This window comes from Pelotomaculum sp. FP (assembly GCF_004369245.1).
GTDB lineage: Bacteria > Bacillota > Desulfotomaculia > Desulfotomaculales > Pelotomaculaceae > Pelotomaculum_C > Pelotomaculum_C schinkii.
Map to the genome: position 1 here is coordinate 1 of NZ_QFGB01000001.1, position 57,671 is coordinate 57,671.

Here is a 57,671-nt window from a genome sequence, read left to right on the forward strand (position 1 = left end):
ACATTTTTTGACCTCCAAAGTGCAAGCTTTTTGCATATTTTAGCTTGTTTTCCTTGGATAATAATTCGACAAAAGTACCCTCAATCCCTTGGTATTACTGGAATTTTTGGCTATTCAGCAAGCCCTAATTAATGGATAGCACAGTTTTGCGTGATAACAGCAATAAACAGCCTATTTGATCTTCCCCGTAAGTTTATCGTAAGCTTTATGACAGCCCACAAATAGGTGTCACTCTTTTGAGCAGTGTCACTTTATCTAACACCTGTTTTTAATCAATAAATCCCCCGGAAGCTATAAAAACAAAGAAAGACCCTTACCCCAAAGGATAAAGGTCTATTAAACACAACTTATATAATATGCATTAGTTTAATTACAATTTACGCAATTTATTGTATAACGTATTGCGAGCTATTCCCAAAGCTTTAGCTGTTTTAGTGACATTCCCCTCGCACTTTTCCAAAGTCTCCAAAATAAGTGCCTTTTCATAAATTTTCAAGTTGTTTTCTTTTAACGGATTAATAGGTTTATAATCAACGACATACGACGGCAAAACCTCCGGCGCCATAATTTTTCCTTCTGTAAAAATGACACCGTTTTCTATGATATTACTTAACTCCCGGACATTTCCCGGCCAATCATACCTGCATAAGGCATTTATGGTAGTACTGTCAATATCTAAGGGGGGTTTTTTAAATTCCTGGCAAAATTTGTTCATAAAATAATGGACCAGCATGGGAATGTCTTCTTTTCTTCTCCTGAGCGGCGGCAGCTGAATGTTTATAACATTCAGCCTGAAGTACAAATCCTCCCTGAACCTGCCCTCTTTTACTTCTTGTCTTAAATCCCGGTTGGTTGCAGCAATGACACGGATGTCAACCGTTTTAGGCTTTGTCCCGCCCATACGGGTCACGGTTTTATCCTGAAGAAACCTGAGCAGGTGGACCTGCATTGCCAGGGGCATCTCACCTATTTCATCAAGAAACAGCGTACCCTTGTCAGCCATTTCTAATTTACCTTTCATACCGCCTTTTCTGGCTCCGGTAAATGCTCCTTCCTCGTAACCAAACAGTTCGCTTTCAATTAATTCTTTCGGAATCGCTCCACAGTTTATAGGAACAAACAGGCCACTGCGCCCGCTATCGGTATGGATTGACTGTGCAATCAGTTCCTTACCTGTACCGCTTTCCCCTTCAATTAACACATTTGAACTAACCTCTGCCGCTTTTTTAGCCCGGTGCACGATGTTGGACCAACTTTGGGCTTTACCAATTATATTATTAAATGTAAAGTAGAGCTTATTCGGTCCTTTATTAACAGAATTAACAGTTTCAAAAAGCAAAAGTGTTTTATCTGAATCATTGAAACCTCTGATAATACTATTCTTAACTGCTTTGCATGGTACGCTGCACAGATCGTTTACCAGTTCAAACTTGGTTCCAGGATGGGGTATAATTGTGCCGGCAGCGTTGTTTTCCTTTAAAATGTCACGGAAGTGAACTCCTAGAATTTCTTCCTCACGAGAGAACCTTAAAAGGTTGATGCAATTTTTATTCACATCAATGATTTTGCCATGCTGATCAAAAACCAAGAGGCATTGTCCGATCTCATCCTTCAGCACGCCAAAAGTACTCAATGCTTCTTTCTGCATGGAGTATTTCCACCTAAGTTGGCGTTCGATCACTTGCGTGCCAAGTTGTAGAAGACCTGAACTGCCAGGTTCGAGGTCACCGAAAGGGTTAGTTATATTGATTGTTCCAATGATTTGCCCATCAGGATTATGCAAAGTAATGGCAGCACATCCGTGTTCGTGTAAAAAGGTTAAATAATGCTCGTATCTTCTAATCTCGACAAGTTTATCTTCAACCAAAGCAATTCCAATTCCATTTGCTCCAATAACTTCCTCACGGCATGTAGCACCTAAAGGGATAGGACAGTCCACGTTGCTTACCGCGTCAAAAACATATCCATCGGCATCAGATAAAGAAACAAAGTTTTCCCCACCCATATAGCAGATGTCCCGCATGATTGGAGCGGCTATTGAAATCAAATCCTGATTATCGGCGCGCTTTTCTTCAAGCAACCCCTTTGACAACACCAAGTCATTGTGAATTGGATCAATACCAGTGTCAATATTGCGGGAGCGCTGCCATGACCTTGCTATAATAGGTTGCACACCCTGCTCGGCAATAACTCCCGTTTTCACAAAATTGCGCCATGCCCAGTGTGACATATCCTTACTGTCTTCGGCATAGTCGGCCATAATTGTTTCACCCACCCTTGCAAATAGAATAATCTAGTTGCATATTCGTAATTATTATCAAACCACATTATCCGGAGTTGTCGTCCTGTTGTTATGTTTGTTAATAAACTACGTAGGGGCAAAATTGCTGCACCTGTCAGTTGAGCAATCATTATTTCACTATGATCTTTATATCACAAATTGAGATGTTTTTCTAGATTGTTTTACATAAGCAGATTTGCGCATAGGCGTCAAATACAACATTTTAAGATTTTTCTTAATTCTCTGATGAAAAATAAGCGTTGTTCTAAAGCGGGCTTCATGGTCAAAGCTCTCCGAGGCAAAAGACAGCATTACCGGAGGCCTGAGCGAAAAATCTCACTTGTCCTCAAGAGACATTTCTACTTCAGTTACTTTTCCCTTGACCAGTTCCTCCGACAGGTACATCTGCCCGCAGACCGGGCACCTTGGCAGCTCGGTATTGAAGTTAAAGCCAAGATAGGTAAAGAAGGCTTTGCGCAGCTTGAGCTGGACATTGCATTTCAGGCAGATCAGCGCCGGCTTCTCTAACGGTGAGCTCATGTGACATGCTCCTCTATGTTCAACCTGTGACTGTAGATGCTTTCCAGCCTGAACCCATCTCCTTCCGGCCTGTAAACAACCCAATAGGTGATCACTTCGTTCTGCAGGTGCCCTATCAGATTTCCAGTAGAGGTATCCTGTATTTTGTTTCCGGTGGACTCGCAATAATGGATTGTCCTCTGGGCATCTTCGGCAACGATCAGGTTTCTGTCCATCTTCTTAAAAACCTCGGGAGATATGAAAACTTTTATCCTGGAATAATCGCTGACTGACGGCTGCATCTCCCTTCCCCCGATCTGCTTAAGAAGCTGTTTTTTGAGCTGAATCCGGTTTTCCCTGCGCTGCGTAAGGGTAGGGGGCTTTCTGGCTGCACGGGCTTTGATATTGTCGTAGAACATCAGATCAAGCATATGAACCGCCGGTTTTTGGGTGTTGGCAAAGGTGTCGCGGCAGTTCGTGCAGTAGGTGATGTAATCATAGGGCGTCCCCTTCACCCTGTTGCTGACGATCTCATCAAGGAGCGGCAGGTTTACCGCATGAATCTGGCCTCCATATCCGCAACACTGAGCGCGCTCTCCGCTGTATGCCAGTTCCTCCAGTTGATAACCGGAATTTTTTAGAATGGCTCTTACGCTGCGGCGCACATCAGGCTCGTGGCGGCTGGCGCAGGAATCAAAAACAGTCACCGTTTGGCCCTCACCGCTCTTTTTGTTCTCCGGCATACCCTTCTCCGCCACAATAGTCCACAGCGATGCAACGGTAATGTCGGGAAGATATTGCGCAAACATCTTCTTACAGGTCGGACAGGCGAGTATCACCCCCGGACTCCCCAGATCCTCCCAGTTTTTCTTTATTTGGACAATAACAGCGGAATGTTCCTCTTCCCTTCCGGCCCACTCGGCAGGGGCGCCGCAACACCCGACCATGATGGATACGCCGCCTTCAAGTCGTTTCAGCAAATAATCATAGGTATCGGTGACATACCTAGGGTCGGAGCCGCCCAACTGACAGCCGGGAAAAAATAAATATCTGCTTTTATCCTTAATCGAAGGATTTAGGGCAAGAAAAGCATCCTCCGAGTTGGAAAAGTCCATATCTCTCATCCAGAAATCGTGAAAAGCCAGAGGAAGGCTTCCTCCCCTGTGCAGTTCTCTTCGACTGGCCAGAAATATCTCTTCAAAATCAAGACTGGTTGGGCATACCTCTTTGCATAGTCCGCAGAGATTGCAGGAGTTGATCTGGCGTGAGGCTACTCTTTTTGTAATTGCTTCAACCTTATTCAAAGTGGCGTTAACATCTTCAATAATTTTTTTGGGCTTCTTTTTATAATAAGCTATCAGTTCACAAGCTTCCGCACAAGCTTTGCACTCGCAGCGCAGGCATCTTTTTGCCTCTTCGACAGCCTCCTCGGGGGTATATCCGGCCGGTCCGGCAGGCTTTACGCCGGCTTTATTTTTCACCCCGGCTATATCCGCACTGAGCCGCGATGGAACCACCTCGTGATTGCCCGCCTCACCGCCCATCCTCCCTGTCTTTAGAAAGGACTCGATTGACTGGGATACCCTAATCCCCTCTCGAATAGGAATGAGGACCGAACTTTCCTCTCTTCCTGCCGTCTTTCCGCTCATAAACACGCCGTTTTGAGCGGTAGCAAGAGATATTGGGTCAAATCCCCCCACAAGCCCGAATGTTTCGCCTCTTCTTCCTGTAGCAATATACAAAGCATCAAACGCAAGAGCATCAAGAGAGCCTACTTTTGTATTTAAATGCATTTTGATATCATCGTTACGGGTAATGCGGCCAAACTCTTCTTCAAGGACCTCCGGGGATATATGGCTGCCCGGTTCCCAAAGGCTTCCCCCCAGCCTGTCCTTTTCTTCGTACAGGTGAACATCATAGCCTTTGCGGACAAGTTTTACGGCGCAGCTTAGGCCGCCCAAACCTCCGCCGACTACGGCAATGCGTTTGTTTTTGAGCGGCATATAAAAAGAGGGAATGTCTTTGGTGGCGGTAAAATCACAGCACGCTTTTTCTAGCATTCTCACCGGGATGGATTCATCAATATTTTTTCTCAGGCAGGCGCTTTTACATGGCTCGTCGCATATTTTGCTGACAATACCCGGAAAAAGCACCTGACTGCTATAGTTTTTATAGGCCCCTGTAAAATCTCCGGCATTGAGCTTTGCCGCCATCCCTTTAACGTCGACTCCAAGCGGGCACTGATTTGTGCAAAATACAGGCTCATCCCGGGTGCAGAGGCTCCCCCAATTTTTAAAATCCTTTAATTCCATCGCTTTATCCTCACACGCTTTACCTGAAATGAACTATTTGCATAACCGTCATCCGGACTGCGGCCTTTTTTTGGCAGCAGTCCGGATGCGACATGACTCATCTATTAGGCGCCACTAGTTTCAGGGTAATAATGTCTTGAAATTAATTTTTGGGTGTAAAAGGATTGGCTTTGATATAGTCAATCTTTTCATGCAGGTCGCCACCCATATAGTACTTCCTGGGCTTGATTTCTTCACCTCTGGCTTTAGCCTCAAGCGCCGCTTTCACTTTTTCGGGCCTGGCAGGCAATTCGTAAATTCTAACACCGCAAGCGTTATTGATTGCATTGATTACCGCAACATGAGGCGACGATTGGAATAGTTCCGCACAACCGGATGAGCCGTGAGGTCCGCTGGGTCTTGGGGTTTCGATATATTCAGTCGTCAGATCGTCCGGCGTCGCATCGATAAACGTAAAGCCGCTGCCGGCAAGGTTGGTATGCTTTTTAAAATCGTCATAGTCTTCGGACAGCGCCATTCCGATACCCTGCATCATTCCGCCAAGCGCTTGACCGTCAACATTTACTACGTTTCCGATGACGCCGACGTCGGCAATGCACTTCATGCCCAGAACCCTGGTTTTACCCGTGGTGATCTCTACCTCCACCTCCGCCAGGAATGCTCCGAAAGTATATTCCGCAGTCGGGCTCCCCTGTCCGGTGTTCGGATCGAGGTCGGATGTCATACCGGTGGTGTCAAATATGCCTGTGTATTTTGTGGAAATCCCTTCGGCAACCATTTCATCGTAGGTACGATAAGTGCCGTCGGGTTTACGCATAGCGTTCATCAGCTGCTCAGCGGCATGGATGGTAGCATTTCCGATCATATAATGGGAACGGCTTCCCGCAGAGGGGCCGTGCATGGGAGCCAAAGCCGTATCATTCATGACGAGCTTAATCTGATCCGGACGCAATCCTAGCGGTCTCAGGGCTTCATAGGTATGAACAACTGCGCCGGCATCCGCGCCTTGTCCCTGATCCTGCCAGCAGCTATAATGCGTCACGGTGCCATCCGGATTTAGCCCAAGAACAATTTCCGTATGGTCGTTTGGCGCGCTGGTTACATTGTATTCGCCGCAGGCGATACCGACGCCGCGTTTCTTTTCAGGCGTAGATTCTCTCTTTGCTCTTTCCAGCGCTTCTCTATAATATGGACGCATCTTATCAAGTATTTTGGTCATCGGGTAGACGGAGAACTTGTTGCCGTTTATGCTCTCGTCGCCTTCACGGTAGACATTGATATAGCGGAACTCCAACGGATCCATTCCGATTTTCTCCGCCATCATATCTACGATCTGTTCCCCGCAGGTGTAGCACTGTGGCGAACCAAAACCTTTATAAGCTGTAGAAACCGCATTGTTGGATATAACAGTTTTGCAAAGGCCAATCGCATTGGGAATTTTATACGGAGCGCCCACGAAACGAAGCCCTTTCTGGGCGATCACGTCTGCAGATTCGGTATAGGCCCCTTCATCATAAGCAATTTCATATTCCAAGGCCGTAATCTTCCCTTTCTCGTCGCATGCCAGCCTCGCGTTTGAGAAAGAAGGAGCGCGTTTTCCTGTAATATGCTGATGTTCTTCATAACTCAAGGTAATCGTAACCGGCTTTCCGGTTGCCAGGGTAGCAACCGATACGATGCCCGGCATATAAGGGGATAGCGAATATCCGAAACTTGCGCCGGTCGGGTTTTCAATAATCCTGATTTTTTCGCCGGGATGACCAATACCGGGAGCCAATGTAAATATATTAATGTGCAGGAAAAGACTCTTGCAATGGATGGTAAGAACCCCGTCAGCATCAACATAAGCCTGGTCGGTATCCGGTTCGAGAACCAGATGCGGCTGGCGTTGGGAGTAGAAGCTGCCTTCAACGACATAAGGGGATTTTTCAATGATCTTCCTGGTATCCTGTCCCTTAATTAAAGGAGCTTCAATATAAATATTGGGGTACTCTTTGTTTACCTGCGGAGCGTCAGCAGCCATTGTTTCCAGAATATTTAAGTATCCAGGCAGCTGCTCCAGTTCAAACTTAACCTTTTTTGCTGCTGCGCGCGCTTCGGCTCTGGTCCTGGCGGCTACTACAGCAATAACATCACCACGGTGATAGATCATATCCTCAGCCAGGATCGGGCGATCAAAACCGTCCGCTTTGGCGAGTATATGGCCACAGGGCCACATAATACGATTATTCCCTTTCACATCTTTATGGGTAATAACCTTCTCAACGCCCGGCATCTTTTCCGCTTCCGAAGTATCTATAGAAAGCAGCCTGGCATGAGAAACCCCCGGAAGGACTACAGCCAGGTGCAGGGCGTCGGGCATTTTCATGCCGATGTCGTCGCCGTAATCGCAGGTTCCGGTTACTTTAGCCAGGGCAGCCGGCCTGGGATATCCCGTACCGTATATTCTCCCGTCTGCCGGCATTTTGTAATTAAGGTCCTCCATGGTCATTTCACCGCGCATCACCTTGGCGGCCGCCATGACCGCATCGACCAGCGGCTTATAGCCGGTGCAACGGCAAGCGTTGTGGTTCTTCCGGAACCATTCGCGAACTTCCTGCCTTGTGGGATTGAGATTGGTATCAAGCAACGCTTTTGCAGAAACAATAAATCCGGGCGAGCAGAACCCGCACTGCACTCCACCATGTATGATCCATGCCAGCTGCAGAGGATGCAGATTTGCCGGGGCGCCTATCCCTTCAATGGTTGTAATCTTGCTGCCGTCTTTAATGTTTTTCATTTTTTTAACGCAGGAGCGAACAACTGCGCCATCCAGTATGACGGAACAGATGCCGCACTGTCCAACGCGGCAGCCCACCTTCGTACCGGTAAGGCCAAGACGTCTTATAACGTCGGCAAGAGTATCTGTCTCGGGATCGCAAACCAACATACGTTCGGAGCCGTTAATATACAGCATCATCTTTTTTGTTGCCATTGTTTTCCACCCTTCATGCTTATCACCATAGATAATTCTGTACTCCTTTCCACACTGGGGGGCATGCCGGTTTCCCCGCACACCTGACGTCCTGGCAGTCTTAGCATAGCATTAGCCCGCCAAGATCGGAGCTATAAAATTAGAATCAGACCCATTGCATCGCCAATGTCAAACGCCAAAATTGTAACCCGCGGCCTGTAAGAAATAGATGGGGAATGTTCCACTATCACCTCCTCGCCCGGCTCTATAAAGAGCAAGTTGCATGCCAGTAAAAGCTTTTTATTAAAAATAAATATCTTCAATCCAGGATAGAGCCTATTTTTTTGCCTAAATTAATTTTTCGAAAATTACATCCTGTTTTTTTACTTATAAAAAGGCTACTTTTTATTTTTGAGTTATCTAACCGAGGTATAAATCTTTTTTACACTGTAAGAAAAATTTATACATCTTCGAATTCGGGAAACTCTTTGTATTAATACTTTTTGCAATTATTACACAATAGAGTATACTTATATAAGGTAGAAGGAGAAACAGAAAATAAATAATAGAATTTCTTACAAGAATAGGTATAAATATAGACGTTGCCAAGGTATAATCTTTTAATTATTACAATATAAGGATGACGCAGAAACTCCTTACATGTATTTTGGGACTAATCCGTGAACTAACCTTCCAGTATATTGACATATTTTACAAGGATGTGAAAGTATGGAAGCTGAAAGTTCTATAAGTCTGCATAATTGTTTTAATGAATTAATGAAAAAGACAGATATGGTTATTGATGATCTAACATTGCCCAAGCTCTACAAAATAGAATATGAATGGGAAAAGTTTATTCATGGCAAACCAATAAATAAAGATATAGTTCCCAAGCTAATTTATAAATCCTGGCAGAGAAGTATGGAATATGGGGTTAATCCTAACCTAAACAACAGAAAAATTTTATCTCCAGAAGAGATAAAAAAACAAATATCAGATAGTAAGGGCATGATCGATAGATTTGGCAATATTGTTTTGGCCTTACAAAGAATGGCCAGAAAAAAAGGTTTGAATATACAACTTTTCGATAACCAAGCCAGGAATGTCCAAGTGCTTGCTTCAAGTTATTTGCATCAAGGGTTAGAACTTCGGGATATGTTTCCCGTTCCAGCCAGCTCATCTGAAATGGATATTGGAACTACTGCAATTAGTATAGCTTTACGCGAAAATAAATCTGTGCAGGTGCTAGGACCTGAACATTTCAATAAATATCTTCATGATACTTATTGTTCGGCAGCTCCCGTCCATAACAGCAGTGGAAAGGTAATCGGCGCTTTAAATATTGCCAGTTACAGTTATAAACAAAACAAAATAGATACTTTAGTCTTGGTAACATTTTTAGCAAGAATACTTGACAATGTATCTTTTACCATGGATACCCTGGATAAATTGGGTATCTATGACTTAGCTATAAGTAAAACCTTTGAGTATTTACCTCAAGGTGCTGTTTATATTAATGATAAAAACTCAATTAACCGTTATAATGATAAAATAATTGATATGTTGAACATTAATGAACAAGATATCGTACCGGAACTTTTAAAATATGTTTCCACGCTGCTACAATATGACAATAATGATTGTGTAGAAAAAAAAGAAATTATTTTAGATATTAAAGGCAAAAGAAAATCATTTTTGATGTCTACTAGAAAAATATTTAATAAAAAGTATGAAGATAAAGTAATATTACTGGAAAATATAGATCAAAATTTACCAGGCAATAGGGCTAGTTATACATTTGATGATATTGTTGGCAGCAATGAAAAATTCAACGAAATGAAAATGATAGCGCAAAAAGTTGCTAAATCCCATGGTTCAGTTTTAATATTTGGGGAGAGTGGAACGGGTAAAGAATTATTTGCTCAGGCTATTCATAATGCTAGTCCAAGAAAGGGTAAACCCTTTGTTGCAATAAATTGTGGAGCTATACCTCACGATTTAGCCGAGAGTGAATTGTTTGGTTATGAACCGGGCGCATTCACAGGAGCTTCAGCAAATGGGAAACCGGGTAAAATAGAAATAGCTTTCGGAGGCACCCTGTTTCTGGATGAAATTGAAAGTATGCCTTTAAATACCCAAATAAAATTATTACGGGCTCTTTCAACAAGTAAAATCTGTAGGGTTGGTGGAATAAAAGATATACCCATCGATATTAGGGTTATCTCAGCAACAAAAAATGATTTGCTAACAGAGGCTGATAAAGGAAATTTTCGTGAGGATTTGTATTATAGAATTGGTACAATCACACTAAATCTACCAGCTTTGCGCGAAAGAAAAGATGATATACCTGAATTAGCAAAATACTTTATTGATCTCTATTCTAAAGAATATGGCTTAAAAAACCTTCAAGTGGATGATGACTTCTTTACAGCATTATCATGCTATTACTGGCGAGGTAATATACGTGAACTAAGAAATGTAATTGAAAGATCAATTATTTTGTTGGATGATGGAAAGAAATTGTCTCTAAACCAGTTGCCGGAAAAAATAGTTAAAGCTTATAGCTATAAAGATTTACAGGACAAATTAAGATCGATTCAAGATAAGAAAAGCAACAACTTAATGAAGCTAGGTGAGGAAATAATCATTGAAATAGTATTAAACGAGGAAAATGGTAATCTCAGCAGAGCTGCCAATCGCTTAGGTATTAGTAGACCAACTTTGTGTAATAAAATTAATAGCAATGAAAAACTCAAAAACACGGTTTTAAAATTTAGATTAGAATAAGAATAGAAAAATATCTAAAGGCATTCTCTCTGGTTAATCATCCAGGTCTCTGTTGCACTATGCAAGGGGGACATACAAATTAACGGATGTTTTCTGCATTAGGTACTTGTTACCAATTTTAAATCTTTTTTCTTTTATAAGTATTATTTGTAACAGTTATGCACTTACTATTCTGACGGAAGAAGGTAAGTGTTTTTTCTTTTAACAAATTGAATAAAAAAAAGCTTATAAATATCACACATAATTTTATAGGAAGATATCAAATTAATTTTATACCCTCGAAATTGCAAAGATTTTTTATACTTGCAATTGTCGATATGAGCTAAAAATCATAATCTTGTATGGTAATAATAGTAAAATCTGATTGTATCATCCTTTATTCATTGACCATATCATCCTTTTTATGGTAATAAACTGACTTTTATTTTATTTTTCCGATAAATTTAATTTCATCTATCATCAATTCTTTCATCAGCTGATTTCAGAAAATCATATTTTTCCTCGGGAGATGTCAGCCAAGGTAGTAAAAATTAATGATGCATTAAAATTAGTAAAGAAGTTTACACATAAGATTGGCAAGACAAAAAGAAACCGTTCATTTTTAAAAAGTCGAGCTTCCCTTTGTTAAAATTTTGAAAACTTGTTATTATATTAGGCTATTGAATATGGAATTACTGTTGGCATGTATCTTGCTTTTATATGCTGGTGGAGGTGACAAGGAAAGGTTATCCAGTAAAAAAATATTGCCAAAAAATAATGAATGGGGGCTATGTTTATGTTAATGCAACAACGTATGTTTAATCTTCCACCGGTTATCCATTTTGGTCCGGGAGTCTCAAAAAACGTTGGGAAAATCGCACTCGAATACGGAGCAAAGAAAGTTTTCTTTATTTACGACAAGGCGCTCGGGGAAATGCCCAAGGGTATCGCTAAAATTCTAAAAGATGATGGCCTTGAGGTTTTAGAATTTAACGAAATTGTCCCGAATCCTCCGGAAGAAATGATGGAAGCGGCAGCTAAAATTGGCCGGGACGCTAATGTTGATCTAGTTCTTGCTGTTGGCGGGGGCAGTACAATTGACACGGCAAAAGGGGTCAAGGTTTTATTGACAAACCCGGCGCCACTCTATCAGTACTTCGGCATGGGTACCGTCAAGAACCCCACGCCGCCATTAATTGCTATTCCGACTACATCGGGGACCGGCAGCGAAGTAACAAGCATGACCATTATCACTTCACCAAAGAATTCAAGAAAATATGCAGTTGGCGGGCGACATGTTCCTTGCGAAGCTGCTATTGCTGATCCGGAGCTGCTCATACCTTTGCCCGCTCCCGTGACTGCTTCAACTGGTATGGATGCCTTAACACATGCTATTGAGGCCTATACCTGTAAATTAGCCACTCCTATTTCAGATATTTTTGCTATAAAGGCAATCGAGCTGATTTCTAACAGCCTTGTGAAAGCAACTTATGACGGTGAAAACCTCGAAGCAAGATCCGATATGTTAATGGGAAGTCTAATGGCTGGTGTAGCGTTTGATAACGCAATGGTGGCATTAACACACTCAATTGCCCATCCTTTAAGCGCCCGTTGCGGGTTGGGTCATGGTGCGGCCAACGCTGCTGTTCTGCCTTATGTCATGGAGTACAATGCCCCGGTGTGTCCTGAAAGAACTATTGATGTCGGTGTTGCTATGGGACTTAATTTACAAAGTTTGTCCAGAGAGGAAGCCTGTAAAAAGGTTGTAGATGCAATTTTCGATCTAAATAAGACACTCAAGATCCCCACTTTGAAGGAAGCAGGGGTGCAGAAATCAGTATTCAAGGATATTGTTAACGATGCTATGACCTATGAACCCCCAACACAATTTAATCCAAGAAAAGTAACTGCAGCAGATGTTCTCGCAATACTTGAAAAAGCTTATTAAGCCTGGGACTCCCAGGACGGTATTTTAGCGGTAATCCGGGTGGACTGCACAAGAATTTTCTTATTCAAGTTAATAGCAGCAATGAGTACCGTGTGGTGCAGGTTGTGGACATTCTGATAGCTAGATTGGTATGCTCTCATCCTGCACCTCTACTCGGTTGTACCCTTTTATACTGCGATAGGCAAACTGGATAGCGTTGTTCTTTTTTAGTGGAGCACCAAAGTTCAATGTTTTAAGAAGGAAGTGCGGTTGTGAAGGTGTTGATAGTACAATTGTTTGAATATTCAAATTCTTTATCCTTGCAACCAATGCCTCGATCAACAAAATTTACCTTTTAATTATTTCGATTAGGAGTGTAATGCTATGTCAAAATTTTTACGGGTAAAGACAGATACAAAATCAATTTTAACCGAAGATGTTAATGAAGAATATGCAATGTATGGCGGTCGTGGCTTAATCGCTAAAATATTAAATGATGAGGTCAATCCAAAATGCAATGCATTAGGGCCCGAAAATGAATTTATTGTATGTGGCGGCCTGTTAAATGGAACAACGTTTCCCTGCAGCGGCAGGTTGTCGGTGGGCGGGAAAAGCCCGTTAACCGGCGGAATCAAAGAAGCTAACTCCGGGGGTACAGCCGGCCTGATGCTGGCTAGATTGGGCATTAAGGCGATTATTATAGAGAATCAACCTCTAAACAATGAGTGGTTCATTTTGAAGATCGATAAAGATAAGGCAGAGCTTTTACCGGCGGATCAATATGTCGGGATGAACACCTACGCTTTGAGCGCACAATTGCGCAATGATTTCGGTGAGAAAATTGGGATGATTTTGATCGGTACGGCGGGCGAAAGAGGGTACCGGATGGCTTCTGTACAGGTTACCGATATGGAAGGCCGTCCCTGCCGGTCAGCAGCACGTGGGGGCCTTGGAGCAGTTATGGGCTCAAAGGGAATCAAAGCTATAGTGCTCGATGCAGGGGGCCCTGCTCAGGTAGAATACGCCGATAAGAAAAAATTTGCAGCCGCTACCCGGACTTATGCTAAAGCCGTTAAAGCGGATCCTGTAGGAGGACAACTGTTTCCTGCAATAGGCACGGCAGGGCTGGTGAATATGCTTAACGGCCTGGGTGCGATGCCGACGCTTAATTTCAGCGACGGAAGGTGGGATAAGGCGGAAAATATCTGCGGGGAAAAACTGGCAGAGATCCAAAAAAGCCGAGGGGGAAAAAATGGCCACAAATGCATGCCCGGCTGCATAATCTCATGCTCAAACTTGATTAACGATGAAAACGGCGACTACGTGACAGGCAGCCTTGAATACGAAACAATCGCCCTGAACGGCCCCAATTTAGGAATTGATTCCCTGGATGCAATTGCTGTGATTGACAGGCTTTGTGACGACTTGGGCGTAGATACCATAGAAACAGGTGGTATGCTTGGTGTTTGTATGGAGGCTGGGAAAATACAGTTTGGTGACAGTAAGGGAGCCATTAAATTAATGCAAGAAATGATGGATGATACGGAATTTGGAAAAATCCTCGGCAATGGTGCGGAATACGCCGGCAATTACCTTGGGGTTAAACGGATTCCGGTAGCCAAAAGTCAAACAATGGCGGGTTATGATCCAAGAGGGCTAAAGGGAATAGGCGTTACCTATGCCACCTCGCCCATGGGCGCTGATCACACAGCAGGCAACCCGATCGGAAATCCCACGGTTGATCCATACAAAAAAGAGGGGCAGGTTGAAGTATCTGCCTTTTTGCAACCGTTTATGGCTACCTGTGACAGCCTGGGTCTGTGTATGCATATATATATGGCTTCACAAGATCCTGCGAATTTAGCCTTACTTCTTGAATTAATGGGCGGAAGATTTGGTGGCGAATGGGATGCCGATAAGCTATATAAGATTGGTGAACAAACGTTGGCGCTGGAGAAAGCATTTAATAAAGGCGCCGGCTTCACGGCTAAGGATGACAAATTACCGGATTTCATGTATAAAGAAGTTTTACCGTCAACTGGTTGTAAATTTGATATTACCCAGGAAGAGATGGCAAAGGCTGTATGATTTTATCATCGACTCATTTGCCCGGTATGCTACGGCTTACCTTCAGTAGCTGAAAAACTTCGCTCGGGATTCGCCATTTACATTGCATCGTATTACTCCCAATGCAATGTAAATGGCTGGCAACCCATAATAGCTTCGACTAGAACAACAGGCAGGCGTTTGCTCCGGACACTCATGGCTTCACAAATGCTGGACTGGTATTTATGGCTGGTACTCCAAGTAAGGTTGCAAAATAGAAAGGAGCAGGATCATGGAAAACGAAAAAGGTAAAATCAAATTAGCCATATTAAGTTTTTCCATTTTGTTGATGGGCATCATCGGGATTGCCGGCGGACTTAGTGTTATTGGTAAGCATTTTAGCAATTTGCCTCAGACATCTATCCAGTTGCTCATATCACTCCCCTGTATTCTAATTATTGTTTTTAGCTTTTTAGTTGGCAAGGTTCAAGAATATGTGTCGAAAAAGAAACTTGTTGTTTTTGGTATCCTTTGCTTCATCATAGGCGGTACTGTTCCAGCATTCATATCATCATTTTCAGTAATACTGGTACTTAGAGCAATCCTCGGAGTCGGCATCGGAATTATGCAGCCATTATCCTCTGCTCTTGTAGTTGAATACTTCGAGGGCGATGAATGTTCAAAGGTTATGGGGCAGCAAGTTGCGGCCCAAATGCTGGGATGCGCTGTAATGGTCCTTTTGGGTGGCTATCTTGCTGTAGTAGGTTGGCAAGCTATCTTTTATTTGCACCTTCTCGCTGTAATCTCATTCATTATCGTGCTGGTATGTTTACCGGATACTAAGCCAATCCGAAATACAGCAGCGGAGGGTGCGCCAGCCGGGAAGGTTAAGCTTACCGGCGCCGCATACGGCTGGGTAATCACTATGTTCTTATTTTTTATATCCGGTCAAATATTTTCCGTGTTTATTTCCTTCTTTGTAGCAAGTCAAGGGCTGGGAACTCCCGCACAGGCCGGCCAGACGCTCATGTTTTTTGCTTTAGGCGGATTTTTAATGGGTCTGGTTTTCGGAAAGTTAACGACATCAGCGAAGAATCTCACACTTTCAATTGGTCTTATCCTGCTCGGCATATCTTACCTGATGATGGCTTATGCGCCAAACATTGCTGTGGTATATGCCGGAAGCCTGGTGTGTGGCCTTGCCTTCTCCATCGTTATGCCCTGCATTATAGTTGGGGCATCGCAATCTGTTGATGCATTTTCCGCGCCAATGGCTATTTCAGTTGTTCTATGCAGCCAGAACCTTGCACAGTTCGTGAGTCCTTATATCGCAACTCCTATTGCAATAGCGATGGGTGGGGACGTCAACAGATCAGCTTATATATTTGCTGCGGCATTGGGCCTTGCCATGGGCGTTGCGGCAGTATTCTGGGGTATCGCCAAAGATAGAAAGCAGCAGCATTTAGCTGCTTAGCCTGCATTTAAAACTACTGTAGGGATTATTGCAGCGTTGACGCATTGAGCATACCAACCCATAAAAGCCTTCGAAGGAAGCACAACAAGTGCTTCCTTCGAACAATGTACTACCTCTGAACAATCCATGACAGTTTGAAATTGATATTAAGGCCATAATTTATGGTTCCCGGGAGGTAAGTCATATGTCCCAGAATAATTTCATTACTGTAACCCTTAGATCACACGTGGCTCCATCAGCTAATATTAAGGATTTCGAACTTGGAAAACCATTTCAAATCAGGGTGGAATATAATACAACTTTAGAAGATTTTTTACAACAATTATTTTTTGAAAATAGAAATGCTATTGGGTTTATTGCAATTAATGGGAAACTTGCTAAAGAAAACAGTACTTTATCAGATGGAGATATTGTATATGCATATAGTTTAATTGGGGGAGGTTAAGTAACATCAAACAAGAACAATCCTAAATTTAATATGGTTATGGCATTTCCATTTTCAATGAGCATTGTTGGGTTACATTCTATTGTCCTTTTTTTGGTTTAGTCATGAAATGCGGGGGGCCGCCTATTATACAGGCCCCGGCTTTTTCCGGGGCCTTCGGCATTTCATCTTTGAATGATTAAATCATTATCTGTTCTCCTATTTGTCAAGAAAAAGCTTTTTAAGACTTTCAGCCGGCGATATTGCGCAATAAATTAGCCATCTCTATCGCGGTTACCGCAGCGTCCCAGCCCTTGTTGCCGGCCTTGGTGCCGGCGCGCTCGATGGCCTGTTCAATGGTGTCTGCTGTAATCACCCCGAAAATGGTAGGGATCCCGCTGTCCAGACCGACCTTGGCCACTCCCTTGGTCACCTCGCTGGAGACGTAGTCAAAATGTGGGGTTGCCCCGCGAATTACCGCGCCCAGGCAGATCACCGCGTCATATCTCTTGCTTGAAGCCATTTTACTTGCTACTAATGGTATTTCAAAAGCTCCGGGCACCCAGGCCACCTCTGTATCCTCGTCAGCCACGCCGTGCCGTTTGAGAGCGTCAAGCGCACCGCTCAAAAGCTTGTTGGTGATAAATTCGTTAAAGCGGCCGGCAATCAGCCCAAACTTCAAACCCTGGCCTAAAAGGTGTCCCTCGTATACTTTTGGCATCAATAATCCCCCTCGTATCATATCATATAATTAGCGGCAGGTTTTAACGTATTTCGCTGATGTGTAAAAGGTGCCCCATTTTCTTTTGCTTGGTGCTGAGGTAAAAACTGTTGGACCTGCCCGGTTTAATTTCAATCGGTACCCGCTCTACAACTTCCAGGCCATGACCTTCCAGCCCGGCGATCTTGCGCGGGTTGTTGGTTATCAGCCTGATTTTTTTCAGTCCCAGATCGGCCAGGATTTGGGCGCCCAAACCGTAGTCCCTGAGGTCTGCCGGGAAGCCCAGGGCCAGGTTCGCTTCTACCGTATCCTTGCCTTTGTCCTGCAGGTTGTAGGCCCTGATTTTGTTAAGCAGTCCAATGCCCCGGCCTTCCTGCCTCATGTAAAGAAGTACGCCTGTGCCCTCCCCGGCGATCATCTCCATAGCGTGCCTCAGCTGGTCACCACAGTCACAACGGAGCGAGCCGAAAACGTCACCGGTCAAACATTCAGAGTGAACCCGTACTAACGGCGCTTCAACATTTTGAAGATTGCCAATGACCAGGGCAAGATGCCCCTTTTCGTCCAAAAGGCTCTCGTAGGCGACTGCTGTAAATTCCCCGTATTTGGTCGGCAGCTTGGCCGTATCTACCTTGCGGATGAGTCGCTCGTTACGGCGCCTGTATTCAATTAAGTCAGCGACGGTGATGATTTTCAAGTCGTGCATGAGAGCGAACTCTACCAGTTCCGGTGTCCTGGCCATGGTACCGTCTTCATTCATGATCTCGCAGATTACCCCGGCAGGATAAAGGCCGGCCATTTTGGCCAGGTCCACGATTGTCTCGGTATGTCCGGCCCGCCTTAGAACCCCTCCGTCTTTGGCGCGTAAAGGAAAAATATGGCCGGGCCGTCGCAGGTCGGTGGGCTTGGTGTCGGGGTCAAGCACGGCCCTGACCGTCATGGCCCTTTCATGGGCCGAAATACCGGTGGTAGTGTCCTTGGCGTCAATGGAGACGGTAAAAGCTGTTTCGTGGTTGTCGGTGTTGCGGGTGACCATGGCCGGCACTTCCAGTTCATCCAGGCGCTTGCCGTCAATGGGCAGGCAGACCAGGCCGCGGGCATTTGTCACCATGAAATTTATTGCCTCCGGTGTCACCTTTTCGGCGGCCATCATCAGGTCGCCTTCGTTCTCCCTGTCCTCATCGTCAACGGCGATAATCATTTTGCCCTGTCTGATATCTTCGATTGCCTCTGGTATGCTGCTGAATTTCATAACGTGCGCCTCCTTCGTTTATAAAAAGCCATGTTCGGTAAGAAAACCCATAGTAAGCCTGGACTCCCTCCCGGCTTCCTCTTTGGGGGAGACCAGTTTTTCAACGTATTTTCCAATGATATCGGCTTCCAGATTGACCGTGTCACCCACCCGTTTAAGGCCCAGTACGGTAGCATGAGCGGTGTGAGGGATCAGGGACACCCGAAAATGTTCAGTTTCCAAATCAACCACGGTAAGGCTGGTCCCGTCAATGGCCACCGAGCCCTTTTTGATCATGTAGGGCATAATCTCTTTGGGCGCCCTGACCGTTACCAGAGTGGCGATGTCGTGTCTTTCCTGCCTGGTTATGGTCCCCACCCCGTCGATATGGCCGCTGACCAGGTGGCCGCCAAGCCTGTCCCCCAGGCGCAAAGCCCGTTCCAGGTTGACCTTGTATCCGCTGTGCAAGAGGCCGAGGTTGGTTTTGTCCAGGGTCTCCGCCATGACGTCGGCGGTAAACCGGCCGGTTTCAAAACGAACAGCCGTCAGGCATACTCCGTTAACAGCGATGCTGTCGCCGACCTGACTGCCCTGCAAAACTTTTTCTGCCTCTATGACCAGCTGGGCAGAATCAGAACCGCGTCTGATGCTGCGCAGGACCCCGATTTCCTCAATGATCCCGGTAAACAAATCTATCCACCTCGATATTTAAAATACCCCTCCAGGCAAAAATCCTTACCCAGCCGCCTCATCTTAACCCGTTCCAATTCCGGAGCCTCTGCCGGGTCGTCAACGCCCAACCCGCCAACCGGGCCGGGCGCCTCGCTCCCGCCGATAATTTTCGGGGCGATGAACCAGGCCGCTTTGTCGAGAATCCCGGCCTCGAGGGCGGAGCCGTGCACACCGGCTCCTCCTTCGATCAGGACCGAGGTAATCTCCCTTGCGCCCAAGAGCTTCATTAACGCAGGCAGATCAACACGGGGTCCCTCACTAACCACCAGCACTTCCGCCCCTGCTCCCCGTAATGCCGCAATACGCTCAAAAGGAGCTTCTTTGGTCACGGCAATAATTGTGGGGGCCTCTGAACTCTGGTTTAAAACCTTCGCCCCCGGAGGAGTACGGCCCCTGCTGTCAAGCACAACCCGCACTGGGTCACGGCCTCTACCACCCGGCAAGCGGGTCGTCAGAGCAGGGTCGTCGGCCAAAATCGTGCCGATGCCGACCAGGATAGCGTCGTACCTGTCTCTCAGCAGATGGCCGTAAGCCCTCGCTTCGGGGCCGGTAATCCACCTGGACTTGCCTGAACGGGTGGCAATCTTGCCGTCAAGGCTGACAGCAGCCTTGGCCACTACAAAAGGCAGCCGTGTGGCTATGTATTTGAGAAAGACCTCATTTAACCGGCGGGCCTCTTCTTCCATTACTCCAAGTGTCACGCTGATCCCGGCTTCTTCAAGCCTTTTCAAACCTTTCCCGGCTACAAGAGGGTTGGGATCGGCCATGGCGACAACCGCCCTGGCAATACCGGCCTGGATTACCGCCTCGGAACAGGGACCGGTGCGTCCGTAATGACAGCAGGGTTCCAGGGTCACATAGATGGTAGCTCCCCTGGCCTCTGACCCGGCCTCTCTTAGAGCATGGATTTCCGCGTGAGGCGTACCGGCCTTCTGGTGGAAACCGCGTCCCACAATATTGCCGTCTTTAACGACCACAGCTCCCACCATGGGATTGGGACTGGTCCGGCCCCGCGCCCTGGCCGCTAACTTGAGGGCTAATTTCATATAGCTTTTGTCCATATTAATATAGAGCCTCACTGTTATGATAAAGGGTCATAAAAAAGCCCTGAGCTCGTCGCCTCAGGGCTTTTTGGACAATAAAGGAAAACAGACCCGGAAAAAGTCTTTTCTCGCGGCCGGCTTCCACCTTCTCCCATCCAGACTTTACTGTCGGCCCCGGCATCTCACCGGATCAGCCCCATGCAAGGGCTCGCGGGCTCGGCTTGGCAGCCATACCGCCGGTAGGGAATTACACCCGTCCCTGAAGGTCCACCGTATTTACTTATAGTGTTATTATATGAGACATTCTGTCGAATGTCAACAGTAAGCAATTCGATCAGGCCTATAGTCTGATTGTATCATATTTTGTGTTTTGCCGAAAGGATGCTGGAGATATATTCCAAAAGCTCTGTGGTAAGATGCTCAATTTTAGCGTTTAATTGGTTGCGCTCCAAGACCATCCTGGCGAGACGCTCCTGCATTTCCTTGACCACCTTATATTGGCCGGATTCAGCCAGGTAATCCCGCGCCGCTTCTACAGAATTGACATGCACACCTGCCCCCGGCAGTACCCTCACTACGTCCGCCTCCTGCAGCAGGGTCAGAGCCCGGCGCACGGTTTCCGGTGAGACATTATAAAGGCCGGACAGAGTGGATCGTCCTGAGATTTTCTGACCCTCTTTGTAGTCACCCTTAAGCACTCTCTCCGCAATATCCATGGCTATGGTGATATAGCGGGCGGTATGCAGGGGTGATGTTGTGTTCCCGTTTTCCATTACTCACCTTTCCTTTTACTTTAAAAATCCGTATTAAATTATACAGCCAATTCAGGCAAAAAAATAGCTATATTTTTACTTTGGTGTTAAAAAGCTGCCAGCCGGATAAAGAATAAATTCCAGCAGCTTGAACCAAACCATTGCGCCCGTTGTCTAACAGATAAAACCATTTAAAGTGAGGTTCTTTTCATGAAAAAACTGTTACCTGTCGGAGTCCTGGTCCTGGCCCTCACTGCGGCAATCATATTAAACCAGCAGCGGGGCGCAAGCGCGGCGCCGGACCATAACGCCAGCTTTGTGGTTAATCAGGCGACATTCATAGCAGACGGGCAGGCCAGAGCAATGGACGTAGTTCCCTTTGTTGAGGGCAACCACACTTACGTCCCGGCGCGCTACCTGGCCTACGCCCTGGGTATCCCGGAGAACGGTGTCATTTGGGACGCTCTTAACCAATCGGCAACCCTCACTTCCACAGATGGGAAAACAATCATCATTACCGTTGGACGGGCGGCCCTGACCGTGGACGGCAGTGAACAGGCTATAGATGCGCCTCCCCTCCTCAAGGAAGGGCGGATGTTTCTGCCAGTCAGATGGTTGGCGCAAGCCCTGGGGTATGAGGTGGGTTGGGATGAGGCCACCTCGACCGTTCTGGTGGGTCCGCCCGGCAGTATAGCGCATAAACCGGCTAATGAAGCCGCGCCTCTACCCTCCGTAGGCTCCTACGAAAACTTAAAAGACCTGCTGGCAAATGCACAGTCACGCAGCGGAGGCTTTTACAACGAAGTTCTTATTGATCAGGCCCTCACGTTAAGGGCGCCGCAGTCTGCCAACCAAAAAGCTGAATCTTCGGCAACCGGGGCCGCCGCCCCGCAGTCTGACGCCGGTTATTCTAAAACCAATATTCAGGTTGAGGGTGTGGACGAAGCGGATATCGTCAAAACCGACGGAGTCTACATCTACCAGGTTAACCGGGAGCGGGTAGTGGTCACCAGGGCGCAGCCCGCCGCAGATATGGCAGTGGTCAGTACCCTCGATTTTACCGGCAAGGACTTTTCACCTCTGGAGATGTATGTGGATGAAAAATACCTGGTGGTGATCGGGACCACCCACAGCCAGGTGTACGAGCCCATGTATAAGGATGAAAGCCAGAAAAAAATCGGGATTATGCCCCCTTACTACCGGAATACGGTCAAGGCTATCATTTACAACATCGAGGATAAGTCCGGTATTAAACAACTGCGCGAACTGGAGCTGAACGGCAGCTACATATCCTCGCGCAAGATCGGGTCATCCTTTTACCTGGTCGCCAACCAGCACCTCTATTATTCCCCGGGGAGTGAAATTGAAAACCCCGGGCCTTTATACCGCGACACAGCGGTAAAGGACAGCTTCATCGAAATCGACTATCCCAACATAAAATGCTTTCCTGATTTCATCCAGCCAGGTTACCTGCTCGTGGCCGGGATCAATTTGGACCAACCGGATCAGGAAGCCAGTGTCTCCAGTTACCTGGGTTCCGGCGATAATATCTACGCCTCCACCGCAAACCTCTACGTCGCGGTGACCGGATACCGGCAATTTAAAGAAGCAGACCAGGAACTGCTGCCGGCGCCCTATAGCAGCAATGTCACCAGAATTTACAGGTTTACTCTCAGTGAAGGCCGGGTGAGCTACGCGGCTAAAGGAGAGGCGCCGGGCCATATCCTGAACCAGTTTTCCATGGACGAGCACCTCGGCAATTTCAGGATCGCCACTACCCAGGGTGATATTTGGCGGACCGACCAATATACCTCCCGTAACAATGTCTTCATCATGGATGAAAACCTTAACATTACCGGCAGGCTGGAAAACATCGCGCCCGGTGAAAAGATTTATTCCGCAAGGTTTATCGGTGATCGCGGGTACCTGGTAACTTTCAAAACCGTAGACCCGTTCTTTGTGCTGGATTTAAAAGATCCGGGCAACCCCGCCATCCTCGGCGCCCTGAAGATACCGGGCTATAGTGACTACCTCCACCCGTACGACGAAAACCACGTCATCGGATTCGGCAAGGATACGGTCGAGCTAAGCGGCGGCAACGCTTTCAGCGCAGACGAGAGCATGGCGTTCTACACAGGCATGAAAATGGCGCTTTTTGATGTGACCGATGTCAATAACCCGGTTGAGATGTTCAGGGAAACAATCGGAGACAGGGGCACGGACTCCGAGCTCCTGCACAACCATAAAGCGCTGTTGTTTGACAAAGGCAAAAACCTGCTGGCTTTCCCGGTCAGGGTGATGGTTGTGGACGATAGCCAGGCGGCGCCTGACGGCGCAATACCCCAGTACGGGACCTTCGCCTTCCAGGGGGCGTATGTTTACAACCTGGATTTGACCCACGGCTTTTCCATGAAAGGGAAGATTACCCACCTTTCTGCGGAAGACTACCTTAAATCAGGCAATTACTGGTATGACAGCGACAAGAACGTTGCACGCATCCTCTATATCAATGACGACCTTTACACGTTATCCAACAGTTATATCGCGGCGAACCGGCTGGATGACCTTCAGGAGATAAAACGGCTTGAGATTAAATAACAGCATAGCTTTCGTTTATAGAGAACAAGCGCCGGGGTTAATCACCCCCGGCGCTTGCAACTTAAAATTTGCCGCCTGACAAATAACTCTGGGCGCCCATGCGTATCATTTTTGACAGCCTCTTGGTTTCCTGGCAGACCACCCAGAACAGACAGTTTTCCTCGGATGCGGTAAAATGGTCACCGGTCTGCTCAAAGTTTACGGCGTAGCAACCCCCGCTGCATTTCCTTGTACACTGCTTACAGTGCCTCGGCTGCCTGGTGATTGGATTGCGAAAAGGTTCCAGCATATTAACATCAACACCGGTATTGACATTGCCGGCTATATATTTACCTTCCGCACTGGTCAATCCCAGCAGTTTTGAACAGGGACTTACATCCCCATTGGGCGCCACGGCCAATGAGGTACTGCCGGCACGGCAGCCCCACCCTGTGTACTCATTCTCATCCTTTTCAAATTCCTCTATAAATATGGGGATTCCCCTGTGTTTTAACTCATGGTAGTCCCTAAGTATATCTACGAGGTTAAGCCCGTACTGCCTGATCTGCTCTTTACTCCAGCACATTGCGCCCTGAGCCGGAGCAATAATAAACTGGTTGACACCCAAACCCACCAACTGCTTGAAGTCGTCTCTCATATCGCTTATGGCCTCGGTGCTGACAGTCATCCTCACACCCAGCCAGGGCTGGTACATTTTTATGAGCGGTATCATTTCAGCGATTTTATGCCATGTACCCTTGCCGCTCTTCGTCCTGCGGTAGCGGTCGTGGGTTTTTTCCCCACCGTCCATGCTTAAAAGCATGTTGATTTTATTTATGGCAAAATATTTTAGGATTTCTTCGTTGATCAGCGTCCCGTTGGTGGTAACGGACCAGGTGACAGTAAGGCTGCGCTTTCCCGCAGCCGCCTGGGCATAGGGTACAATTTGTTTAATTAAATCAAACTCCAGGAGGGGCTCGCCGCCGATTAATGTTATGTTTACCGCCGGAAATGCCGCCCGCTCCAGCAGGAGGTCAATTGCATTTTTAGCTGTAGTCAGGGTCATTCTTTCCAGGGGGTCTTTTTCATGAATAAAGCAATAGGCGCAGGTTAAGTTGCAATTAAAGGTCAAATTCAACTCAATAGCAGCCAGGCCAAGTTTTCTCTTGGCCAGTTCTTTCTCCACAATATTGACGAGTTTTCCGGCATCCTCCGGTCCTATGAAAAATTTTGCCTGCAAAACCCCGGTTAAATCCAGGGGAGAGTAAACCGGATTTGTTCCGGTGTACTCTCCGATAAAGTCAACGATATGGTTTAACCAACCGCCCCGGCTGTTTTTACTCATAACTATTCCTTGTGATCTTTATTTTGCTTATGCACAGCAAAGTCAGCAGGCGGCAGGGGCGGTTCCTGAGACTTTGTTCCTGTCATTGGCGCCACACCTATAAACTGCTGGCCCGGGCAAACAAATCCGCCTGGAACGCCGCATTGCGAACCGCCGAAGACAAAGGGACTGCACGGCTGTCCAAATACGAAAGGACTGCACGGCTGTCCGAACTGGAAGGGACCGCAGGGTAGTCCGAATTGGAAGGGACCACACGGCTGCCCGAATTGGAAGGGGCCGCAGGGCTGCCCGAACTGGAAGGGGCCACAGAAGAAGATGGGACATGCTCCGCCACCGGATGGGAAACTAGGCACATAGCTGCCCGGGCAGGCAAACGAGAAAGTACAGGTATCCGGGGGCCTGCAGATATAGCTCCTGGCGCAGGAGAAACCGGGGAAGCCGGTGCAGGCGATCTCAGCTTTAGGCGTTTCACCGGCATACGTTTGCCCGCTTCCCTGCGGCCCTGCAAAGCCGTAAAATTGTGTGCCCGCACAACCATAGGTAATGGGGCACTGGGAACCTCCCTGGGAAGGCGCGTAGCTGCCGCCCGGGCAGGCAAAGGCGCCTGTGCAGTAGTCCGGCGGCCTGCAGATGTACGATTGCCGGCAGTTGAATTGGAAGCCGGAACAGGCGATTTGAACCTGAAATTTATCCTTTAGCTGTTGGGCTAACTGATCCATATCCTCCCCGGTTAAAGATCGCTTCAAAGTGTCCCAGATAATTTGAACAGCGCTGACAGGGATGATCCCGACTCCCTCTTCTGTTTCCATACGTAATAAAGTTTCATCTACTGCTACAATGGTCCCGGCTATTATTCTTCCGTTAACCAGTTCAAGAACAATTTTTTTCCCTTGACTGGCTTTCAATTGTTCCAACAAGTTGAGCCACTCCTTTAAATAAATTCATCCTGCTGCCAGAATATGTTTGCAGCTATGATTTGGTGTAGGATAGTCGCCATGCCGGCAGCGGCGCCACGTATCATGAAAACACCTGCGATTTTAATCGCACACGGCGCGCCAGCGCCAAACTCGTGTGGCTAATGTCATATTTGCGCAAATGAATTCGCACCCACATTTTTGGGATATCGCTCCATATGCTTAACACATTTTCAGAGTTGGATGGATTACTATTGCATTGTTTTAAGTGCAAAAAAATACACCCGGTGGGTGTGTAATCAAATACTATGGTTGTGTAATCAAATACTATGGTAAGGCTGTTCCTCATATTTGGACCGATCCTCACTGGTCTCAACAGCTTTACTGTGAAAACCGGCCCTTTCATAGTAGGCGGCCAGCGCAGGGACCTGGACCACTGCCATTTCCGGATAACGGAGCGCCGTAAGTTTGCCGCCCAATACGCAACCCTGGTCAATGTCTATGGTATTGTTCACAAACAACGCCTCAGGCACGGGGGTATGCCCGTAGACAACCAGAGCATCCCCCGAGTAGTCCCCGGCCCAGTCTCGCCTGACCGGAAGGCCTTCGTCCGTGACCTCCCCTGTGGTATCTCCGAAGAAACAGAAGTTTTTCACCCGTTCCGTTACCTTCCCAATCATTTCTTCTGTGATACCCCCGTGCGACACCACGAGTTTACCATTATCAAGAACCAGGTACGGAGGAGCCTGGCGGTATAGGGAGAGGAAGTTTTCCTTCAAATGCCGCCTTTCATCCTCCGGCAGTTCTTTTATTTCAGCTACTGTTTTTTCCAGGCCGTGGGCGATCTTGATGTTTCTTCCTTCCAGAAAGCGAGCAAGTTTCAGGCAGTGATTGCCCGGCACATAGAGGGCGCTGCCGGCGTCGACCATGGCCTTCACCAGCCAGAAGCATTTCAGGCTGTGCGGCCCTCGGTCGGTCAGGTCACCCAGAAACACCATCCTGCGACCTGCCGGGTGAAAAAAACGGCCGAAACGCCTAAGATAACCCAGTTTACCCAGAAGCATAATCAGTTCATCATAGCAACCGTGCAGATCTCCAATCAAGTCAAAAGGCCCCGGATAAGTTGCCTCAAAGCTTCGTATATTCACCTTGAAATCAGGGTCCTGCAGGTCCTCCCGGGAAAGCGTTAAGACCTGGTTAAAGCCTTCTTCCTCCGCTGTTTGCAGAGTTCTGCCAAGCTGCCTGCTCATAGCTCCGATCACCTTGCGGGGCACTTGCCGCTGCCGGCCCGCATTGCATTCCAGACAGACCGGCTCAGGAGTATTGAATATCAGGAGCGCCACGTGGAATTTGTATTTTCTGCCTATGGCCAGGAGTTCACTGCGGGCCCGCCGGGTCAAGGCGGTTGAGTCAGCGACCGTTAAGCGCCCGAGAGCCAGGCGGTATTCAATGAGAGAGCGGAAGAGTTTGAACGCCTCTTTAGAGGCGGAGATATTTGTCTCATCATCGCTGACGAGAAGTCGACAGCGGTCGGAGGATACTACAGCCGTCTCCTCAAAGTGACTCAAGGCAAAAGTAGATTTACCGCAACCCGGCGGCCCGCTTAAAACCAGGAGGGTGTTGTTTGGTATAGATATGGACGGCATTTTATGCAGCCTCCCCTTATATGCCTTAAGTTTTGCCTAAAGTCCGCAAGTCTATCCAAAAAGGAAGCAAGGGGACGGTTCTCCTGCTTCCAAAGCAATGCTTTGGAAGCAGGAGAACCGTCCCCTTGCTTCCCGAACTTAACCTTTTTTTGGGGCGGCTTCCTTGACCAGCTTGTCCTTTTCGGCGCCGCAGCTTTTACATTTGGCGGGCTTACACCTTGCCTCCAGGACAGCGCCGCACGCAGCGCATTTAAAAACTGCCATCAGAGTTCACCACCTTCCGCTGCTCTTCTAATCTCTTTGATCGACCGCGCTATGTCTCTCCCGCCGAATACGGCTGAACCGGCCACCAGCACAGTAGCCCCGGCTTTGACCACAGCCGCTGCCGTTTCGCGGTTAATGCCCCCGTCCACCTGGATTTCGGCGGCCAGGCCGCGCTCCTCCAGCATCTTTTTGACGACCCGTATTTTGGGCAGCACCTCGGGTATAAAGGTCTGTCCGCCAAAACCCGGGTTTACCGTCATCAATAAAACCAGGTCAACCAGCGGCAGGATATATTCAATGGCTGAGGGAGGAGTGGCCGGATTCAAGGCTATACCCGCAAGAGCGCCTTGATCCTTGATCAAAGACAGCGTCCGGTGGAGATGCGTTCCTGTCTCTGCGTGGACGGTGACCAGGTCCGCCCCGGCCTTGATAAAGTCTCCTATATAAAGATCGGGGTTCTCAATCATCAGGTGCGCGTCCAGGCACATCTTTACTTTCGGCCGCAAAGCTTTAACCACCAGCGGCCCGATCGAAATATTGGGCACGAAATGACCGTCCATAACGTCAATGTGCAGATACTCCGCCCCGGCTTCCTGCGCTTCCAGCACGTCTGCCAGCAGCGCTGTGAAATCGGCGGACAAAATAGAAGGGGCCAGCTTTACCACGCTTAGTATCTCCTCCTTTCCTTTAAATCATTTAAAAACTCCAGGTACTGCAGGTAACGCGACTGCTGGATGGCGCCGGAATCAACGGCCTTTTTAACCGCACAGCCGGGCTCCTGGTCATGCAGGCACCCGGTGAAGTAGCACTCCCCCTGCAATTGGGCTATTTCCGGAAAATGACCCGCCAGGTCCTCCAGCTTCATATCAGGTAAATCAAGGCTGGAAAAACCCGGTGTATCAACCACCAGACCCCCTGCAGGCAGGCTAATCAATTCCACATGCCGGGTTGTGTGTTTTCCTCTTTTGGTCTTATCGCTGATCGTCCCTGTTTTAAGCCTGAGGCCTGGTATTAGAGCGTTAAGCAGGGTGGACTTGCCGACTCCGGACGGCCCGGCAAAAACCGAAACCCTGTTCTGGAGCGCCTGAAGCAACTCGTTTAAACCATCACCGGTTTTGGCGCTGGTCACCAGGACACGAAAAAGCTGCCCATACCTGGCAACAAACTCAAGCTGGGTATCCCCGTCAAGGTCTGATTTGTTAAAACAGAGTATGGGTTCTATATGGTTAACCGAAGCGGCGATGAGAAAACGATCTACCAGACCCGGGTTGGGCTCGGGCTCTCTGAGGGCAAAGACCATCACGGCCTGGTCGACGTTGGCTACCGGCGGCCGCACCAAAGCGTTGGTCCGGGGCAGCACTTTCTCAACCACTCCGGCCCGCCCGTGGCGCGGGGTCAATTCTACCCGGTCACCCACCAGCACCTGCTGTTTCTCGTGGCGGAAACGCCCCCTGAGCGAGCACTCCCACTCTGTTTCACCGGCAAGGACGTAATAGAAACCACCGTAGGCTTTGACAACTATTCCTTCCATCATTCTGCCGCTGCTATTCAATTGTTTTCTCAGAAAACAGCTCATTATCGATATACACCTGGACCACCGCTTTTCCGTAGCACTGAATATCTTTAACGACCTTTTTCCCCGGTTGCTCGGTATTGACGTAGACAGTGCTGCTTCCTCTGACGTCATTGACCACGATTTTAACCTCATGGGTTTTATCGTCATCCTTAACTCTGAATTCCACCCTGTACGTGCGCGGGGATGGGCCAGGCCCGTTGCTGACAGTTACCTGGACCGTCGAGCCTTCTACCACAGCTGTACCTTTGTCCGGGCTCTGGCTGATAATCTGCCCCTCCATGTAGGCAGCACTGGAAGCCTTGGTAAAATTGTCGTCCAGCTTTAGCTTTACTTTATCCAGTGCCGACCGGGCCTGTTCCACGGTCTTGCCTGCCAGGTCGGGCACTTGAATGTCGGCCGGCTGTGGTCCTTTGCTCACATACAGGGTAACCCCGGAGCCTCTGGACAGTTTGGTGTTGGGTTCGGGGTCCTGGTCCATCACCACCCCCTCCGGGTATTCGTCGGAATAGCGTTCCTGCTGGGGTTCGGCAACATTGAGCTCATTTTGACTGATTTTGATTCTGGCATCGCTTACAGAGTACCCTACAACATCAGGGACAGTCCTGACTTCCGGACCCTGGCTGACCGTAAGGGTTACGGTACGGGTAACCTTGACGCTTGTTTGCGCGGGAGGGTCCTGGGAAATCACCCGGCCCGCCTGTACGGTCGGGTGGGCGCTCAAGGTAATCTGAATATTTTTTTCTTTTATACCCTTGGCCAGGAGTTCGCTCTTCGCCTCTTCCTGGGTCATTCCTTCCACCGCGGGCATTGGAATCTCCGGAACATTTATATAAAGCTGAAAGGCGGCAACTCCTGCAGCCAGTAAGCCCAGGGCCACCAGCGCCGCCCACAACCAGGCCGTACGGCGTCTGCCCGGATTATTCTGTTCGGGCGCCGGCGCAGCGGGTGGGGGAGATAAGTTTCCTCTGGTTATTGTCGGGATCACTCTGGTGGCAAATTCATCGTCTGTATCAGCTTTGACCGCCTTTTGGAAAACCGGTTTAGCTACCTTATCCAGATCCAGGGACAGCTGCCTCGCCGTCTCATAGCGCTCCACCGAATTTTTAGCCATTGCCCGCGCAATGATGCTTTCAAGCATGGGTGAAACTGCCGGGTTAAGGCTGGAAGGGTGGGGCGGCGCCTCCCGGATATGTTTGAGGGCTACGCCGATGGGCGTTTCTCCCTCAAAAGGAAGTGCGCCGGTAACCATTTCATATAATACTATACCCAAAGAATAGATATCGGAACGGGGACCCGCGGTTTCTCCCCGTGCCTGCTCAGGAGAGATGTAATGAACTGATCCTACGATAGTGTCGGTTTGGGTCAGTGTGGCGGTTGTCGCCTCCTTGGCAATACCAAAATCAGTCAGCTTGGCCCGCCCTTCCCTGGTTATCAAGATATTCTGGGGCTTTACGTCCCGGTGCACAATATTGTTTTCATGGGCATGCTGGAGGGCGTCACTAATCTGCCGGGCAATTTCCACCGCTCGCTCAGTCTGGATTGTACCCTGCGCCCTGATCAAATTCTTCAGGTTGTCTCCTTCAATATACTCAATGACCAGGTAGTGGACCTTGTCCTCCCAACCAACGTCGTAAATGCTGACTATGTTCGGGTGGGAAAGGCTGGCAATGGCCTGGGCCTCCCTGCGAAACCGTTGAATGAAATCCTCATCGCAAGTGAATTCAGGCCGGAGAACTTTGATGGAAACCAGGCGGTTCAATAAGGTATCCCGTCCCTTATAAATGATAGCCATACCACCGCCGCCCAGCTGTTCCAGGATTTCATACCGGTTCCCCAATAGTTTCCCGATCAATCTATTCACCCCTAATTCATTATGTAAAGAGTCCTGTGCCCATTGATCCGGTTATGCGATGCGCCATTATGCATTCTGATGTAATCTTACCACGACTCGCGCCAAAGCAGAAGGCTGTTGCTATTTTAACTTAAAGCTCTGGAGACAATCTCTGTTTTACGAAACAGTCCTCTTTCCTCCAGCCGGCTTGCTAGTAGCCGGCCGCCACGGCAGCCGCAAGGAGACTTCCCGCCACAGGCGCGGCCACTGCGCCGCCCGAACCGGCATTTTCCAATACTACCGCCACTGCCAATCTCGGCTGGTCAGACGGGGCAAAACCGATGAACCAGGCGTGTGTTTGTCCCTGGGGGTTTTGGGCGGAGCCGGTCTTGCCGGCCACCTGCATGCCGGAAACAGCCGCGGCCTGGGCAGTACCGTTTTTGACCGCGCTTGTCATCCCGGCTTTAATTTTTTCCGCTATCTCCGGGGTGGTCGCAGTCAACCAGGTTCGCGCCACTTGCTGCTTTACCGTTGTTCCCAGAGAATCTTTGACTGTATCGACCAGATAGGGCTGCATGATGATACCCCTGTTGGCTATGGCCGCGGCAGAAAGCGCCATCTGCAGCGGGCTTACCAGTACTTCCCCCTGGCCGATGGCGCTGCTGGCCAGTTCGGTGGGGGTCATCGCCCCGGCGGCGGCCATTGTCCCGGCACGGGCGGGAATACCTACCGGAGGCTCCTGGAGCAATCCGAAAGCTTTGACAGCCCTTTGAAAACCTTCCGCCCCGGCTATTAAACCGAGCTGGGCAAAAGTTGTGTTGCAGGAAACAGCAAGCGCTCTGGTCAAGTCAACCTCGCCGTGCGCGGCTGTATCATCAAGCTTGAAGCCGTTCACCACCAGATAGCCGGGGCAGTCAAACCTTTTTTCAGCCAGGCTCAGGTCGGTCGCCAGCGCCGCAGCCGCGGTAATGATTTTAAAAGTCGATCCGGGCGGATAGGCGCCCTGGGTTGCTCTGTTGATAAGGGGCGCCTGTGGGTCCTGCAGCAGCTGGGGCCAGATATCTTCCAGGCGGTTGGGGTCGTAGCTGGGGCTCGAAGCCATCACCCGCACTGCCCCGGTCCTGGGATCCAGCAGTACCACTGCCCCCCGCCGGCCGCCCAGCAAATCCATGGCCAGCTTTTGCAGGGCTGAATCCAACGTCAGGGTAACGTCGCCGCCCAGCTGTTCCCTGCCTAAGAGCCTGTTGAGCAGGTTTCTGAAACGGTCGGCGCCTTCCATACCCAGAAGGTTGCGATCGTAAGCTGATTCGAGCCCGGCACGGCCGTAACGTTCATTAATGTACCCGATAATCTGAGCCGTGTTTTGACCGGCCGGGTAGACCCGCCTGTTCTTACTCTGGCTGTAATCGCTTTTGGCCAGGGCTGCCCCTTTGGTGTCATAAATTGTACCCCTTCTTACCTGGGCCTCGTATTCCTGATAGCGGCGGTTGTAAGGGTTGTCCGCCAGAGCAGGCCCCCTGTACAACTGCATATAGGATAGATATATCACCAGAACTGCCAACAGCCCCAGCAACAGGTAACCCAGTTTTAAAATATTGTGTTTCATAGGCGCATTTCTGCCTCGTGAGATATGTTTAACAATAGTCCCAGCAGGATAAAGTTGGCAACCAGGGAACTGCCGCCGTAGCTCATATAAGGGAGGGTTACCCCGGTAAGCGGCAGCATTTTGGTCACTCCCGCCAGAATGATAAAAGCCTGCAGGCCCAGGAGCGCGGTCAGTCCCGCAGCCGCCAGGGAAGCAAAATCGTCTTTGGTCTTAAGAGCAATTTTAATCCCGCGGTAAACAAAAATCATAAAAAGTATAATGACGCTCACACCGCCGGCCAGTCCCATTTCTTCGCATATGGCAGCGAAAATGAAGTCGGTATGGACGGCAGGTATCAGGTTGGGGAAGCCCTGCCCCAGGCCGGCGCCGGTTACCCCACCTGAACCGATGGCAAAGATGGACTGGATAACCTGGTACCCGGTTGTATCAATAAGGGGCCACGGGTTGAGCCAGATTTCAACCCTGGAACGCACGTGGTCAAAAAGAAAATAACTCACCGACGCCCCCGTCAAAAAGAGCCCCATGCCAAAAACAGCGTAAACAATGCGGGAAGTGGCCACATAGATCATAGCCAAAAAAGTACCGAAATAGATCAGGGCTGTACCCAGGTCTTTCTGGAAAACCAGGAGCAAAAGCGATACTCCCCACATCACCACCAGCGGCACCCATTCCTGCGGGCTTGGAATATTGAGCCAGCCCACACTCCTCGTACCTGCGGCCAGAGCCTCCTTGTTTTCATCCAAAAAGCTGGCCAGGAAAAGGACTACCAGTATTTTTACAAACTCAGAAGGTTGTAACTGGAAGAGGCCGAAGTCCAGCCAGCTTTTGGCCCCGCCTTGCTCCCTGCCGAAAAATATGGGCAAAATCAGGGCCACCAGTCCCACCAGGGCATAGATATATTTATAGTCGCCAAGAAACCGGAAATCTTTTAGCAGCCTGGTGGTCAGCAGCAGCGCCAGCAGCCCGGCCAATAGCCATATAAACTGGCGCGTTCCATAGGCGGGGTTGAGCCGGAACAAAAAGACGAGACCTGTAGCGGAAAGAACCGCAGTTACCGGAAGTAAAAAGCAATCACCCTTAAAACCCGTAAAATGCCAATAAATATGCACCAGGAAAAAACCTGCAACCGTCGCCAACCCTGCTTGCAGCGCGATGCGGCCGGTCGCGCCGGGCATGGTCAGGAAAATCACCAGCATTCCGGCCAGGGTATAAACCCCGGTCAGGAAGAGCAGCTTTTGCTCGGCCTTGCGGCTCCCGAAAAGAGAGGCGGCATTGGACAACAAGCCCGGCCTGTCATGGTCCGCAGAATTCATGCAATACCTCCGTAGATGTAAATACGATGCTGGTTGTCATTTTTTGTGGGTCTTTTCGGAACTAGTAATTTGGTATAATCTTGAATTATGACGTCCCACTAAATTTCCAGCAGAATTACCGTTATATTATCCTTCCCCCCGGCGCCCAGCGCCTTATCCACAAGAACACGGGCAGCGGTATCCAGGTTGGGTGAAGTGCGGACGGTGAACATAATTTCTTCAGGGCGAAGGTACCCTGTGAGCCCGTCTGTACAGAGCAGCAGCAGGTCGCCCGGGCCTACCTTGTGAAGATAAAGATCAACGGTTAAGGAAGGCGCAATCCCTAAAGCCCTGGTCAGGACGTTGCGTTGCGGGTGCTGCAAGGCCTGTTCCTCCGTTAGCCCCCCGTTTTTGACCAATTCCCGCACCAGAGAATGGTCCTCGGTAAGCTGCGCGATCCGGCCTTCGCGTAACAGGTAGGCCCGGCTGTCTCCTACCTGGGCTATATAAATTACTTCCTCCCGCTTTAAGCAGGCCGTGAGCGTAGTGCCCATACCCGCCCACTGCTGGTTGCTGCCTGCCAGTTCAAATATCTTGCGGTTTGCTCCTTGAACTGCGTTAACCAGAGCATGCTGCGGGAATTCTCCGTTTTGCAGCCGCTTGCCAAGGTCCTGCTCCAACATTTGCAGCGCTGTGGCGCTCGCCACCTCACCGGCCAAATGACCACCCATCCCGTCGGCTACGGCAAAGAGGCCGATTTCCGGCGAAACACAAAGGCTGTCTTCATTAAGAGACCGGACCAGACCTCTATCAGTTAGCTGAGCCCACCTCATGTCCCCACCTCACAAACTGAAAAATAATGCCTCCGATTTTGATTATGTCTCCGTCTGCCAGCAGAGTAGGCTGGTCAATCTTGACCTCGTTTAAAAACGTGCCGTTGGTGCTTTGCAAGTCCTCAAGCCAGTACTGCTCTTCGTTAAAAAAGACCCTGGCGTGTCTGCTGGAAGCAAACGAATCCCTGATCAGGATATCACTGGCTTCCCCCCGGCCAAGCAGGTTTTGCCGGCCTAAGGGCAGGAAATCCCCGGGCCTGAAATCAGGGGAGGCGCTATCCTTTACAGCCAGCAGAGCGCCGCCACTGGTGGCATTGCCTACCCCTGCCGGCTGCCCGGTTTTTTGGCGCAGGCCGGAATAGTGGCGCCTGGTTTGTTGAAGGTCGCCAACCATCCATTTAACCAGCCTGAAGATGAACACCAGCAAGAACACCAGGAAAATGTAGCGCAAAGCCATAATCGCGATATTTAACAATGTTATTCCACCTTAAAGGAGCAGGTTGTTGTCCCAAGTATAACCGTATCACCCGGTTCCAGGACCTTTGTCCCGATTCTGACACCGTTAACCATGGTACCGTTGGTGCTTCCCAGGTCCACGATTGTATACCGCCCCCGGTGCAGTTCCAGCCTGGCATGGCGGCGGGATACACTGCTGTCGTTAAGGACGATGTCACAGCTTTCATGCCTTCCCAAGACAATAGAAGCCGCCTTAAGCTGAAAAACCTTTCCCCGGTCGGGCCCGTCATTCACCCGCAGGGATCCGCAGGCGGGTGATACTGCTTCCCCCCTGGAATATTCCTTGACCGGGCGAAAACGCTGGGTATGTTCGATAGGTTTCTCATCCGGGGCCGTATGCTCCTTTTCGGGAGGAGATTCACTGAATTCACCGGCTATCCGCAGTCCCCCGGCAGGCAGTGCCTGGTCCTGTTCAAATTTCACAGACGGCGGACCGGTCAGCGTGTATTTTTTTTCTGCCGCCTTCTTGGTAACATAGTCCCCGAGCTCTTTGGCCAGCAGCGAGCTAAAAGTGGCTATGTTTTCACAATCGGCGGGATGAAGGAAAACAGTGTACAGGTTTGGTACGTATATGTTTCTAATACTGACCCGCCGTGCGTCCCTCATCTCGCGAGCCAGTTTTTTGGCGATATCGACAGGTTGGACGCGGCCGCCAAAATTATCCTTAAAAAAACTATCAATGTATTTTTCCAGGCTTCCCTCCAAGCCGGAGAAAACCCCCATAGACGCTCACCACTCCTTCAATACGCTAACAGCAGGTGCGAATTCCTTCGCACAGACCCCGCAGAGATGCAGTAGATACAAGCATTAGTAGAACTCCCTTAAACTGCTTCGCAGTGCAAGTGCGATTGAAATCAGTGTTGGACCATACCAGCAACCGTACACATAATAAAGTGTAGAAGATTTTATTAAGGCGCCAGTAATCTGCGCCGCAGTTGCCCGCAGGCGGCATTGATGTCGGCGCCCAGTTTTCGGCGGACGGTGACAGCAATACCATGGCGCTCGAGAACACCTTTAAAAAGTTCAACCTGCGCCTGTGCAGAAGGTACGACACCCCTCTCGGCAACCGGATTGGCCGGGATCAGGTTGACATGGCACAGCATTCTTTCAAGCAGGCGGGCCAATTGCAGCGCCTGTTCCTCACGATCATTGATCCCTGCGATCAGGGCATACTCAAAGGTTACCCGCCTGCCGGTTTGTCCGGCATAATCGTGACAGGCCGCTATCAGCTCTTTCAGGGGATACTTTTTATTGATAGGCACGAGAGTATCCCGCAGGGTATCTTCGGGGGCATGCAGAGAAACAGCCAGGGTCAGGGCCAGCTTCTCAGCAGCCAGAGCTCTAATGGCCGGGACCAAACCACAGGTCGATACGGTGATGTGGCGACCGCTGATGTTTAAGCCGTATACGGCGGTGATATTGGTAATAAAATCAAGAGTAGCCCGGTAATTATCAAGCGGTTCGCCCGAACCCATCAAGACCACGTGGCTCACCCGCTCTCCGGTGTCCTGCTGGATCCCGAGGACCTGATCATACATTTCGCCGGAGCTCAAATTCCTGACCAGTCCCCCCAGTCCGGAGGCACAGAGGCGGCATCCCATCCGGCACCCCACCTGGGTTGAAACGCAGGCGGCGCTGCCATAGTCATGCCTCATAAAAACACTCTCAACCGCCTCACCATCATGCAGCCGGAAAAGGTACTTGATGGTGTCCCCCTGTTGGGCGACCTCTCTGGTATGGATCTCCGGGTGGCTGAGCCAGGCGGCGCCTGCTATCCGTTCTCTTAAATCCTTGGAGAGATTGGTCATTTCCCCGAAGCTGGATACACCCTTCTTAAAAATCCATTCAGCTGCCTGTTTGGCCCGGTATTTTTCAACCCCTAGCCCGGTAAAAAAGACTTCAAGCCGCGGCAGGGTAAGGTCCCTCAGGTTAACCTTTGCTGCGCTCACTTTAGAATCCTTTCTTCTATGTCTATATACAAACTATTCTCCATCATTTTACCCGATCCTTTTTTCTCATTCTGGCGATAAAAAAGCCGTCCATACCATGGTCGCCGGGGTAAAGCTGGATGTAGCCGCGGCGCAAGGTCCCATTGTTGTCCAACTCGCCGGGCAGGGTTGTACCCAGTTCTTCCAACCCAAACTCCGGGTTTCCGTTCAGGAAATCTTCCACTTGCCCCAGGTTTTCTTCATGCGTTATGGAACAGGTGCTGTAAAGCAGGACGCCTCCGGCTTTCACACAGCGGGAAGCGCTTTCCAGAATCTGCGACTGCAGCTGAACGACAGCCGGGATCTCACCCGGGTCCTTGCGCCAACGGGCGTCGGGACGCCGTCTGAGCACGCCCAGCCCGGAGCAGGGGGCGTCGACCAGCACGAAATCAGCCTGTCCATGCAGTCCGGCGGGCAGCTCTCTGGCATCACCGGCAGCCGCCTCTACTATTCCGATCCCCAGCCTGGCACAGTTTTCTTTAATCAGGTCCAGTTTATGGGGGTGGATGTCAAAGGCGAGGATCCTGCCCCGGTTTTCCATCAACTGGGCCAGGTGGGTGGTTTTCCCTCCGGGAGCGCCGCAGGCGTCAATTACAAATGAGCCGGGCAGCGGCATGAGCGCCCTCCCGGCCAGTATGGAGCTCTCGTCCTGGACCTGGAAGAATCCCTCCCGGAAGCTGTCAAGTGAACCAAGGGAGAGGAATCCCTCTATATACAGGCCTTCCGGAGCAAAGCCGGTTTTAACAACCGACAGTCCTTCCCGGGTGAGCCTGTCCGCCAGGCCGTCCCTGTTAATTTTTAGAGTGTTGGTGCGTATGGTATTGGGGGCGGGCTCGTTGTCGGCACGGCAGATGGCAATAGTATCCTCAAGTCCAAATTCTTCCATCCAGCGTTTGATCAGCCAGACAGGGTGGGAGTATTTCAGCGCAATATGCTCCACCGGGTTCTCCTCCAGCGCCGGGTATTTAATGTCGCCAAGCCGCCGCGCTACGTTGCGCAGCACTCCGTTGACAAAGCGTACCACCCCCTGGTGGCCGTATTGGCGCGCCAGTTCCGCCGCTTCATTGCAGGCTGCGGCAGGAGGCACCCGGTCCATAAACATCAGCTGGTAAACGCCGAGCCTCAAGATGTTGCGCACAGCCGGCGACTGGCGGGCCAGGGGCTGGCTGACAAACTGGGCCAGGACCCAATCCAGCGTGTTCAGGGAACGCAGAGCGCCATAGGACAGCTCTGTGGCAAAGGCCCGGTCAAGCTTGCCGGGCCTGTATTTTTCAAGGACCTTATGCAGTGCCAGGTTGGCATAAGCGCCATCCTGCTCAACATCTATGAGTACTCTTAGCGCCAGTCCTCTGGCTGATATTTTGGGCAACCACGCTAACCCCTTCCATATTGTCGTTTATGCCTATGTCCTTCCCTGTCCCCGTGAGAGGCTGCCACCTGTCATGTATAAAAAAACGGACTGCCTCCTCCACTTTGGAAAGGGTTATATTCGTGTTAAAACAGGGTCCAAATGGCCGTTCGTTGGCGACACCAAGGACCGGAAGCGGGTTTGAGTCCTGAATGCCGCTGGTCAGGTCACGTTCACAGGCTATCGCGACTATGGCCCGGGGGCGGTATTCCTGCACAAATTTGCGGGCCAGGGTCCCGCCGGTGGCCATACCCACCTTAATACCATAGCGGTCCCTGAGGTCAAGCAGGCTGTTGACCGGACATCTCCCGCAGCGGTGGCAGTTGTCGATATCAACCGTAATCTTATGCGGGCAATCACTGTTCTGCAGGCAGTGAGGCGCCAGCAGCAGGAGCTGGTCCGGCAGGATATTCAACTCCTTGGACCTGACCAGGTGGTTGTTGACTTCAATAAATGAACTTTTAATCCTGTTCACATCAATATGAAAAATCCTGCCGAGGGTAAGGACAATAGGAAAGAAAAGGCTGACGGCAATCCGCATCGGGCCGTGCAGGGCGTTAATATCCCTGGCATAGAGGATGGTCAGGACTATTCCGCCAATGCCAAAAGCGGCTACGACCATCCCGCCAAACAGCATGCCTGCCAGTGTCAGCAGCAGGATCTGGTTAAACGCCGTCCTGTTGGGGTTAGTGGCCAGGTAGTATATACCGCCCAGAAAGAGGGCCGCCGACAGCAAGCTGACGGCGAGAAGGCCTATAAATAGCCTTTTGCGCACCGGAATTAAGTTGCTTACGAACATTTGGGATCACCTCCGGTGTTCATCTGCTACCCAGCACAGTTCCAGCCGGGAGTGGGTTGCCTCTGACAAAATCCGCCGCGCTCATGCGCTTGCCGCCCTGCAGCTGAAGTTCCTTGAGCAGGAGCAGGCCCTGCCCGGTACCAACCGTGATCCCATCCCGGCCGGCGGCCAGCGCCTGGCCTGGAACGTGACCCATAGCGTCCTCATCCAATACCTCCGCCCGCCATAATTTAAGTACCCTGCCCCAAAGGGTAGTACGGGCGCCCGGCCAGGGGTCCATACCCCTGATCTGGTTAAATAAATGACGTGCGGGCCTCGCCCACGCAACTATTTCATCCTCAGCCCTAAGCATGGGAGCGTAAGAAGGCTCCCCGGACTGCGGCGCGCCTGCAAGCTCGCCTCTGCCGGTCAGGGCAAGCCCCTTCAGCAGTAACCGCGCGCCAAGGGCGGCCAGTTTATCGTGGACCGCTCCGACATTCTCTGTCTCACGAATCGGCACGGCCTCCTGAAGGAGAACTGCGCCGGTATCCATTCCCTCGTCCATACGCATGATAGTTATCCCCGTCTCCCTTTCCCCGTTCATAACAGCCCAGTGCAGCGGGGCGGCCCCCCGGTATTTCGGCAGCAGGGAAGCGTGTACGTTGACGCAGCCGTATACGGGAAGATAAAGAACAGCCGGGGGAAGGATGCGCCCGTAGGCAGCTACCACAATTATTTCCGGCGACAGTTTTTTTAAAACCTCAATAAAGTCCGGATCTTTAACCCGCTGAGGCTGAAGAACCGGGATCTGGAAAGCTTGAGCGGCGACTTTAACCGGGGACGCCGCCTCCTTTTTACCCCTTCCCCTGGGCCGGTCAGGCTGGGTTACAACAGCAGCAAGGTCGTGGCCGGCTTGTACCAGGGCTTGCAAGGTGGGGACCGCGAAATCGGGGGTCCCCATAAATACAACCCGCATCTGCAACTCCTCTAATCTTCCTTGTTCTTGATTTTTGATATATTTTTCGCGCGGTCTATGAACAGCACCCCGTCGAGGTGGTCGATTTCGTGCTGGAGGGCTCTGGCAAAAAAACCCTTTGCCTGGAGCCGGCATTCCTTGCCGTTGCGATCAAGTGATTTTACCTCAACCAGGGTTGCCCTGGCAACTTCCCCCATCAGTCCGGGGATGCTGAGGCAAGCTTCGTTATCAATTTCCTGCCCTTCGGAGCGGACAATTTCCGGGTTAATCAGCTCGTGCAGGCCATCCCCGGTATCCACAACGATCACCCGTTTGGATATCCCGACTTGGGGAGCGGCCAGACCAACGCCTTTCGCCATGTACATAGTCCTGGCCATATTATCCAGAAGCTTAATGATATTGGGGGTAATTTTGGGCACCGCCCTGGCTTTTTCTCTCAGGACATCGTCTCCCAATTCAACAATACTATAAACAGTCAAAACCGGAGCCTCCTTTAAACCATACCCTGTGGGTTAATATCTACGTGGACGGACGGCTTAAAAGCCGGTCGTTCCTTGTCCAGAATATTTAAGGCTTCTTTGATCACATCTTTCAAAGTATTGCGGCGCGGTCCTTTCAGTACCAACTGCCAGCGATACTGCCCCTTGAGCCTGCTCATTGGCGCGGGCGCCGGGCCCAGGACATCGATAGGGACGTTTACACCTGCCGCTATTTTCTCCAAAATTTCTTTAGCCAGCAGCGCTCCCTTTGTTAATGTTTCCTCGTCGGTATGGGTCAACAGCAACCTGGCCAGGTGACTGAAGGGGGGGTAATCCAGCGCGCGCCGGACCGGCGCCTCGCTCCGGTAAAAGCTCCCGTAATCGTGAGCCGCCGCAGCTATGATACTGTAATGGTCCGGTGTGTATGTCTGAATCTGGACCTCTCCGGCCAGACTGCCGCGCCCGGCCCTGCCGGCAACCTGCGTCAAAAGCTGAAAAGTACGCTCGGCGGCCCGGAAATCCGGCATATGCAGAGTCGTATCCGCATTGATTACACCAACCAGGGTTACCTTCGGCAAATCCAGGCCCTTGGCAATCATCTGGGTACCGATCAAGATGTCGGTGTGACCGTCCCGGAAAGAACTGATAAGCCTTTCATGCGCTCCCCGGCGGGAGGTCGTATCGCTGTCCATGCGCAAGACTCTCGCCTCCGGGAACAAGCGCCGCGCCTCTTCTTCCACCTTCTGGGTGCCCACGCCGAAATGCCTGATCTGATCACTGCCGCAGCGGGGGCACAGGACAGGCCGGTTCGTGCTGTAGTTGCAGTAATGACAGCGCAGGGTGCCGTCCAGGTGATAGGTCAGGGATATGTCGCAGCTCGGGCACTTGATCACAAGCCCGCACTGGCGGCATACCACAAAGTTGGCATAGCCCCGCCGGTTTAAAAACAGGATCACCTGCTCGTGTCTTTCCAGACGCCGGTTTATGGCTTCGACCAGGGGTACACTGAATATGCCCCGGTTGCCCCGTTTTAATTCATCCCTCATATCGACCACCTGCACCGGCGGGAGGGGGTGGTTGTCAATCCTGACGGGTAGTTTGAGGAGGCGGTAGAGGCCGCCTGGCCCGGCCCTCAGGTAGGATTCCAGAGACGGAGTGGCGCTCCCCAGGATTACTACCGACCCGGACTGCTGCGCTCTTTTCAGGGCCACTTCCCTGGCGTGATAGCGCAGGTGATCATCCTGCTTGTAACTTGACTCGTGCTCTTCATCGATAATAAAGAGTCCAGGCCGGGGCGCCGGCGCAAATACTGCCGAACGTGTGCCCAGGACCACCGGAGCTTCACCACTCTTGACCCGCCGCCAGGCCTGGTACCTTGCCGTACCGGCCAGGCCGCTGTGCAGTACCGCTACCAGGCTGCCAAAGCGCGCCCGAAAAAGTTCGATCATCTGAGGGGTCAGCGCAATCTCCGGGACCAGAGCCACCGCCTGGCGGCCTTCCTGCAACACGGCAGCAATGGCCCGCAGGTAAACCTCGGTCTTGCCGCTGCCGGTAACCCCATGCAGCAGAAACACGCTGAACCTGCCGGCCTTTAAGGCGCCCTCAATCTGCTCTAAGGCTGTTGCCTGATCCGCATTAAGCCGCAATTCGCCGTAACCGGCTGTGAACTGCGGTCCGCCATACCCGGGGGGCGCCTGGGACGTATTGTTAACAGCCGTCAAATACCCTTTCTGCACCAGCAATTCCACTGTTTTGCCGGTAGTTTCCGCAGCAGCCGCCAGTTCCTTTACAGTTAGCCCCGGACTGGCCATGGCTGTCCGCAGTACGGCTGCCTGCCTGGGCGCGCGGGCCAGGGAGGCGGCTGCTTGTTCAAGTTTCTCCCCGTCAAGGGCGGGAATGATCCTTCTTACCCCGCGGCCTGACTTTACCTGCAGGCGGGGGGAAAGAATCCGCTGCAACGCTTCAGCGGTGCTGCAGAGATAACTTTCCGACATCCAGCGGGCCAGCTCTAAAAGCTCCGGGCTGAAGACAGGCTCCTCGTCCAGTACCCCGGCTATTTCTCTGATATTAACCTGGCTCTCCGGCGCCCCGAAACCGACCACATAGCCCGTCAAACACCTTTCCCTAAAAGGGACAAGTACCCGTGCGCCAATTTGCAGAACGTTCTCAAATTTCTTGGGTACGGCGTAATGGAACACACGGTCAGTCTTCCTGACAGCCAAATCGACGATTATCTCGGCATAGAGACCGTTTTTTACCATTATACCCTCCAGGGAACATGTTTACAAATACCAGCCTTATTATAACAAAAAAGGCGCCGTACCGGCAGGGTCAATCCTTATTCCCGTACCTCTTTTAATCCTGACGCGCCGGCTTATGATTGGAGCACAATGCTGTCAACTCCCGCGTACCGGGTTCCATATTGTGACGTCTCAGAACAAGCGGCCATACGCCTTTTTCGGGCCTGGTGAACCTTTTTCCGTCAGCTTTACGCACGATGAGCACGCCCCTATCCATTTTTCCTTAGTTTATCATCTTGTTCCGTCGCTTAATCCCCACAAGCAGCGACATCAACGTAGGACATACTGGTAGCGATAGATCATATGGATTATGGCATAAAAAAACATGTATTTTCCGCCTGAAGCAAAACAACATAAGGGATATAGGTTTTTTAGGAGGAGATTTATGTCTACATGCAGGATCGCGGCGGTTTTATTAATCATTTGCACGGTGGGATTTATGAGCGGTACAGCCGGCGCCAACTCTGAATATAAGGAAAACCAGCTACAAAATGGTGTAAGGGAAATGTTTGAGGCCCGCGCCCTGGCTATAATTACCGGCGCTGACCCGGCGCCTGCCCTGACCTTTTACGAAACCTCGGAAACACTGGGGCTCTGGGCGCAAATCCATGAGCGCGAGCGGTTGGACTACGTCCAGCAGTGGGCGAATAAAAGAGGTGTACATTTTACTGAAGCGAAATCATCGCTGAGCATCCCCTGGTACAGGATGGAAGGGAATTACGCCGAGCTGTTGGTCAACGAGACCCTCCAACTTGGCTATGTTTATCCCGGCAGTCCCACTGTCAACCGCTTTGGTACAGGCTCCAGGCATTGGTTAAAGCTGGTGTGCCGGGGGAGCAAGTGGTTAATTCTGCAGGACTTTTATACCGATGGTCTGGGTGATAATTTCCAGGTCCCCAACCCCACGCCGGCAGACAGCGCCGCAGTGGTAGGGCAGCTGGGGAAAAGGCCTGCAGCAAAAAATAGTACACCGGTAGTTTTCGACCGCGAAGGAGCTGTTCGATATGCCGATAAATACGCCGGGCTGGCCTGGGGCGCCGGCAATGACAATAGTTATAACCGGAATTACCGCGATTTTAATGACCGTGGCGGAGACTGCGCCAACTTCGTATCCCAATGCCTGGGTGACCAGGATGGCGGCAAAATGGTAATGGACGACCTCTGGTATTATGACCGGCAGGAAAATGCCGGGAGCCAAAGCTGGGTGCGGGCTGAGTCCTTCGGCGACTGGATTCTCTACAGCGGGAGGGGGCGGCGGCTGGCGCGGGGAACTTTCTCTGAATTAAATCAACCCACCAGCAAATTTCCGGGGGGAGCTGCCCGGGAGTTGGCGCCGGGGGATGTTATCGGTTATGGAGAGACGGGTTATTCCAGGCACCTGGCTATAGTCGTGGGGACCGACTCACAAGGTTATCCCCTGGTCAACGCCCATAACGTTGACCGCTACCATTGCCCATGGGATATGGGTTATGACAAAACAACGGTTTTTCATCTTTATCAGGTGAACGACTAAAAATGAAGTATTGTATTTACTGGCTGGATGCTCTCAAGTTAAGCGCCTCATCCAAGATCCGGTCAGCCAAAGTTTTCTTATCCATTTTGGGCAACTGGACAATAATTTGTCCCGGATAAACCAGTTTTACAATATTAGTATCAGAACCAAACTCCGCGCCTGGCCTGGTCACATCGTTGGCGACCAGGAGATCAAGATTTTTCATCTCCAGCTTGCGGAGAGCATTTTTTTCGAGCTCCTTGGTTTCAGCCGCAAAGCCCACCAGGAGCTGGTGGGTCTTTCTCCGTCCCAGTTCTGCCAGGATATCCGGGTTTTTCTCGAGCTCTATGGTCATTTCATCCTGATTCTTTTTGATTTTATGCTGAGCGGCTTCTTTAGGTCTATAATCTGCAACGGCAGCTGATTTAACAACCACATCGACGTGGGGATAATTTGCCAGCACGGCGTCAAACATTTCCCTGGCGGTCTCCACTCCAATAAACTCGACCCCGTGGGGCGGTTTCAATGCGGTTGGGCCGCTGACCAGAATAACCCTGGCCCCCCGGCGCAACGCGGCGCCTGCCACCGCGTAGCCCATCTTACCCGAACTGCGGTTGGTCAGGTAGCGCACCGGGTCAATTGGTTCGACAGTTGGGCCTGCCGTTACCAGCACGCTCATGCCGCTCAAATCTTTATTAGAAGCCAAAAGGACTTCTATATTTTCTTGAATAGCTTCTATCTCGGCCAACCTGCCAATCCCTTCCACCCCGCAGGCCAGCCTCCCCCGGCCTGGTTCGACGAAATGATAGCCCAATTCCCGTAAAACAGTCAGGTTGCGCTGGACAATCGGGTTTTCGTACATGTTTTTGTTCATAGCCGGGCAAAAAAGAACCGGACAGGCAGCGGCTGTTATAACGGTGGACAGGAGGTCGTCGGCAAGACCAACTGCCACCTTGGCAATCATATTGGCGGTGGCGGGGGCAACAACGATCAGGTCGGACTGGGTTGCAAGCTCAACGTGTTGAACGTTCCAGCCGGAGGCCCGGTCAAAGAGATCGGTGTAGACCCGGTTGTCCGTAAGCACCTGAAAGGTAAGAGGCCGGACAAATTCCTGGGCCGACCTGGTCATAACCACATGGACCTCCGCGCCGGCTGCTTTAAGATTGCTTGCCAATTGGGCAACTTTAAAAGCAGCTATGCCGCCGGTCACTCCCAGGGTGATCGTTTTTCCAGCCAGCATGGGCTTCCTCCTATCTAAAAATGCAGGTGCGAATTCATTCGCACAAAAGTCACTTGATACCAGCGTGGGTTCTTTTGTATCCAACTCTGTTGCTGGCTATTTCCTTCAGGGCGGCAGTTACCGGTTTACTGGAAGCTTCGTCGGCCTTGGCGCTTCCCCTCTCGGTCAGTATCCTGGCCCGCTTGGCGGTAACCACAACCAGGGTATACCGGCTGTCAACCTTTTCCATTAGCTCATCAAGAGTTGGTGCATTCATAGCGTTCCTCCATCTTCAAAAAAATCTAACCGCCCAACTGGGAGAGATGGTCAATGATTGGCTGCAGGCGCCAGGTACGGCACTTTTCGGCTAATATGATAGCCTGGATGTTATCAATTGCCCTTCTAATACTGTCATTTACTACGATGTAGTCGTAGCCGGCCGCCAGTTTCATCTCCCCGGCCATACATTGCAAACGTTTTTCAATTTCTTCCCGGGAATCCGATTTCCTGCCAAATAAGCGCTGCTGCAGCTCTGTTCTGGATGGAGGGGCAATAAAAATCAGCACCGCCTCAGGCAGTTTTTTCTTAACCTGAAGGGCGCCCTGGATATCAATTTCCAATATAACGTCGTTACCCCGCTCAAGGGCTTCCAGGACAAAATGCCTGGGTGTGCCATAATAATTTCCGTAAACCTGAGCCCACTCAAGAAGCTGGCCCTCGTCAATCATTTTATTGAAGATGTCCCGTTCCAGGAAGAAATAATCAACCCCATCCGCCTCGCCGCCCCTGGCCTGTCTGGTAGTGGCAGAAATGGATACGATTAAGGTTGGGATTTCTCGCTGCAGCGCTTTCACGATAGTCCCCTTACCGGCCCCCGAAGGACCGGATATGATCAATAATAAACCTTTTTTACGCACAACTAATTCTCCATGCTTTATTCGCCGGGTTCCTCAGTCTGTACCGGAGCGTCTTTGGAAACCAGGCGATGGGCCACTGTTTCCGGCTGTACCGCGGAAAGGATAATGTGATCGCTGTCGGTGATGATAACCGCCCTGGTCCGGCGTCCGTAGGTTGCATCGATCAGCATACCCCGATCGCGGGCTTCGGTTATAATCCTCTTAATGGGGGCAGATTCCGGGCTTACAATAGCTATAATGCGGTTGGCCGATACGATATTGCCAAAACCGATGTTAATTAATTTAATCTCCATACTGCTTCCCCCTTAATACTTTCTATTATTATTCTATGTTCTGTACTTGTTCTCTTATTTTTTCCAGCTCGCTTTTTGCTTCAACCACTGCCCGGCTTATTTCCAGGTCGTTTGCCTTTGAAGCGATAGTATTGATTTCCCTGTTCATCTCCTGGATCAAAAAATCCAGCTTTCTTCCCACTGATTCTCCTGCTGTCAGGCAGCTTTTCAGCTGCTGCAAATGGCTCTCGAGGCGAACGTTTTCCTCGGTTATGCTGGAGCGCTCCGCAAAGATCGTGGCCTCGGCGGCCAGCCGGTCGGGAGTTATAATACCATCACGCATGTAATCATTCAAACGGGCGACCAGTCTCTCCCGGTACTCCTCCACGACAAACGGCGAGCGCTCCCTGATGCTCTGGTTGAGATAAAAAAGCCGCTCCGACCTGCTTAAAAGATCCCTTGCCAACTGCTCACCTTCCACCATCCTCATGCGGACCAGGTTATCAACCGCTTCTTCCACCGCGTTCTGAATGGAAGGCCACCATTCTTCGACATCATCGGCAGGTTCCTCCACGGTCACCACCCCGGGTAAGTCAACCAGCTGTTGAAACTGTATTTCTCCACCAATGCCAAGGGTTTCCTGGAGTTCTTTCATTGCATTATAATACGCCGCAGCAAGGGCTTTGTCAACTTTCACTGTGGCGTTTTTTTCCCCGCACTCCTCCACTCCGAGAAAGCCATCAACCCGGCCACGGGCGATGCGGGCCTGGATGAACCGGCGGATCCGGTCTTCCAGGGGGGAAAGTGAGCGCGGCAACCGTAAGACAACCTCATTATAGCGATGGTTGACCGCTTTCAGCTCGAAAATGAATTTTTTCCCGGCAGTAACAGCCTCTCCACGGCCGTAGCCGGTCATGCTTTTAATCAATTCAACACCACCTGTCAGTTGATACCAGCACAGCAACAATAAAAGTCCATAACCAAAACCCATCTAATGGAAACATTCCCCAATCGGGGACATTTTAATCGGGGACATTCCTTCATTCTTTAAAGGTCTGTCCCCACTACTCATTATTATTGGCAATTACCATGAAATTATTTTTCTACCCAAAAAAAGAAAATCCTTTTCATAAAGACAAAAACTCCAGTATTTCAAGGAAAAATACTGGAGTCTTATTCTATCTAATTTGTTCCATCAGACTGGAAATACGGTCCAGGCCCTCCTTGATGTTTTCAATGGAACACGCATAGGACAGACGGAAGTAGTCGTCATTCCCAAAGGCGACACCAGGCACCACGGCAACACGCGCTTCTTTCAATAACAAAGCTGCAAGGTCAGTGGCGTTATGAATTAAGGTTCCTTGATAGGATTTTCCAAAATAGTTCTTTACGTTGGGGAAAAGGTAAAATGAGCCGTTTGGCCGGATGCAGCTGACACCTGGAATCGCCCGCAACCGCTCCAGCATGTAATCCCTTCTATGGTGAAACTCTACTCTCATGAGTTCGGTGGGTGTCTGGTCTCCGGTCAGAGCCGCCACGCTGGCCGCCTGGGCGATGGAATTAGGGTTTGACGTGGAGTGGCTCTGCAGGTCTCCCATGGCTTTGGCCACTATGGCGCTGCAGGCGGCGTAACCGATCCGCCAGCCGGTCATGGCATAGGCTTTTGATACGCCGTTGATAACCATGGTACGCTCTTTGAGTTCAGGAGAAATGGAGGCTATGCTTTCATGCCTGTCACCGCTATATATCAGCTTAGCATAGATTTCATCGGACAAGACCATAAAGTCGTACCGGGCGATAACCCCGGCCAGTTTTTCAAGTTCCTCTCTGCTATATACAGCCCCGGTGGGGTTGCTGGGGCTGTTCAGGATCAATAGCCTGGTACGGGAATTAATGGCGCCTTCAAGTTCGTCCGGCGTCAACTTAAACCCGTTTTCTTCCCTGGTGGCTACAATCCGGGCGGTAGCGCCGGACAGCTTGATTTGTTCCAGGTAGCTTACCCAGTATGGAGCGGGAAGGATTACTTCGTCACCTGCCTGCGCCAGTACCTGCATGGCGTTGTAAAGGGTGTGCTTAGCCCCCGATGATACAACGATCTGCTTTGGCTGGTAGTCAAGCCCCTGGTCAATCTGAAACCTGTGACAGATAGCCTCTTTTAGTTCTTTGGTGCCCGAAACTGCTGTATACTTGGTTATACCCGAACGGATTGCCGCGATGGCCGCTTCTTTAATATGGTCGGGTGTATCGAAATCCGGTTCCCCGGCCCCAAAGGTAACCACACTGTCACCGTTTGACTTCATCTCTTTAGCTTTCGCGTCGATCGAAAGGGTCGGGGACGGACTGATATTTAACGCCCGGTCAGCTAGTTTCACAGGTACTTCCTCCTTCGTATATATGAGGGCCGGCTTGTTATAAGCCAATATAAATTATGTTTCCCGGCCTTCGTGGTTCGATTAGCAGCTACCGTGTTCAACCAGGCGCTTAAATTTAATCTTGCGACTTCACAGTTCTGCCTTGCATAGCTTAAAGCTCTTTGAACCACACTGTTCAATAATTTAATGTAAAAATACTTTATGGAACAATCCGTTAAAACGAAACCCGGCCAATATTTGCAGCCAACCTGTCCAGCGCTTCCCGGATCCGTTGTTTCTCAATAGTCAGGGCCATCCTGAAATACCCCTCTCCGTTTTGGCCATACCCGATGCCCGGGGTGATGACTACGCCTGCCTGTTCCAGTACCAATTCGGCAAAGGACGCGGAGGTATACCCTTTTGGGACCGGCGCCCATACATAAAAGGACGCCTTGGGTTTCGTCAGGTTCCAGCCGAGGCTGTTCAATCCGTCAACCAGAATGTCGCGGCGTTCCTGGTAGATTGCGTTCTGTCTATCAACAATTTCCTGTGAACCCGTGAGACCTGCCGCTGCGGCATACTGAACGGCCTGGAATACACCGGAATCTATGTTGGACTTGAGCCTGCCCAGAGCTTCAACCGCCTCCGGATTGCCTGCGGCCCACCCGATCCGCCAACCGGTCATGTTGTAAGTCTTGGATACCGAGTGAAATTCGATACCGACTTCTTTCGCGCCGGGAAATTCCAGAAAGCTGTGGGGCTTATAGCCGTCATAAGCAACGTCGGAATAAGCAGCGTCATGGCAGATCAGGATTTCATACTCCCTGGCAAAGTCAATGGCCCGGCGGTAAAAATCACCGCCGGCCACCGCGCCGGTTGGGTTGTTGGGATAGTTTAAGAAGATCATTTTGGCCTTTCTGGCCACATCGGGGGATATCGCGTCGAAATCGACCAGGTAGCCGTTTTCCTCGCAAACAGGTATATAATGGGGCGTGGCTCCGGCCAGAATAGCTCCGCCGGAATAGACCGGGTAACCCGGATCGGGCACCAGGACCGTATCTCCGGGATCGAGATAACACCATGATATGTGGGCGATACCTTCTTTGGAGCCAAGGAGGGACACAACTTCGGTACGGGGATCGAGCCCAACCCCGAAACGCTGGTTGTACCAGTAAGCCACAGCCTGGCGGTAGCTGAGCATACCGACCGAAGACGGGTACTGGTGGTTGGCAGGATTTCCGGCCTCTTTTATCAGTTCCTCAATAATATGGTCCGGTGTCGGGCGATCCGGGTCGCCGATACCGAGGCTGATTACATCGACTCCCTCTTCCTTTTTTGCGGCAATAAGATTCTCAATCCTGGCAAAAAGATAGGACGGCAGGTTGCGGATACGTTGCGCTTCTGTAAATTTCAACCTATACTTTCCTTTCATATATGTATTATCAAGGTCAAGCTAATTCAAGCTTACCTAATACATTTTATCACTGCGACCTCAACTTGCAACATTTTTATAAAATCATTACGTTATTATGACGAATTTTTTATGAAATTGATGTACCGTTAATAACCAACTAAATTGCCAGCAAAACCCTGCTTTAAACAAGAGACTGTCGAACCGGTGCGCAGAGAATTGTATTAGAAGGGATATACCCCGCTGAACACCTCTTCGGCCGGTCCGGTCATGTAGACATGGTTATCACCTGCCCACTCGATTAAAAGGGCGCCCGTACTTAAATGGACCGTAACCAGCCGGCCGGTGTACCCGTTTAAAGCACTGGCTACACCGGTCGCGCAAGCGCCGGTGCCGCAGGCCATGGTTATGCCAGCCCCTCTTTCCCACACCTTCATATTCACTTCGGAACGGTTCAATACCTGTACAAATTCCACGTTGGTCTTGCGGGGAAAGGCTGGGTGAGTCTCAAAACGGGGACCCAACCGGGACGGAGAAACTGCCTCAACGTCAGGGACAAAGATAATGCAGTGGGGATTCCCCATGGAAACCGCTGTAATCCGGTAAGCTGTCCCATCGATCTCCAATTCCTCATCAACAACCCGGCCAGGAGCCCCCAACATGGGGATATCTACCCGCTCAAGGCGCGGTTCACCCATATCCACCCTGACCAGCGTTACTTGGCCGTTCTCTATGATCAACTCTGGAATGCGAATGCCGGCCAGGGTTTCCACCCGTATTTTTTTCTTTTTAACCAGGTCGTGCTCAAACAGGTATTTGGCTGCACAGCGGATGACATTGCCGCACATCTCGGCCTCACTGCCGTCGGAATTATAGATGCGCATGTTAACATCGGCTGTACGCGAGGGGAGCAGCGGCACTAAACCGTCTGCGCCGACTCCGAAATGACGATCGCAAATTTTGACGGCCAGTTCTGGAAAACGGTCTAAATCCAGCTCCTGTTCAAAACCGTTGACCAAAACGAAATCGTTGCCCAGACCCTGCACTTTAGTAAATCGCAAGCCTACAGGAACCTCCTTTAGCTTTTAAAACTTGATCCGCCATATATTTTACCCTATTTACACACGCAGGTACATATTATCCTACAAATTTACTTTTTACTGTCTTTTAGGCCATACATATACAACGTTTTGTTATAAGTGTCTGAACTTATTTAATTTTTACAACTATTTCAACTTCCACGGCAGCTCCCAGCGGCAGTTCACTTACCCCGACGGCGGACCTGGCATGCCGTCCCGCCTCTCCGAAAATTTCACCGAGTAACTCTGAAGCCCCGTTGATCACCTTGGGCTGGTTGACAAAACCCGCTGCGCTGTTGACGAAACCGGTTACTTTGACAATCCTTTCCACATGATCAAGGCTGCCTGCCATCTCCCTGACCGCGCTTAAACAGTTGACGGCACAGATTTTTGCCGCTGTATAGCCCTGGTCTTCCGTCAGTTCACACCCCATTTTGCCCTTGTACGCAAGCTTCCCATCCACCAGGGGGAGTTGGCCCGAAGTGTAGATATACTTGCCGACCATAACCGCCGGTACATAGGCCGCTACAGGTTTGGGGACCGGGGGCAGTTTCAAACCCATACTTTCCAGCTTTGCTTCATACATATGCTCATCTCCTTCGTAATCACATAATAACATGCCCATTACAGTTATAGAGATTCTTTTTCGTTTGGCTCATGCTTTGTTATAGGTGGGCTATACTATAAAGAATGTTGACCAAGAAAGGAGCATGCCTGTGCCGGATCATACCGGACCCAGGGGACCTGCCGTCAACCCCAGTTCTTAATACCTTTTGGTAGCCAAGCCGGGGAGCCACCCCGGCTTGTTTTTCGAGATGCCCTTTATCTACCGGCCTCTATGTAATATAATGTAACAGGATCTGCCAGGTTACTATCTTGTCGAATCCCCTAAGAACAGTTTTAGTCTTCAAACGGAGGAATATACCATGCCTTTTGACGGCCTGGTCCTGGCTGCCGTGCGCCAAGAACTTGAGGTAAGATTTTTAGGTGCCCGCATAGAAAAAATCTACCAGCCGGAGAGGGATGAACTTGCTCTTATCCTGCACCAGCCCGGCCTGCGGCAGCGGCTGCTCCTCTCGGCCCATGCCCGGGACGCGCGGGTCCACCTGACGGCAACCGCAAAAGAAAATCCCGTCAGCGCTCCCCTATTCTGCATGGTGCTGCGCAAACACCTGGAAGGCGGGCGAATTCTTGCATTTGAACAGCCTGGACTGGAGCGGGTACTGATTATTAAGATTGAATCCCGCGATGAACTGGGACGTTTATCTGAAAAACACCTGGTCTGCGAGATTATGGGCAAACACAGCAACATTATCCTTTTAGACCCGGACTCAAGAATTATCCTTGACGGGATCAGGCGCTACTCGCACTCGGTCAGCCGTTACCGGGAAGTACTGCCGGGCCGGGATTACCTCCCTCCGCCTGCCCAGGGCAAGCTCAATCCCCTGGCGCTGGACGAGGATGGATTCCGCCAGATTTGTCTTGACGCGCCGCTGGAAACCACCCTGCCAAACTTGCTGCAGAAACGTCTGGAAGGCTTAAGCCCTGTCACCTGCCGGGAAATTGTGCACCGGGCCAACCTGCCCCTCGACTTGCCTTTGGACCAGTGCGGTGATTATGACCTGAGAGCCCTGTGGACAGCGCTTTGCACAATAATCATCCCCGCCAGAAAGGGAGAATTTGAACCTTGCCTGCTTACCGGCAAGAAAAGGGAACCCCTGGACTTCGCGGCAATCGACCTCAGCCACACAGGTAAGAATAGCAAGTACAACGGCATGAATGCGCTGCTGGACTTTTTTTTCACCGCCCGCAGCCACCAGCAAAAATTCAGCCTTCAGAAAAACGTTGTTACCGGCTTGCTGAACAAAGAGATTACCCGGCTGGCCAAAAAGGTGTCTATATATAACGAGAGTATGGATGATACAGCAGGGGCTGATCGGCTCAGGCTATACGGTGAACTGCTGACGGCCAACCTTTACCGCCTGGATAAAGGGATTGCGGAAGCTCGCCTGGAAAATTATTACGATCCCTCCTGCCCCCTCGTAACCGTACCCCTCGACCCGCAGTTAACGCCTTTGGAAAATTGCCGGGTTTATTTCAAAAAATATGTTAAAGCAAAGCATACCCGTGCTGCGGTAGAGTCGAGGCTGGCCTTGGCCCGGGAAGAGCTCAGCTACCTGGAAGGGGTTAAAACAACCGTGGAGCAGGCCGGCAGCCAGGCCGAACTGGATGAAATCAGGCAGGAACTAACCGAGCAGGGTTACCTGAAAATGCCCGTCCCACGACCGGGCACAAAGAAAAACAAGAAGGAGCGGCTTATACCCAAGCCTCACTCCTTCCGCTCTTCCGATGGCTTTACAGTTTTCGTGGGTAAAAACAACAAGCAGAACGACTACCTGACTTTGAAAATGGCCGTCCAGGACGATCTTTGGCTGCATACCAAGGATATCCACGGAGCGCACGTGATTATCCGTGCGGAAGGGAGGGAAATCCCTGCCAGGACGCTGGAGGAGGCCGCCGGGTTGGCCGCCTTCTTCAGTAAAGGACGCTCTTCGACAAAGGTGGCGGTAGACTACACCTTGGTCAAGCATGTACACAAGCCCAAGGGAGCAAGGCCCGGCATGGTCATCTACGAACACCAAAAGACCATAATGGCGGCGCCCGATGAGGATAAAGTTGAAATGCTAAGAGCCCCGGAGCCGGACCAAAGTCAAGCCTAATAGAGCTGAAAATAGATATTCATCATACCATAACGAAACCCAAAAAATGTTGGTATGAATTAATGTGAAATTGTTTACAGCCCGATATATACGAGTGTATCGCAATGTAAAGGTCATTGTTAATTGGTTCTCGAAAAGCCTCATGCGTAGTGGGCTTGGGGTTATCCTCCGCTCTCTTCGCAATTCTCCATTTGTGCAACAAGAGTGTCATGCCGACCGCATCTACAGACAGCCATCCGCTAGCTACGCGCTATTCAAGCTTTTCTGCAAGCTACGCACGCGCTAAGGAACGCACCCAGGTGCAGGCTTATACTGCATTTCTTACCGGTCAGTCGTAGGGCGTAGGCTTATACTGACTTGTATCTGGGTCAGGCGTAAGGTGATGATCCCCGGGTATTATTTTTTACGCCTTACGCCTTACGGCCTACGGCTATTTTAGCCCCAAGCCCGCAAGTCAAGCCTTTTCGAACAATATTCTTGAGACAGGTGAGGTAAATGACGTGGAATATGTCTCCCCATTGTCACTCTCCAGTGTGCATTTTCATTGGTAGCTTATACTTGTTTATAGAACAGCGTAATGCTTCTATCTTAACCTGTGTTTAATCCTGCGCGATAAACAGTACTTGTCTTTAAGTTCTGCTGCCCGGCTTGATTGCCGGAATGCCCTGCCGGCAGAGCGGGCATTCCTCTGGCTCGTAAGATACTACCTCCATGGTCAGGAGCGCTTCCGTCCTGACCCCCAGGTCCACCGTGCCGTTGCTGCGGTCAACCAGCACCCCCGCGCCCACGACCTCGCCGCCCAGACCGCGCACAACTTCAATGACCTCCCGTACCGAGCCGCCTGTCGTAACCACGTCCTCAACGACCAGGACTTTTTCCCCCGGTTCAATAGAAAAGCCCCGCCTGAGTTTCATCATGCCGTTTTCTCTCTCTGTAAACAGGCTGCGCACACCCAGCGCCCGTGCCGTTTCATACGAAACGATAATGCCGCCCATGGCCGGACCGATAACTGCCGACACCCCTTCCCCCTGAAACCGTTCCGCCAACTCACGGCAGAGTGTTTCCGTATAATTGGGATGCTGCAAAACCAGGGCGCACTGAAAGTACCGGTCCCCGTGCCGGCCCGAAGTCAGGCGAAAATGGCCGGACAGCAAAGCCCCGGAATCTTGAAAGATTTTAACAACCTCATTTTGTGATAACATGACGCACCTCTCTATTCAAGTATCCGTAAACACTGATATCTTAGACACTCATGCCGCATGAGCAGCATCTGCTGAGAATGAAATAATGCTATTTCCCCTCGCCAGTGAAGTGAATCGTAATATCAACAATCTCCGGATGGTTCCCAATCCGGATCGGCGGACCCCAGGTCCCGAACCCAGACGACACGACAATTTGGAAATCCCCCTTACGGAGGTACCCCCAGTCGGTTTCAAAAATCCTCTTGGTGATCAGGTTAAACGGAAACAACTGCCCCCTGTGAGTATGTCCGGATAGCTGCAGGTCTACGCCCTGCAGCCGGGCTTCTTCCAGATGGCTAGGCTGGTGGTCCAGCAAAATCACCGGAAAGGAGCGGTCAACGCCAGCCATCACTGCTGACAGCTCTTTGCGGCCGGACCCTCCGAAACGTTCTCTCGAGCTGTAGTCGCGTCCGGCGATATAAAAGCTGCCCGCAACTTTAAGACAGTCATCGCGCAACACCGTAACCCCAGCCTCCGAAAGATAATGGCAGGCCTCTTCCGCATGCCCCCCGATGTATTCGTGGTTGCCGAAGACAGCGTAGACCCCGTACCTGGACTTTAGCTTTAAGAAGCTTTCCGACATCTTTTGCTCTACAAAGGGTCCTATATTTTCATCAATAATGTCTCCCGGCAACAACACTATGTCGGGGTCAAGGCTGTTTACCCTGTTGATCATGGCCATAAGCCTGCCATTGTGGACAATATTACCAAGATGGATATCCGACACCACTACCATATGAAGCGACTGCAGACTGCCGGCCTGTTTATCAATGGTAAGATCATAACTGGTGAGCTGCGGGTTCCTTGCATTCCAGGAGCCGTACAGAACAATCCCCAACACCGCCACGACTACAACAAGGCCTGTTACAGCCGGAAACTGCTTCAGGCCGTGCGGTAAAAAATGCAGCCAGCGGTCTGCCAGACGTAACAGGTCGACCAGGATTAATGCCAGTACAAAAAAATTCATGGCAGCCAGCCAGTATGAGCCTACCACCGTCAAGCCCGCGCTTAGCGAGTCCGGCATGAATTGAGCCGCAAACCGGCCGATCAGATAAGAAAAGGCCAGGAAAGAAAAAACAATCCAGTAAACCACACCATACCCGGCGGGTATCAGCCTGCCGAAAGCCTGCCAGCCGCGGATACCGATATAGTAGTTTAGACCCGCAAAAATCATGATAAATGCGGCCAGGAACAGCATTAGTTGTGTTTTCATTACCAACCCGTCTGTAATGGAATTGCGAAAATCATTAAAACTAATTATAACTTGCTCACCGGAAATTTCACACTGCCCTTTAAAGAGTTTTTTCGTCTTTCATAAAAAACAACACTTCCCTGATAAGACTAAAACCCGCCAGTTCAATTGTCACCGGCAGGAGTTTTTTTCCCTTGTATTTATTCTTAAATCTAAGTGTATGTAAACCCGGCTTGCGTTGAGCTCAAGTAATTAAAGTCCGGGTGT

Annotated in this window: 49 protein-coding genes and 2 riboswitches (1 of these 51 running past the window's edge); of the genes, 8 read left to right on the top strand and 41 right to left on the bottom strand. The window is 50.3% G+C overall.

Translation table 11 applies throughout. The features are described 5' to 3' along the window. Positions 1–370: 370 nt before the first annotated feature. The 4 genes from Psfp_RS00005 to Psfp_RS00020 form a co-directional block, all read right to left on the bottom strand. Positions 371–2,260 carry a sigma-54-dependent Fis family transcriptional regulator gene (locus Psfp_RS00005; protein WP_192895200.1) on the bottom strand — a complete coding sequence of 630 codons (1,890 nt, stop codon included), beginning with the start codon at positions 2,258–2,260 and terminating at the stop codon, positions 371–373. A 357-nt stretch (positions 2,261–2,617) separates the two neighbouring features. Further along, positions 2,618–2,821, bottom strand: coding sequence for a DVU_1557 family redox protein (locus Psfp_RS00010; protein ID WP_134216500.1), 204 nt, complete (start codon positions 2,819–2,821; stop codon positions 2,618–2,620). Then, positions 2,818–5,112 (bottom strand): pyridine nucleotide-disulfide oxidoreductase/dicluster-binding protein, encoded by a 2,295-nt coding sequence (locus tag Psfp_RS00015; RefSeq protein ID WP_134216501.1) that lies wholly within the window; start codon positions 5,110–5,112, stop codon positions 2,818–2,820. Before Psfp_RS00015 ends, Psfp_RS00010 begins: the two co-directional genes overlap by 4 nt. Positions 5,113–5,254: 142 nt before the next feature. Further along, entirely contained in the window at positions 5,255–8,086 is a 2,832-nt protein-coding gene (locus tag Psfp_RS00020; protein ID WP_134216502.1) for a molybdopterin-dependent aldehyde oxidoreductase, read from the bottom strand. 26 nt (positions 8,087–8,112) lie between these two features. Continuing rightward, a riboswitch (molybdenum cofactor riboswitch) is annotated at positions 8,113–8,229 on the bottom strand. A 565-nt stretch (positions 8,230–8,794) separates the two neighbouring features. Between Psfp_RS00020 and Psfp_RS00025 the strand changes: the two genes are divergently transcribed. Together Psfp_RS00025 and Psfp_RS00030 are read left to right on the top strand one after the other, a co-directional pair. Continuing rightward, positions 8,795–10,852, top strand: coding sequence for a sigma 54-interacting transcriptional regulator (locus Psfp_RS00025; protein ID WP_134216503.1), 2,058 nt, complete (start codon positions 8,795–8,797; stop codon positions 10,850–10,852). Between the two features lie 775 nt (positions 10,853–11,627). Beyond that, the gene (locus tag Psfp_RS00030) at positions 11,628–12,779 is read left to right on the top strand and encodes an iron-containing alcohol dehydrogenase (RefSeq protein ID WP_192895201.1); all 1,152 of its coding nucleotides are present in this window, start codon (positions 11,628–11,630) and stop codon (positions 12,777–12,779) included. Here Psfp_RS00030 and Psfp_RS21385 read toward each other — a convergent pair. Then, on the bottom strand, positions 12,776–12,919 hold the full coding sequence (locus tag Psfp_RS21385) for a hypothetical protein (RefSeq protein WP_192895202.1): 144 nt from the start codon (positions 12,917–12,919) through the stop codon (positions 12,776–12,778). The two genes, Psfp_RS00030 and Psfp_RS21385, sit on opposite strands and share 4 nt — an antisense overlap. 223 nt (positions 12,920–13,142) lie before the next feature. Here Psfp_RS21385 and Psfp_RS00035 point away from each other — a divergent pair, with 223 nt between their 5' ends. From Psfp_RS00035 to Psfp_RS00045, 3 genes are all read left to right on the top strand, one after another. Next, positions 13,143–14,846 carry an aldehyde ferredoxin oxidoreductase C-terminal domain-containing protein gene (locus Psfp_RS00035; protein WP_134216505.1) on the top strand — a complete coding sequence of 568 codons (1,704 nt, stop codon included), beginning with the start codon at positions 13,143–13,145 and terminating at the stop codon, positions 14,844–14,846. 250 nt (positions 14,847–15,096) lie between these two features. Continuing rightward, positions 15,097–16,278 carry an MFS transporter gene (locus Psfp_RS00040; protein ID WP_134216506.1) on the top strand — a complete coding sequence of 394 codons (1,182 nt, stop codon included), beginning with the start codon at positions 15,097–15,099 and terminating at the stop codon, positions 16,276–16,278. 184 nt (positions 16,279–16,462) lie between these two features. Further along, entirely contained in the window at positions 16,463–16,723 is a 261-nt protein-coding gene (locus Psfp_RS00045) for a hypothetical protein (protein ID WP_134216507.1), read from the top strand. A 229-nt stretch (positions 16,724–16,952) separates the two neighbouring features. On the opposite strand, the gene ribE is transcribed toward Psfp_RS00045, so the two are convergent. The 5 genes from ribE to Psfp_RS00070 all read right to left on the bottom strand — a co-directional run bounded on the left by ribE (position 16,953) and on the right by Psfp_RS00070 (position 21,202). After that, on the bottom strand, positions 16,953–17,423 hold the full coding sequence (ribE, locus tag Psfp_RS00050) for a 6,7-dimethyl-8-ribityllumazine synthase (RefSeq protein ID WP_134216508.1): 471 nt from the start codon (positions 17,421–17,423) through the stop codon (positions 16,953–16,955). 43 nt (positions 17,424–17,466) lie between these two features. Continuing rightward, on the bottom strand, positions 17,467–18,675 hold the full coding sequence (locus Psfp_RS00055) for a bifunctional 3,4-dihydroxy-2-butanone-4-phosphate synthase/GTP cyclohydrolase II (protein WP_134216509.1): 1,209 nt from the start codon (positions 18,673–18,675) through the stop codon (positions 17,467–17,469). An 18-nt stretch (positions 18,676–18,693) separates the two neighbouring features. Then, positions 18,694–19,344 (bottom strand): riboflavin synthase, encoded by a 651-nt coding sequence (locus Psfp_RS00060; protein WP_134216510.1) that lies wholly within the window; start codon positions 19,342–19,344, stop codon positions 18,694–18,696. 2 nt (positions 19,345–19,346) lie between these two features. Continuing rightward, positions 19,347–20,447, bottom strand: a complete 1,101-nt coding sequence (gene ribD / locus Psfp_RS00065) for a bifunctional diaminohydroxyphosphoribosylaminopyrimidine deaminase/5-amino-6-(5-phosphoribosylamino)uracil reductase RibD (protein ID WP_192895203.1) — start codon at positions 20,445–20,447, stop codon at positions 19,347–19,349. A 121-nt stretch (positions 20,448–20,568) separates the two neighbouring features. Next, positions 20,569–20,700, bottom strand: a riboswitch (FMN riboswitch). A gap of 85 nt (positions 20,701–20,785) precedes the next feature. Next, positions 20,786–21,202 carry a GntR family transcriptional regulator gene (locus Psfp_RS00070; protein ID WP_134216511.1) on the bottom strand — a complete coding sequence of 139 codons (417 nt, stop codon included), beginning with the start codon at positions 21,200–21,202 and terminating at the stop codon, positions 20,786–20,788. Positions 21,203–21,391: 189 nt separating this feature from the next. On the opposite strand from Psfp_RS00070, the gene Psfp_RS00075 reads away from it, so the two are divergent. After that, complete coding sequence (locus Psfp_RS00075) at positions 21,392–23,779, top strand: beta-propeller domain-containing protein (protein ID WP_134216512.1); 2,388 nt, start codon at positions 21,392–21,394, stop codon at positions 23,777–23,779. 61 nt (positions 23,780–23,840) lie between these two features. Here the strand turns inward: Psfp_RS00075 and Psfp_RS00080 are convergent, their stop codons facing one another. From Psfp_RS00080 to Psfp_RS21390, 19 genes are all read right to left on the bottom strand, one after another. Further along, on the bottom strand, positions 23,841–25,103 hold the full coding sequence (locus tag Psfp_RS00080; protein ID WP_134216513.1) for a radical SAM protein: 1,263 nt from the start codon (positions 25,101–25,103) through the stop codon (positions 23,841–23,843). 2 nt (positions 25,104–25,105) lie between these two features. Next, positions 25,106–26,020 (bottom strand): hypothetical protein, encoded by a 915-nt coding sequence (locus tag Psfp_RS00085; RefSeq protein WP_134216514.1) that lies wholly within the window; start codon positions 26,018–26,020, stop codon positions 25,106–25,108. A 317-nt stretch (positions 26,021–26,337) separates the two neighbouring features. After that, positions 26,338–27,663, bottom strand: a complete 1,326-nt coding sequence (locus tag Psfp_RS00090; protein ID WP_192895204.1) for an AAA family ATPase — start codon at positions 27,661–27,663, stop codon at positions 26,338–26,340. A 138-nt stretch (positions 27,664–27,801) separates the two neighbouring features. Next, on the bottom strand, positions 27,802–27,927 hold the full coding sequence (locus tag Psfp_RS00095; RefSeq protein ID WP_134216515.1) for an RCKP-type rubredoxin-like domain-containing protein: 126 nt from the start codon (positions 27,925–27,927) through the stop codon (positions 27,802–27,804). Then, the gene (rpe, locus tag Psfp_RS00100) at positions 27,927–28,592 is read right to left on the bottom strand and encodes a ribulose-phosphate 3-epimerase (RefSeq protein ID WP_134216516.1); all 666 of its coding nucleotides are present in this window, start codon (positions 28,590–28,592) and stop codon (positions 27,927–27,929) included. Before rpe ends, Psfp_RS00095 begins: the two co-directional genes overlap by 1 nt. 2 nt (positions 28,593–28,594) lie before the next feature. Further along, positions 28,595–29,503: a ribosome small subunit-dependent GTPase A gene (rsgA, locus tag Psfp_RS00105; RefSeq protein ID WP_243120397.1), complete on the bottom strand. Its 909-nt coding sequence runs from the start codon at positions 29,501–29,503 to the stop codon at positions 28,595–28,597. Beyond that, positions 29,472–31,364: a Stk1 family PASTA domain-containing Ser/Thr kinase gene (pknB, locus tag Psfp_RS00110; protein ID WP_243120398.1), complete on the bottom strand. Its 1,893-nt coding sequence runs from the start codon at positions 31,362–31,364 to the stop codon at positions 29,472–29,474. The genes rsgA and pknB overlap by 32 nt, the downstream gene beginning before the upstream one ends. A 181-nt stretch (positions 31,365–31,545) precedes the next feature. Next, positions 31,546–32,940, bottom strand: coding sequence for a penicillin-binding transpeptidase domain-containing protein (locus Psfp_RS00115; protein WP_134216518.1), 1,395 nt, complete (start codon positions 32,938–32,940; stop codon positions 31,546–31,548). Then, positions 32,937–34,253 carry an FtsW/RodA/SpoVE family cell cycle protein gene (locus Psfp_RS00120; protein ID WP_134216519.1) on the bottom strand — a complete coding sequence of 439 codons (1,317 nt, stop codon included), beginning with the start codon at positions 34,251–34,253 and terminating at the stop codon, positions 32,937–32,939. Before Psfp_RS00120 ends, Psfp_RS00115 begins: the two co-directional genes overlap by 4 nt. Before the next feature lie 98 nt (positions 34,254–34,351). Continuing rightward, complete coding sequence (locus Psfp_RS00125; RefSeq protein ID WP_134216520.1) at positions 34,352–35,065, bottom strand: Stp1/IreP family PP2C-type Ser/Thr phosphatase; 714 nt, start codon at positions 35,063–35,065, stop codon at positions 34,352–34,354. Beyond that, entirely contained in the window at positions 35,043–35,540 is a 498-nt protein-coding gene (locus Psfp_RS00130; RefSeq protein ID WP_134216521.1) for an FHA domain-containing protein, read from the bottom strand. Before Psfp_RS00130 ends, Psfp_RS00125 begins: the two co-directional genes overlap by 23 nt. A 2-nt stretch (positions 35,541–35,542) precedes the next feature. Beyond that, a complete protein-coding gene (locus tag Psfp_RS00135; protein ID WP_134216522.1) occupies positions 35,543–36,304 on the bottom strand; it encodes a DUF3662 and FHA domain-containing protein in 762 nt (253 codons plus the stop codon). Between the two features lie 185 nt (positions 36,305–36,489). Beyond that, entirely contained in the window at positions 36,490–37,530 is a 1,041-nt protein-coding gene (rlmN, locus tag Psfp_RS00140; protein ID WP_134216523.1) for a 23S rRNA (adenine(2503)-C(2))-methyltransferase RlmN, read from the bottom strand. A 43-nt stretch (positions 37,531–37,573) separates the two neighbouring features. Next, the gene (gene rsmB, locus Psfp_RS00145; protein WP_134216524.1) at positions 37,574–38,938 is read right to left on the bottom strand and encodes a 16S rRNA (cytosine(967)-C(5))-methyltransferase RsmB; all 1,365 of its coding nucleotides are present in this window, start codon (positions 38,936–38,938) and stop codon (positions 37,574–37,576) included. After that, positions 38,886–39,776 carry a DUF116 domain-containing protein gene (locus Psfp_RS00150; protein ID WP_134216525.1) on the bottom strand — a complete coding sequence of 297 codons (891 nt, stop codon included), beginning with the start codon at positions 39,774–39,776 and terminating at the stop codon, positions 38,886–38,888. Before Psfp_RS00150 ends, rsmB begins: the two co-directional genes overlap by 53 nt. A gap of 19 nt (positions 39,777–39,795) precedes the next feature. Beyond that, positions 39,796–40,731 carry a methionyl-tRNA formyltransferase gene (gene fmt, locus Psfp_RS00155; protein ID WP_134216526.1) on the bottom strand — a complete coding sequence of 312 codons (936 nt, stop codon included), beginning with the start codon at positions 40,729–40,731 and terminating at the stop codon, positions 39,796–39,798. Positions 40,732–40,742: 11 nt separating this feature from the next. Continuing rightward, the gene (gene def / locus Psfp_RS00160; RefSeq protein WP_134216527.1) at positions 40,743–41,210 is read right to left on the bottom strand and encodes a peptide deformylase; all 468 of its coding nucleotides are present in this window, start codon (positions 41,208–41,210) and stop codon (positions 40,743–40,745) included. A gap of 14 nt (positions 41,211–41,224) precedes the next feature. Then, complete coding sequence (gene priA / locus Psfp_RS00165; protein ID WP_134216528.1) at positions 41,225–43,471, bottom strand: primosomal protein N'; 2,247 nt, start codon at positions 43,469–43,471, stop codon at positions 41,225–41,227. Positions 43,472–43,565: 94 nt separating this feature from the next. Then, positions 43,566–43,727 carry a hypothetical protein gene (locus Psfp_RS21390; RefSeq protein ID WP_192895205.1) on the bottom strand — a complete coding sequence of 54 codons (162 nt, stop codon included), beginning with the start codon at positions 43,725–43,727 and terminating at the stop codon, positions 43,566–43,568. Positions 43,728–43,895: 168 nt separating this feature from the next. Here Psfp_RS21390 and Psfp_RS00170 point away from each other — a divergent pair, with 168 nt between their 5' ends. After that, positions 43,896–45,023, top strand: a complete 1,128-nt coding sequence (locus tag Psfp_RS00170) for an amidase domain-containing protein (RefSeq protein ID WP_134216529.1) — start codon at positions 43,896–43,898, stop codon at positions 45,021–45,023. Positions 45,024–45,039: 16 nt separating this feature from the next. Here Psfp_RS00170 and coaBC read toward each other — a convergent pair whose 3' ends face one another. The 9 genes from coaBC to Psfp_RS00215 form a co-directional block, all read right to left on the bottom strand. Beyond that, positions 45,040–46,242, bottom strand: a complete 1,203-nt coding sequence (gene coaBC, locus Psfp_RS00175) for a bifunctional phosphopantothenoylcysteine decarboxylase/phosphopantothenate--cysteine ligase CoaBC (protein ID WP_134216530.1) — start codon at positions 46,240–46,242, stop codon at positions 45,040–45,042. A gap of 49 nt (positions 46,243–46,291) precedes the next feature. Beyond that, positions 46,292–46,498, bottom strand: a complete 207-nt coding sequence (gene rpoZ / locus Psfp_RS00180) for a DNA-directed RNA polymerase subunit omega (protein WP_134216531.1) — start codon at positions 46,496–46,498, stop codon at positions 46,292–46,294. A 25-nt stretch (positions 46,499–46,523) separates the two neighbouring features. Continuing rightward, the gene (gene gmk, locus Psfp_RS00185; RefSeq protein ID WP_134216532.1) at positions 46,524–47,138 is read right to left on the bottom strand and encodes a guanylate kinase; all 615 of its coding nucleotides are present in this window, start codon (positions 47,136–47,138) and stop codon (positions 46,524–46,526) included. A 17-nt stretch (positions 47,139–47,155) separates the two neighbouring features. Then, a complete protein-coding gene (locus Psfp_RS00190) occupies positions 47,156–47,431 on the bottom strand; it encodes a DUF370 domain-containing protein (RefSeq protein WP_134216533.1) in 276 nt (91 codons plus the stop codon). A 28-nt stretch (positions 47,432–47,459) separates the two neighbouring features. Continuing rightward, positions 47,460–48,338 carry a YicC/YloC family endoribonuclease gene (locus tag Psfp_RS00195; protein ID WP_134216534.1) on the bottom strand — a complete coding sequence of 293 codons (879 nt, stop codon included), beginning with the start codon at positions 48,336–48,338 and terminating at the stop codon, positions 47,460–47,462. 250 nt (positions 48,339–48,588) lie between these two features. After that, entirely contained in the window at positions 48,589–49,782 is a 1,194-nt protein-coding gene (locus tag Psfp_RS00200) for a pyridoxal phosphate-dependent aminotransferase (RefSeq protein ID WP_134216535.1), read from the bottom strand. A 214-nt stretch (positions 49,783–49,996) separates the two neighbouring features. Then, entirely contained in the window at positions 49,997–51,175 is a 1,179-nt protein-coding gene (locus Psfp_RS00205) for an LL-diaminopimelate aminotransferase (RefSeq protein ID WP_192895216.1), read from the bottom strand. Positions 51,176–51,396: 221 nt separating this feature from the next. Further along, positions 51,397–52,233, bottom strand: coding sequence for a diaminopimelate epimerase (dapF, locus tag Psfp_RS00210; RefSeq protein WP_134216537.1), 837 nt, complete (start codon positions 52,231–52,233; stop codon positions 51,397–51,399). Between the two features lie 148 nt (positions 52,234–52,381). Continuing rightward, positions 52,382–52,837 (bottom strand): RidA family protein, encoded by a 456-nt coding sequence (locus tag Psfp_RS00215; RefSeq protein ID WP_134216538.1) that lies wholly within the window; start codon positions 52,835–52,837, stop codon positions 52,382–52,384. 340 nt (positions 52,838–53,177) lie between these two features. Here Psfp_RS00215 and Psfp_RS00220 point away from each other — a divergent pair, with 340 nt between their 5' ends. Then, positions 53,178–54,971, top strand: coding sequence for an NFACT RNA binding domain-containing protein (locus tag Psfp_RS00220; protein WP_134216539.1), 1,794 nt, complete (start codon positions 53,178–53,180; stop codon positions 54,969–54,971). A gap of 629 nt (positions 54,972–55,600) precedes the next feature. On the opposite strand, the gene pyrE is transcribed toward Psfp_RS00220, so the two are convergent. The 3 genes from pyrE to Psfp_RS00235 all read right to left on the bottom strand — a co-directional run. Continuing rightward, positions 55,601–56,173: an orotate phosphoribosyltransferase gene (gene pyrE, locus Psfp_RS00225; protein WP_134216540.1), complete on the bottom strand. Its 573-nt coding sequence runs from the start codon at positions 56,171–56,173 to the stop codon at positions 55,601–55,603. 88 nt (positions 56,174–56,261) lie between these two features. Further along, positions 56,262–57,425: a metallophosphoesterase gene (locus tag Psfp_RS00230; RefSeq protein WP_190258500.1), complete on the bottom strand. Its 1,164-nt coding sequence runs from the start codon at positions 57,423–57,425 to the stop codon at positions 56,262–56,264. A 191-nt stretch (positions 57,426–57,616) separates the two neighbouring features. Continuing rightward, on the bottom strand, positions 57,617–57,671 hold the 3' portion of the coding sequence (locus Psfp_RS00235; RefSeq protein ID WP_134216541.1) for a diguanylate cyclase. 1,664 nt of this gene lie beyond the right edge of the window; the window shows 55 of its 1,719 coding nt (coding positions 1,665–1,719); its start codon lies off the right edge, out of view — the gene reads right to left on this strand; it ends in the stop codon at positions 57,617–57,619.

Coding starts and splice junctions, on each gene's coding strand:
- Psfp_RS21390 (WP_192895205.1), bottom strand. CDS start 43,727: ATGGATAGGGGCGTGCTCATCGTGCGTAAAGCTGACGGAAAAAGGTTC.
- Psfp_RS00070 (WP_134216511.1), bottom strand. CDS start 21,202: ATGGAAAACGGGAACACAACATCACCCCTGCATACCGCCCGCTATATC.
- Psfp_RS00220 (WP_134216539.1), top strand. CDS start 53,178: ATGCCTTTTGACGGCCTGGTCCTGGCTGCCGTGCGCCAAGAACTTGAG.
- Psfp_RS00020 (WP_134216502.1), bottom strand. CDS start 8,086: ATGGCAACAAAAAAGATGATGCTGTATATTAACGGCTCCGAACGTATG.
- Psfp_RS00215 (WP_134216538.1), bottom strand. CDS start 52,837: ATGTATGAAGCAAAGCTGGAAAGTATGGGTTTGAAACTGCCCCCGGTC.
- coaBC (WP_134216530.1), bottom strand. CDS start 46,242: ATGCTGGCTGGAAAAACGATCACCCTGGGAGTGACCGGCGGCATAGCT.
- priA (WP_134216528.1), bottom strand. CDS start 43,471: ATGGTAAAAAACGGTCTCTATGCCGAGATAATCGTCGATTTGGCTGTC.
- Psfp_RS00090 (WP_192895204.1), bottom strand. CDS start 27,663: ATGCCGTCCATATCTATACCAAACAACACCCTCCTGGTTTTAAGCGGG.
- Psfp_RS00170 (WP_134216529.1), top strand. CDS start 43,896: ATGTCTACATGCAGGATCGCGGCGGTTTTATTAATCATTTGCACGGTG.
- Psfp_RS00095 (WP_134216515.1), bottom strand. CDS start 27,927: ATGGCAGTTTTTAAATGCGCTGCGTGCGGCGCTGTCCTGGAGGCAAGG.
- rpoZ (WP_134216531.1), bottom strand. CDS start 46,498: ATGAATGCACCAACTCTTGATGAGCTAATGGAAAAGGTTGACAGCCGG.
- Psfp_RS00135 (WP_134216522.1), bottom strand. CDS start 36,304: ATGGGGGTTTTCTCCGGCTTGGAGGGAAGCCTGGAAAAATACATTGAT.
- Psfp_RS00115 (WP_134216518.1), bottom strand. CDS start 32,940: ATGAAACACAATATTTTAAAACTGGGTTACCTGTTGCTGGGGCTGTTG.
- Psfp_RS00075 (WP_134216512.1), top strand. CDS start 21,392: ATGAAAAAACTGTTACCTGTCGGAGTCCTGGTCCTGGCCCTCACTGCG.
- Psfp_RS00190 (WP_134216533.1), bottom strand. CDS start 47,431: ATGGAGATTAAATTAATTAACATCGGTTTTGGCAATATCGTATCGGCC.
- Psfp_RS00030 (WP_192895201.1), top strand. CDS start 11,628: ATGTTAATGCAACAACGTATGTTTAATCTTCCACCGGTTATCCATTTT.
- pyrE (WP_134216540.1), bottom strand. CDS start 56,173: ATGTTATCACAAAATGAGGTTGTTAAAATCTTTCAAGATTCCGGGGCT.
- Psfp_RS00080 (WP_134216513.1), bottom strand. CDS start 25,103: ATGAGTAAAAACAGCCGGGGCGGTTGGTTAAACCATATCGTTGACTTT.
- Psfp_RS00045 (WP_134216507.1), top strand. CDS start 16,463: ATGTCCCAGAATAATTTCATTACTGTAACCCTTAGATCACACGTGGCT.
- Psfp_RS00150 (WP_134216525.1), bottom strand. CDS start 39,776: ATGTTCGTAAGCAACTTAATTCCGGTGCGCAAAAGGCTATTTATAGGC.
- Psfp_RS00230 (WP_190258500.1), bottom strand. CDS start 57,425: ATGAAAACACAACTAATGCTGTTCCTGGCCGCATTTATCATGATTTTT.
- ribD (WP_192895203.1), bottom strand. CDS start 20,447: ATGGACAAAAGCTATATGAAATTAGCCCTCAAGTTAGCGGCCAGGGCG.
- Psfp_RS00040 (WP_134216506.1), top strand. CDS start 15,097: ATGGAAAACGAAAAAGGTAAAATCAAATTAGCCATATTAAGTTTTTCC.
- Psfp_RS00010 (WP_134216500.1), bottom strand. CDS start 2,821: ATGAGCTCACCGTTAGAGAAGCCGGCGCTGATCTGCCTGAAATGCAAT.
- Psfp_RS21385 (WP_192895202.1), bottom strand. CDS start 12,919: ATGAGAGCATACCAATCTAGCTATCAGAATGTCCACAACCTGCACCAC.
- fmt (WP_134216526.1), bottom strand. CDS start 40,731: ATGCGGGTTGTATTTATGGGGACCCCCGATTTCGCGGTCCCCACCTTG.
- rsgA (WP_243120397.1), bottom strand. CDS start 29,503: ATGAGCTGTTTTCTGAGAAAACAATTGAATAGCAGCGGCAGAATGATG.
- ribE (WP_134216508.1), bottom strand. CDS start 17,423: ATGCCAAAAGTATACGAGGGACACCTTTTAGGCCAGGGTTTGAAGTTT.
- Psfp_RS00015 (WP_134216501.1), bottom strand. CDS start 5,112: ATGGAATTAAAGGATTTTAAAAATTGGGGGAGCCTCTGCACCCGGGAT.
- Psfp_RS00005 (WP_192895200.1), bottom strand. CDS start 2,260: ATGGCCGACTATGCCGAAGACAGTAAGGATATGTCACACTGGGCATGG.
- Psfp_RS00035 (WP_134216505.1), top strand. CDS start 13,143: ATGTCAAAATTTTTACGGGTAAAGACAGATACAAAATCAATTTTAACC.
- Psfp_RS00025 (WP_134216503.1), top strand. CDS start 8,795: ATGGAAGCTGAAAGTTCTATAAGTCTGCATAATTGTTTTAATGAATTA.
- Psfp_RS00055 (WP_134216509.1), bottom strand. CDS start 18,675: ATGAAATTCAGCAGCATACCAGAGGCAATCGAAGATATCAGACAGGGC.
- Psfp_RS00125 (WP_134216520.1), bottom strand. CDS start 35,065: ATGAGGTGGGCTCAGCTAACTGATAGAGGTCTGGTCCGGTCTCTTAAT.
- Psfp_RS00120 (WP_134216519.1), bottom strand. CDS start 34,253: ATGAATTCTGCGGACCATGACAGGCCGGGCTTGTTGTCCAATGCCGCC.